Below are 43,831 nucleotides of genomic sequence, written 5' to 3' on the forward strand. Positions count from 1 at the left end.
GTATAATGGGTCAACGACTTAGTGTAACAAGCAAGCTTAAGCCGGTAGGTGTAGGCGAAGCGAAAGCGAGTCTGAATAGGGCGATTTAGTTTGTTGCATTAGACCCGAAACCGAGTGATCTAGCCATGAGCAGGTTGAAGGTTGGGTAACACCAACTGGAGGACCGAACCCGCATCTGTTGCAATAGATTGGGATGACTTGTGGCTAGGGGTGAAAGGCCAATCAAACTCGGAAATAGCTGGTTCTCCGCGAAATCTATTTAGGTAGAGCGTCTGACGAATACCCTGGGGGGTAGAGCACTGGATGGGCTATGGGGACTCACCGTCTTACTGATCCTAACCAAACTCCGAATACCCAGGAGTACTATCAGGCAGACACACGGCGGGTGCTAACGTCCGTCGTGAAAAGGGCAACAACCCTAACCTCCAGCTAAGGTCCCCAAGTCATGGCTAAGTGGGAAAGGATGTGAGGATCCCAAAACAACCAGGATGTTGGCTTAGAAGCAGCCATCATTTAAAGAAAGCGTAACAGCTCACTGGTCTAAATAAGGGTCTTTGCGCCGAAAATGTAACGGGGCTAAAGCCATGCACCGAAGCTGAGGATGTGCACTTGTGCACGTGGTAGCGGAGCGTTCCGTAAGCCTGTGAAGGGACAGCCGTGAGGCATCCTGGAGGTATCGGAAGTGCGAATGTTGACATGAGTAACGATAAAGAGGGTGAGAGACCCTCTCGCCGAAAGACCAAGGGTTCCTGCTTAAAGTTAATCTGAGCAGGGTTAGCCGGCCCCTAAGACGAGGCGGACACGCGTAGTCGATGGGAACCACGTTAATATTCGTGGGCCTGGTGGTAGTGACGGATTGCTCAACTTGTGAGGTCTTATTGGATTGATCTCGCAGGGACGCGGTTCCAGGAAACAGCTCCACCGTATAGACCGTACCCGAAACCGACACAGGTGGTCAGGTAGAGTATACCAAGGCGCTTGAGAGAACTATGTTGAAGGAACTCGGCAAATTGCACGCGTAACTTCGGAAGAAGCGTGACCCCATTTTGGGCAACCATGATGGGGTGGCACAGACCAGGGGGTAGCGACTGTTTATCAAAAACACAGGGCTCTGCGAAGTCGCAAGACGACGTATAGGGTCTGACGCCTGCCCGGTGCTGGAAGGTTAAAGGGAGAGGTGCAAGCTTTGAACTGAAGCCCCAGTAAACGGCGGCCGTAACTATAACGGTCCTAAGGTAGCGAAATTCCTTGTCGGGTAAGTTCCGACCTGCACGAATGGCGTAACGACTTCCCCGCTGTCTCCAACATAGACTCAGTGAAATTGAATTCCCCGTGAAGATGCGGGGTTCCTGCGGTCAGACGGAAAGACCCCGTGCACCTTTACTATAGCTTTACACTGGCATTCGTGTCGGCATGTGTAGGATAGGTGGTAGGCTTTGAAGCGGGGACGCCAGTCTTCGTGGAGCCATCCTTGAAATACCACCCTTATCGTCATGGATGTCTAACCGCGGTCCGTTATCCGGATCCGGGACAGTGTATGGTGGGTAGTTTGACTGGGGCGGTCGCCTCCGAAAGAGTAACGGAGGCGCGCGATGGTGGGCTCAGACCGGTCGGAAATCGGTCGTCGAGTGCAATGGCATAAGCCCGCCTGACTGCGAGACTGACAAGTCGAGCAGAGACGAAAGTCGGTCATAGTGATCCGGTGGTCCCGCGTGGAAGGGCCATCGCTCAACGGATAAAAGGTACGCCGGGGATAACAGGCTGATGACCCCCAAGAGTCCATATCGACGGGGTTGTTTGGCACCTCGATGTCGGCTCATCGCATCCTGGGGCTGGAGCAGGTCCCAAGGGTTTGGCTGTTCGCCAATTAAAGCGGTACGTGAGCTGGGTTCAGAACGTCGTGAGACAGTTCGGTCCCTATCTGCCGTGGGTGTAGGAATATTGACAGGATCTGTCCCTAGTACGAGAGGACCGGGATGGACATATCTCTGGTGGACCTGTTGTCCTGCCAAGGGCATAGCAGGGTAGCTACATATGGAAGGGATAACCGCTGAAGGCATCTAAGCGGGAAACCCACCTGAAAACGAGTGTTCCCTATCAGGGCCGTGGAAGACGACCACGTTGATAGGCCGGGTGTGGAAGTGCAGCAATGCATGAAGCTTACCGGTACTAATAGCTCGATTGGCTTGATCGTTCTCATTGACCATGCTCATCTCAAGGCAAGCGCGAAGCGCTTGTCCTGACAGAGCGAAGGCGAAAGCCTTTGCGACGGCCCCGGCGAACCCAGGGTAAGCGCCCAGCGCTTATCCCGCAGTGTTCGTCCGGTTGGTGCGCCAAGACGTGTTCAAGACTAAAAACGCAGTGAAAACTGCACCAGCTTCTCAATTCGTTGCGCTTCGCTGACCTGGTGGTTATGGCGGGGTGGCTGCACCCGTTCCCTTTCCGAACACGGCCGTGAAACGCCCCAGCGCCCATGGTACTTCGTCTCAAGACGCGGGAGAGTAGGTCGCTGCCAGGTCTGCAAAACGCAACAAAAAATCTTCTCATCACGAAAACGGCCCAAGCCGATCAAAAAGGGCCGCCCAAAAGCGGTCCTTTCTGCTTTAGGGCCCTATATACAGAATGAAATGCGAAATGCTGGGGCACGGCACGGGTTATCTGCCTGTGCGCCCCTTACATGAGACAAATCGCCTTCGGCAATTTGCTCAGGCAGTGGCATCACCGCTAAAGCGGTGACGCTATCGCGATAAATCCCGAAGGGATTTACGCAAACCGGATAAGCCGCGCAGCGGCTTACCTAGATGGCGCGGGGTGGAGCAGCCCGGTAGCTCGTCAGGCTCATAACCTGAAGGCCGCAGGTTCAAATCCTGCCCCCGCAACCAAATCTTCCCAATCCCGAAATACCGCAGGACCCGGCTATCGCCGGCGCGAAGGCTTCATCTTCGCTGGTGATGGTAGCTCGTCGTTCGCAAAGCCCACCATAACCTGAAGGCCGCAGGCTCAAATCCGGCAACAGTAACCAACCACAACGATCATAGCCAAAAAGGCCGCCTAACCGGCGGGCTTTTGCGTTCCAGGTCACGGTCAACGGCGCATCAGGCGTTTCGCCGGCCACTACCCTTCGAATGACATCGAGCTCCATCGGCAGGACGCGGTCGACTTGACGCGTCCCGCCGATGGCGGGCCGAATCCAGCTATCCAAGCGGCGCTTCCAGAAGCGAAATCTCATTCAGCTCCTGATCTTTGCCTTGCCTTCCTCAACAAGCCGTGCCGCGGCATCGGCGGGCGTCGTCCGTTCGAAAGCGAGTTCATCGGCGAGCGGCCGGAACAGGCGCTGGTCGAATTCCGTCGAGCCGAGGGGCGCGGGCGCCGGGTAGTCCCCGACCTGATCCTTGAGCAGGTTGACATAATCGACAGTGGCCCGCTCGCTCGGATTGAGGTTCGGCAGGATCGCCTCGCGGACCGTGGGAGACATCGGCACGCCGCGTTCGACGCCGAGGATCTTGCCGGCGTCGACGTCGTTGACAAAGAAGTCGATGAATTTCGCGGCCGCTTCGCCGTTCTTCGTCGTCGCGCCGACGCTCCAGATGAGGGCGGGACGATAATAGTGTCCGGAAGGCCCGCCCTTCTTTTCCCGCGGCAGCAACGTAATTGCCAGCTTGTTCTTCGAGATCAGCTGATATCCGACGAGCTGGTTCGAGTAGGCCATGCCCATGGCGGATTTGCCAAGCGCCAGGCAGTTGGTGTCGATGGTGTTCTGGTCGAGGGTCTGCACGTCGGCCGCCACTGTGCCGCCCTTCTTGCGCAGGTCTTCCCAGAAGCTGTACCACTCCTTGGCATCCGCGACATCGAAGCCGAGGGTGCCGTTGGCATAAAGGCTCTTGCCTCGCTGGCGAAGCCAGGCATCGAAGACATAGGTATAGCGGGCGCCGTAGGGGCCGCCCGAATAATTGTCCTTGCCGGCAGCCTTTGTAAGCTCGACGGCAAGCTTGGCATATTCGTCCCAGGTGAGGTCAGGCGTCGGCAACGCAAGCCCCGCCTTCTCGAAGGCCGTCTGGTCGAAAAACAGCGCAAAAGAGTTGAGGCCCAGGCCGATGCCATAGATCTTGTCATCAACGGTCGTCAGCTTCAGCATGTCCTTGCCGAAGGCATCGACCTTGAGCGTCACGGGTATGAACTCGTCAAGGGGCAGGCATGCGCCGCGTTTGGAATAGTCAGAGATGGTGCTCGGCTCGAGCTGGAACACATCGGCGATCGCGCGGCCGGCCATCTGTGTCGCAAGCTTCGTCCAGTAGCCATCGCCGCTGAGCGACTCGCCGACGATCGTCACGCCCGGCGTCTTTGACTGATAAAGCTTTGTAACATCGAGCGTGCGCTTGGCGCGATCGTTCGAACCCCACCACATTGCGCGCAACGCCACATCTTCGGCAAAGGCCGGGGCAGCGCCGCCGGCGCCGAAGGCGAGGCCAGCAGCTGCGCCGGCCGACCCCATCAGAAATGAACGTCGATTGATCTGCATGATGATCCTCCTTTGTCGCCTGCCCGTGCCGTCCTCCAACGATCCTCGGACATGTCATGCGACAGAGTACGCAAAAAAATATGGTTTGCAATAAAATATCTTTTACTTGCAAATTTGCACGATTTGCATAGACTTGCCGCATGAGCAGAATTCGACCCAGCCGGCCTCGCCAGGCCGATATTGCAGCCTCAGCCGGTGTCTCCATCTCGACGGTTTCGCGCGTGCTTGCCAACGAGCCGGGCATCAGCGACAGCGTGCGCGAGCACATTCTGCGTGTGGCCGCCGAGCACGGGTACCAGGTGAAATCCGCGGCAGACCCACTTCCGGGCGGCCTTGCTCTGATCGCCAGCGACGGCGTCACAGGCGGGCTCAGCGTTTTCTACGAGTCCATCGTGGAGGGTCTCAGGGCGGGTGCGGCCGAAAACGGAATGCCTTTCGAGATTCGTCTCGTCCGGGAAGACCGGGCAGGCCCCGAGGTGGTTCACGATTATCTGACCTCGGCACGCGCTGAGGGACTTTTCCTGGTCGGCATCGACCCGAACGAAGCCCTGCGCGACTGGATCGACACCGAGAAGGTTCCGGCCGTCCTCGTCAACGGCACGGATCCGATGCTTCGCCTCGATGGCGTTTCACCGTCGAATTTTTTCGGCGCCTACCAGGGTGCCGAGCGGTTACTCAGGGCCGGCCACCGGCGCATCCTGCATCTCACCGGCTCGCACCGCAATACGATCCGGGAGCGTGTACGTGGTTTCGAGGCAGCGGTCGCTTCAGTTCAGGGCGCTGAAGGGCGGCTTGTGCCGATGACCTTTCATGGCAGCGCCAGCCGTGAGGCGCATGAACTGATGGCGGCGATCCTCGCGGAGGACGCCGGCTTTACGGCTGCCTTCTGCATGAACGACTTCATTGCCGTCGGCGTGCTGGAAGCGGTTACGGAAGCCGGCCTTCGCGTGCCGGAAGACTTCGCGATCGTTGGTTTCGACGATCTGCCCTGCGCTTTGATGACAAAGCCTCCTCTCGCCACCATGCGCGTCGATCGCGCGGCCCTGGGGCGCGAGGCGGTGGGCCTGATGATGTCCCGTTTCCGCGACCGGGCGGCACCTGCCCGTCACATATGCCACGCGGTGATCCCGGTTGCCGGGGGCACCGTGCCTGAAGCCGCAACCTCGTGAGTGATTCAGATGACCTATGATCCGGCCAGCGCCAATCCGCTTGCAGGCAATCCGCTTGAAACACGCGACGACATGAGCCGAGCGCTCCTCGATCTCTTCAATCCGCTGCTTCCTTTTTTCTCCAAGGGCAATGCCCGCGTGCGGCTCGATGGCGCTGCTGCGCATTTCGATCGTGCCGCGGCCGATCTGGAAGGTTTCGCCCGCCCTTTGTGGGGCCTTGCTCCGCTTGGTGCGGGAAACAGCCGGTTCGAGCATTGGAGCCGCTTCGCCGAAGGCCTCGCCAATGGCGCCGATCCGGAACACCCAGAATATTGGGGTACGGTCAATGGCCGTGACCAGCGCATGGTGGAACTTGCCGCACTTGGTTTTGCGCTTGCGCTCGTTCCGGAAAAAATCTGGGAACCGCTCGATGCGCGTGCCCGAAACAATGTCGTCGCCTATCTCAAGCATGCACGTCAGTTCGATTATGCCGATAACAATTGGAAATTCTTTCGCATCCTTGTCGACATCGCGCTTGAACGCTTGGGCGCTTACTTCGACCGCAGCCTTACCAGGCAGTATCTGGAGGAACTGGAAGGCTTCTACATCGGGGATGGCTGGTATCGCGACGGCAATGTACGCCGCGTCGATCACTACATTCCCTTCGCGATGCACTTTTACGGCCTGATCTATTCAAAGCTCGTCGAGGACGATTATGCCAAGCGCTATCGCGAACGGGCCGTGCTCTTCGCAAAGGACTTCAAGAACTGGTTTACAGCCGATGGCGCGACAATTCCCTTCGGCCGGAGTTTGACATACCGCTTCGCCTGCGCGGGCTTCTGGTCGGCGCTCGCTTTCGCCGATCTGGAAGCCCTGCCTTGGGGCGAGGTCAAGCACCTCTGCCTCCAACACCTCCGCTGGTGGAGGGACAAGCCGATCGCGAACCGCGATGGCGTCCTGTCGATCGGTTTCGGCTATCCCAATCTTCTGATGTCGGAGAGCTATAATTCGGCCGGCTCACCCTATTGGGCTTTCAAGGCTTTCCTGCCGCTGGCGATCCCTGCCGATCACCCGTTCTGGACGGCGAAGGAGAAGGTGCCGGAACCAGGGCCCGTCACTTCGCCGCAGCGCCACCCGGGCATGGTCATCATGCGCGCCGGCAGCGATGTCGTGGCGCTTTCCTCCGGCCAGGAAAATCTCCAGATGCGTTTTGGCACGGAAAAATACGTAAAATTCGCATACTCGGCGCGCTACGGTTTCAGTGTCGAAGCCGACGAGCGCAGTTTCGCCGGTGGCGCCTTCGATTCCGCCCTGGCCTTCAGTGACGACGGATTGCACTACCGTGTTCGCGAGACCAATACGGCAGCCAAAATTGCAGGCGATATGCTTTATGCGAAATGGTCGCCGTTCAAGGATGTCACGGTCGAAACCTGGCTTGTGCCCGCCGCACCCTGGCATATCCGTGTGCACAGGATCAACACGCCAAGGCCGCTGCAGACGGCCGAAGGCGGCTTTGCGATCGCCAAGCGGGATTTCGACCTCGACACGCTCTCGGCGGAGGCAGGTGCCGCGCATGTCATCGGCGAGGCTGATTTTTCCGGCATCGCCGATCTCGGCTCGACCGTAAAGCGGATGGGGCTCGCGCAGAAAGCCTTGCCGAATACCAACCTGATCGTTGCCAAGACATTGGTTCCGCAGTTGCGCGGCGAAACCCCCGCCGGCGAAACCGTGCTGGTTACGGCCGTGCTCGCGTTCAACGATCCGCAAGCTGTTTCCGGCATCTGGGCGAAACGGCCGGCCGCGCCGGACATCGCAGCCCTTGAGGAGCACGTTAGAAAGCACGGCATCACCGTCAGCGCCATCGAAGCGCCGGGGCAGATGCCATGAGCCGCCCCGGTATCGCATTCGCCATGCATCCGGCCCGGACGGAGCACGTCCTCGCGGATGACTCGCTTCAGCGCCTGGAACGCCTTGGCCGCGTACTCGATCGCGATCCGCTGCAGAATTTTACAGACGAGCGTGCCCGGCGCGTGCTTTCCGAGACGGAAATTCTGATCACCGGTTGGGGCGCCCCGCAGGTGGGCAGCGACGTGCTTGCGGCGGCGAAGGGCCTGAAGATCGTCGCCCATGCGGCCGGCACCGTCAAAGGGATCATCGGCGAGGAGATTTTCAGGGCCGGGATCGCCGTCAGCCATGCGGCGGAGGCCAATGCCGTCCCGGTCGCGGAGTTCACCCTCGCCGCCATTCTCTTTGCCGGCAAACAGGTTTTCCGCTTTCGCGATCTCTATGTCGCGGACCGCAATCGCGACCGCACATATCCCATGCAGCGCCTGCCAATCGGTAACTACCGGCGCACGGTCGGCATCATCGGCGCATCGCGCATCGGCCGACGTGTCATTGAGTTGCTGAAGCCCTTCGACTACAGGCTCGTCCTTTCCGACCCCACGATCAGTGCGACTGAAGCCATGGAGCTTGGAACCGAAAGGGTCGATCTCGACACTCTCATGAAGGTTTCGGACATCGTTTCGCTTCACGCGCCGTCCCTGCCGTCCACCCGGCATATGATCGACGCGACGAAGCTTGCTCTGATGAAGGACGGCGCCACGCTCATCAATACGTCACGCGGCGCAATCATCGATGAGGCCGCGCTCCTGGCAACGCTCTCGACGGGCCGAATCGACGCCATCATCGACGTAACAGATCCCGAAATCCCCGGACCCTCGTCGGCGTTTTACGATCTGCCGAATGTCTTCCTGACGCCTCATATCGCCGGCGCCGTCGGGCTGGAGCGCGCGCGCCTCGGAGAAATGGCCGTCGATGAGATCGAACGTTTCCTGAAGGGCGAGCCGCTTCTTTACGGCATCACCCTAGCGGATCTCGGAAAGATCGCCTGAGGCTATTCGGCTTTCCGGGAGTTCGGCGAGCCGTCATTGGCGAGTTCAGGCATCAGGTCGGCAAGCTTGACGACCTTGCCCGTGCGCGAACTCTCCAATGCTGCAAGACCGCAAAGCACCGACATCGCACCCGCACGCGTTCCCGCCCGCTGTTGCAGGCGGTCCTCCATGCCGGGTTTGAAGATCATGTTGCGCAGTCGGTCGTCGCCGCCGAAATGGCCGCCGGAGGAATAGGGCACACGAATTCGCTCGACCGCATCCTTTCCTTTCGGGAAATTGCGGATGAGCAAGATCTCATCCTCCTTAGGGACTTCCCACGGCTGTGACTCGTACTGACGGATTTCAATCCGCCCCCTGGTGCCGTTGAACGCCAGATGGTGCCCCTCGATCGGCTGAAAGGTGTTGAGCGAATAGGAGACGTGGACGTTGTTGCGGTAGCGGATGCTGACGACCATCGTGTCCGGAATGTCAATATCCTCGCGGAAGACGCAGCCGTCGCGGAAGTAGCCGTCGATCCTCGAAGGATCCTCGTAGAGCGGGTCGAGGAAGGGATCGGCACCGAGATCGAAATAGTAGTCGCATTCATGCGTGTGCGGACAGAGCTTGCAGCGCGGACCGCGGAAGGGACCCTTGCGGCCGTAATTCTGCAGGTCGGCAAACGATGTCACCGCTTCCGGATCGCTGTCGAGGTACCAGTTCAGCAGATCAAAATGGTGGGTGGCCTTGTGAACGAACAGGCTGCCGGACTTTTCAGTATAGGCGTGCCAGCGCCGGAAATAATCCGCGCCATGCTTGGTGTTCAGGTACCAGTGGAAATCGACCGAGGTGACGCGGCCGATCTCTCCGGAATTGAGCAGCTCCTTGATTTTGGCTGCGGTCGGCGCATAGCGGTAGTTGAAGGATACGTCGACGCGCCTTCCGGTGCGTTTCTCGGCATCGATGATCCGGCGGATCTTGTCCACTGCGGTGGTCATCGGCTTTTCGGTGATGACGTCGATTCCCGCCTCGAGCGCCCGCACGACGATCGCGTCATGGGTATGGTCCGGCGTGCAGACGATGATAAGGTCAGGTTTCACCTCCTTCAGCATCGCGTCGATGTCGTCATAGATCGGCGCATTGCTGCCGATCATCGTGCGCGCCCGTTCTCCGCGTAGCGAGTTCTTCTCGACGATGGCGACGAGATCCACATGCTCGCGCCAGCCGGCGAGCAGTTCCTTCCCCCACATGGTGGTTCCGCGGTTGCCGGTTCCGATCAGTGCAAAGCGGCGTTTCTCCATCGAATGATCCTCCTTCATACGTGCTGAAACGAATATATCCAATTAAGCCTGGCAGCAGCTATGATACCGCTCGACGCAGGTGGCGATGACCTCGTCTGCCGGGCGCTTCCACCAGTTGTCCGCCGAAAAGATTTCGACCTCTTGAGCGCCGAGGAAGCCTGCCTCCTCGATCATGCGCCGGATGCCTTTCAAATCGATCACGCCGTCGCCCATCATGCCGCGATCGGTCAGCATGTCCTTTGTCGGAACGAGCCAGTCGCAGATGTGGTGGGCGAAGATACGTTTCATGCGTCCGGCACGGGCGATTTGCTCGGCGAGGTCCGGATCCCACCAGACGTGATAGACGTCGATCGCAACGCCAACGTCTTCGCCGAGCTGCTCGCAGATATCGAGCGCCTGGCCGAGTGTGTTCACGCAGGCCCGATCTGCGGCATACATCGGATGCAGCGGCTCGATTGCCAGCGGCACGCCCGCCGACTTTGCGTGCGGCAGGACCGCGGCAATGCCGTCGGACACCATCTGCCGTGCTGCGGCAATATCCTTGGAACTGCCCGGCAGCCCCCCGACGACGAGCACCAGGCAATCGGCGCCGAGTGCGGCGGCTTCGTCGATCGCACGCCTGTTATCGTTGAGGTTCTTTTCCCAGCCCGCCCGATCGGTGGCCGGAAAGAAGCCGCCGCGGCAAAGGCCGGTAAGCTTCAATCCGTTGGATCGAACAATGCGGACGGCCTCTTCGAGCCCTACTTTCGCGACCTGATCCCGCCAGGGCGCAATTTGCGTGATGCCATGCTTGAGGCAGATATCCACTGCCTCCGCAAAGCCGCACTGTTCTCGGATTGTCGCAAGATTGATCGAAAGTCCCTCGACCTGCATTAGCTTCTCCCGCACGCGATGATGTCAGTGAACGCCGTGGACTTCGAGCACCCGCTTCATCCGGCTGATCGCCATATCGGGATCGGCAAGAACGCGTGCCTGGTCGGCCAGGCGGAAGAGTTCCGCCAGATGGGTCAGCGAGCGAGCGCTCTCTTGCCCGCCGATCATCGTGAAATGGTCCTGTAGGCCGTTGAGATAAGCGAGGAACACGACGCCGGTCTTGTAGAAGCGTGTCGGCGCTTTGAAAATGTGGCGCGAAAGCGGAACCGTCGGATCGAGCAGGTCGAAGAATTCGCGGTTGCTGTCGCGGCCGAGCGCTTCCATGGCCGCGGAAGCGGCAGGAGCGATCGCGTCGAAGATGCCGAGCAGCGCATCAGAATGACCCTGCTCATCGCCGGCGATGAGTTCCGCGTAGTTGAAGTCGTCGCCGGTATACATGCGCACGCCCTTCGGCAACTGGCGGCGCATCGTCACTTCCTTTTCCTTGGAAAGGAGCGACACCTTGATGCCGTCTACCTTCGCGGCATTGGCCTCGATCACCTGCAGGCAGGTCGACATCGCCTTGATGTGGTCGGGACTGCCCCAATAGCCTTCGAGCGCCGGGTCGAACATTTCGCCGAGCCAATGGATGATGACCGGCTCCTTGACCTGCCGCAAGATGCGATCATAGACGCGGATATAGTCGTCGGGCCCCTTGGCGGCGGCGGCAAGCGCACGGCTTGCCATCAGGATGATGCGCCCACCCTCCGCCTCGACGGCTTCAATTTGCTCCTCGTATGCCTTGATGATCGCATCGATCGTGACATCCGGGCCGGGTGTCAGATGGTCCGTTCCAGCGCCGCAGGCGATCAGCGCATCCTTGCGGGTGCGAGCCTCGGCCAGCGCACGGCGGATGAGATCGCGGGCTTCCGGCCAGCCAAGGCCCATGCCGCGCTGTGCGGTATCCATTGCTTCGGCAACGCCGAGGCCGAGATCCCAGAGGCGGTGGCGAAAGGCAAGCGTACGCTCCCAGTCGATCGCCGGCGTCAGCCATGGATCATTGTCCGCCAGCGGGTCGGCGACAACGTGGGCCGCGGCAAAGACCACGCGCGGAAAGTCCTTGGCGTCGCGCTTCTTGAGTTCGATCGGCGTGCCGCTCAGCGTATAGGGCGCGATCTTGCCATCGAGGGGAAGATTGAGCGTTTGCATATCAGAACTCCAATGTCGGGACGTCGAGCCAGCGGCGCTCGGCCCAGGATTTCAAGCCCAGTTCCGCAAGTTGCACGCCTTTGGCACCTGCTTCCAAGCCGTAAGGCCACGGTGCGTCCTCGGCGACATGGCGCAGGAACATTTCCCATTGCACCTTGAAGCCGTTGTCGAACACCTGCGTATCCGGCACCTCGTCCCAGGTCTTGTAGAAGTCGATCGTTTGCGGCTGGTCAGGATTCCACACCGGCTTCGGCGTGTTGACCCGGTGCTGCGCCCAGCAACTCGTCAGGCCTGCGACGGCAGAACCATGGGTGCCGTCCACCTGGAAAGTCACGAGATCGTCGCGGCGTACGCGCACCGCCCAGGACGAATTGATTTGAGCGATCACGCCGCCGTCAAGCTCGAAGGTTGCATAGGCCGCATCGTCCGTATCGCAGTCATAAGTCTTGCCCTGTTCGTCGACACGGCGGGGGATATGTGTGGCGCCGAGGCAGGAGACGGCTTTGACCTCGCCGAAGAGATTGTCGAGCACATAGCGCCAGTGGCAGAGCATATCGAGGATGATACCGCCGCCATCGCCCTTGCGGTAATTCCAGGACGGGCGCTGCGCCGGAACCCCCCAGTCGCCTTCGAATACCCAATAACCGAACTCGCCGCGCACCGAGAGGATCTTGCCGAAGAAGCCGGAATCGCGCAGCAGCGCCAGTTTGCGAAGGCCGGGAAGAAACAGCTTGTCCTGTACGACGCCGTGCTTGAGGCCGGAGGCGCGCGCTTTCCTCGCAAGTTTGATTGCGACCTCCAGGTCGTCGGAGATCGGCTTTTCGCAATAGACATGCTTGCCGGCGTCGAGCGCCTTGGAAAGCAGCTCGGCGCGCATCAGCGTCGTGCCGGCGTCGAAGAATATCTGATCGTCCGCATTGGCGAGCGCCGCGTCCAGATCGGTCGACCAGCGCTTGATGTTGTGCTTCTTCGCCAGCTCTTCCATCTTGTCGCGGTTGCGGCCGACAATGATCGGATCGATCTCCAGCCGCTCGCCGGATTTCAGGAATAGGCCGCCCTGGTCGCGGATCGCAAGGATCGATCGCACCAGATGCTGATTGTAGCCCATACGGCCCGTAACGCCGTGCAAAATGATCCCGAGACGCGCCATCTTGTTCCTCCCTGTCAGTTTATCGAGCGGCGGGAGTGGGCGTCGCCCGGCCCCCCCAAGCCAGTAACTAAACAGTTACTTGATGACAGATCGAGAGCGGGGCTGTCAATAGCCAAATCTCTTTTTGGCTTTTCAGCGCTTGATGGAGGCGAGCGTCACGTGGACGATATGCTTTTCCCAGCTGTCGAGCTGGGCAGGATCGATCAGGTCGCGGCCAAAGATCGTCGAAAGCGTGTATTGGTTCGAAAGGTAGAAATAGCCAAGCGAGGCAATGGTCAGGTAGACGTGAAGGGGGTCGGCATTCTCGGCGAAGACGCCTTCCTTCTTGCCGCGGTCGAGAACGTCAGAAAGTTCACCGATCAGATGCGAATGTAATTCCTTGAGACGAACGGACTGGCGAAGCCAGCGAGCACGATGCAGGTTTTCGGTGCCGAGCAGGCTGAGGAATTCCGGATGCTCGAGAAAGTAGCGCCAAGTGAAGAGGGCGAGTTCGCCAATCCCCTCTTCTGGGCTGCGGTCACCGATATGCAGCGCGCGCTCTGCCGTGCGGATATTGACATAGGCCTCCTCCAGCACGTGCAGATAAAGCTGCTCCTTGTCGCCGAAATAGTGATAGAGCATGCGCTTGTTGGTCCCGGCTCGTTCAGCAATGGCATCGACGCGCGCCCCGCCCATGCCGTTTTCGGCAAATTCGCGCGTGGCCGCTTCCAGGATTGCACTGCGGGTCCGCTCGGGGTCGCGCTGCAGCACACGCTCGCTGGGAGCGCGCTTGACTTTTTTCTTTCCTCCACTCTCGCCGGTACTGTCCATCGGCTTATCTCCCCAGACATTCTGTTGTGCTCATAAAGCTTCGGTGCAAGATTGTAAAAGCGGAAACCTGGGAGGAGAACCTCACCAAATTATCATCGCTTGACAGGCCCGATGCTTGTCCATAGCTTGTAACCAGTTAGTTATTTGTTGCAAGTGAAACCAGCAAGGAGCGTGTGGAGGCGCTCCCCTCGGGAGGAGGAACAGATGACCTTAAGCGTAAGTAGACGTAACTTCATGGCGGGCGGAGCGACGCTTCTCTCGCTTGCGGCACTGGGACCCAGTGCCTTTGCGCAGGATGCTCGCCTGCGTTTGATCTGGTGGGGATCCCAGCCGCGCGCTGACCGCACCAACAAGGTGTCCGATCTCTATAAAGCAAAGCATGCCGGCACATCGATCACCGGCGAGTTCCTCGGCTGGAGCGACTACTGGCCACGTCTGGCGACGCAGGTCGCTGGCCGTAACGCTCCCGACGTGATCCAGATGGATTACCGTTATATCGTTGAATACGCCCGCCGCGGCGCGCTGGCACCGCTCGATTCCTATATGCCCTCGAAACTCAATCTGGACGATTTCGATCCGGCCCAGATCGAGGGCGGCAAGGTCGATGGCAAGTTCTATGGCGTGAGCCTTGGCGCCAACTCCGCGGCCACGGTATTGAACACGACGGCTTTTGAGGAGGCCGGCGTCGATTTGCCGACGAAATCGACGACGTGGGAAGAGTTCGGCAAGATCGGTGCGGAAATTACCAAGGCCGGAAAGCGCAAAGGTTTCTTCGGCTTCGCCGATGGCAGCGGCAACGAGCCGCTCCTCGAAAACTATCTGCGCCAGCGCGGAAAAGCTCTCTATACGGCGGATTCGAAGATCGCCTTCGGCCCGGAGGAAGTGAGCGAATGGTTCGATATGTGGTCCAAGTTCCGCGAAGCCGGCGCCTGCGTCACGCCGGATATCCAGGCGCTCTACAAGGACACCATCGATACCAGCCCGGTCACGATCGGAAAGGCTGCCGCAGACTACGCGCATAGCAACCAGTTTGTCGGCTATCAGGCAACGAACAAGGACAAGCTGACGCTGAGCAACTACATGCTCATTACGAAGGAATCGAAGGGCGGGCATTACCGCAAGCCGTCGATGTTCTTCTCGGTCTCGGCACAATCGAAGGTGATCGATCAGGCCGTCGACTACGTCAACTTCTTCGTGAAGGACCCGGATGCAGCATTGGTGCTCGACGTCGAGCGCGGCATTCCTGAATCCAAGGCGATGCGTGACATCGTCGCCACGAAGCTTGATGCGAGCGGTAAAATCCCGCTCGAATATGTTGGTGGTCTTGGCGATCTGGCCGGCCCGCTGCCGCCGCCGCCGCCCTCGGGTGCCGGCGAGGGGCAGGTCGTGCTGCGGACGATCTCTGAGCAGGTGGCCTTTGGTCAGCTGACACCAGCCGACGCCGGTAAGCAGCTTGTGGACGAAATCACGCGCCTTCTCGCACGGGGCTGATCCATATGAGCAACGCGATGCGCACGACGCCCGCAGGGGCAGTCACGGTTGAACGGTATTCAGGCGCGGTTGCCGACAGTCGCTTCAAGCGGCTGTGGAACGCAAACGCTCCGGGATATCTCTTCCTGCTGCCTTGGCTTCTCGGCTTCTTCGGGCTGACGCTCGGACCTGCCCTGATTTCGCTCTACCTGTCCTTCACCGACTTCGACATGTTGAGGTCGCCAGGCTGGGTGGGCACTGCGAACTACGTGCGCATCGCCACCGCTGATCCGAAATTCGCTGCCGCGATGACGGTTACGCTGACTTATGTCGTGCTTTCCGTCCCCTTCAAGCTGACTTTCGCGCTCATGGTCGCGCTGGCGCTGAACCGCGGTGTGCGCGGTTTGCCGATCTACCGCGCCATTTTCTATCTCCCGTCACTGCTTGGCGGCAGCGTCGCGATTGCCGTCCTTTGGCGTCAGCTTTTCGCAGGCGACGGGCTCGTCAACGCGGCCCTCGCGCAATTCGGCATTCAGGGGCCGAGCTGGATTTCGCACCCGAGCTATTCGATCTATACGCTGGTGGCGCTCAGCGTCTGGCAGTTCGGTTCGCCGATGATCATCTTCCTCGCCGGCCTGCGGCAGATCCCGCAGGATATGTATGAGGCTGCGAGCCTCGATGGCGCCTCGAAGTTCCGGCAATTCTACAAGATTACACTGCCGCTTCTGACGCCCGTCATTTTCTTCAACGCAGTCGTCCAGACGATCGATGCCTTCAAGGCTTTCACGCCTGCTTTCATCATCTCCGGCGGCACCGGCGGCCCGATCAATTCGACGCTGTTCTACACGCTCTACCTCTATCAGGAAGCCTTCGGAAACTTCCGCATGGGCTATGCCTCGGCACTTGCGTGGATCCTGGTGATCATCATAGCGATCTTCACCGCCTTCTCGTTCCTGACCTCGCGTTACTGGGTGCACTACGATGACTGAGATGACCGCTACGATAACCGCGGCCAAGCCGCCATCCGACGTCAACAAGCGTAGTCTGCAGGGATCGATCGTCGTTCATGCATTGCTGATCGCCGCCTCGCTCCTCATGCTCTATCCGTTGCTGTGGATGGTGTCCGCTTCGGTGCGACCGGAGAACGAAATCTTTTCGTCGACGTCGATCATCCCCTCGTCCATCGATTTCGCGTCCTATGTTCGCGGCTGGGTCGGCCTCGATATCAGCTTCGGCAGGTTCTTCTGGAACTCGCTGGTGATTTCGGTCCTGACGGTCATCGGCAATGTCGTTGCCTGCTCGCTGGCGGCTTATGCTTTCGCGCGTCTGCGCTTTGCCGGCCGGAATTTCTGGTTCGCGATCATGCTCGGTACGTTGATGATCCCGTATCACGTGACGCTGATCCCGCAATACGTGCTCTTCCTCAACCTCGGCTGGGTCAACACGATCCTGCCGCTGGTCGTGCCGAAGTTTCTGGCGAGCGATGCCTTCTTCATCTTCCTCATGGTGCAGTTCTTCCGCGGCATCCCGCGCGAACTCGATGAGGCCGCGATGATGGACGGCTGCAGTGCCTGGCGTATCTATTGGAAGATCATGCTGCCGCTTTCGCTGCCGGTTCTGGCGACGGCCGCAATCTTCTCTTTCATCTGGACCTGGGACGACTTCTTCGGCCCGCTGATCTACCTGAACGACATGAACACCTACACCATCCAGCTGGGCCTTCGAACCTTCGTCGATTCGACGAGTGCATCGGATTGGGGCGGGTTGTTCGCCATGTCGACGCTTTCGCTCGTGCCCGTGTTCTTCTTCTTCCTCTTCTTCCAGCGCATGCTGATCGAAGGTATCGCCACGACCGGCATGAAGCGCTGATGCTGATAAGGAAAGTTGCATGAGTATCAAGACTGTCGCCATCGTCGGCTGCGGTATCGGGCGCTCTCACATCGTCGAGGGCTACCTGCCGCACCCGGACAAGTTCAAGGTCGCGGCGATCTGTGACCTGAACGAAGAGCGCCTGAAGGCCGTCGGCGATGAGTTCGGCATCGACCGCCGCACGACCTCCTTCGCCGAGCTTCTCAGCGACGACAGCATCGACATCATCGATATCTGTACGCCGCCCGGCATCCATCTTGAACAGGTGGTCGCAGCCCTTGGTGCCGGCAAGCACGTCGTCTGCGAAAAGCCGCTGACCGGATCGCTTGCCGGTGTCGACGAAATCATGAAGGCGGAAAAGGCTGCCAAGGGCACCCTTATGCCGATCTTCCAGTATCGTTACGGCGACGGCGTAGAGAAGGCGAAGCGCATCATCGACGCAGGAATCGCCGGCAAGTTCTATATGGGTTCGGTCGAGACCTTCTGGCTGCGCAAGCCGGAGTATTATGCCGTTCCATGGCGCGGCAAATGGGCGACGGAGCTCGGCGGCGTGCTCGTCACGCATGCGCTCCACCTGCACGACATGCTCTTCCATCTCGCCGGTCCCGCCGCCCGGGTGTTCGGTCGCGTCGCGACCCGCGTCAATGATATCGAGGTGGAGGATTGCGCTTCCGTCAGCCTTCTGATGCAGAACGGCGCCTTCGTCTCGCTCTCGTGCACGCTGGGCTCGCAGCAGGAGATCAGCCGGCTGAGGCTGCATTTCGAGAACGTCACGTTCGAGAGCAACCACGAGCCCTATTCGCCCGGCAAGGACCCTTGGCAGATCATTGCCGCCAATGACGAAGTGCAAGCAAGGATCGATGCGGCGCTTGGCGACTGGCGCTCCGTCGCCCCCCGCTTCAACACCCAGATGGCGCGGTTTCATGATTATCTGAGCGGCAGGGGCCTGCTGCCGGTCACGAGCGGCGATGCGCGCCGTGCGCTGGAGTTGGTCACTGCGATCTATCAATCGTCCGATAGCGGGGCCGATGTCGCTCTGCCGATTGGTCCTGAAAGCCCGAAATACGCCGATTGGCGCGCGAGAACGCGATAAGGAACAGGGGAGGGTTTTTAGACGATGGCTACAAGTGTCGTTCTTCAGAAGGTCGAGAAGCGCTATGGAGCTGTGGACGTCATCCACGGCATCGATCTTGCAATTGACCCCGGCGAGTTCGCGGTTTTCGTCGGCCCCTCCGGCTGCGGCAAGTCCACGCTGCTGCGCATGATCGCTGGTCTCGAGGAGATCTCCGGCGGTGCGCTGCTGCTCGACAACGAGCGTATGAATGAAGTGGCGCCGGCCAAGCGTGGCATCGCCATGGTCTTCCAGTCCTATGCGCTTTATCCGCATATGTCGGTCTACAAGAACCTCGCCTTCGGTCTGGAGACCGCCGGCTACAAGAAGGCCGAAATAGAGCCGAAAGTTCGCCGGGCTGCCGAAATTCTGCAGATCCAGAAGCTTCTCGAACGGAAACCGAAGGCACTGTCCGGCGGCCAGCGCCAGCGCGTTGCGATCGGTCGCGCCATTGTACGTGAGCCGCGCATCTTCCTGTTCGACGAACCCTTGTCGAACCTCGACGCGGAACTGCGCGTCCAGATGCGCGTCGAGATCTCGCGGCTCCATCGCAATCTCGGCAACACCATGATCTACGTAACCCACGACCAGGTCGAAGCCATGACCATGGCGGACAAGATCGTGGTTCTGAACTCGGGACGGATCGAACAAGTCGGGGCGCCGCTTGATCTTTACAACAATCCGGCAAATCGCTTCGTCGCAGGCTTCATCGGCAGCCCGAAGATGAACTTCCTGAAGGCGAAGATCGAGCAGGTGAGCGATGGCGGCACGACGGTCAACGTCTGCGGCAGCTCCATCCGCCTGCCGCGCCGCTTGAAGGGGTCGGCCGGTCAGGAGGTTACCTTCGGCATCCGGCCGGAACATCTATCCGTCACCGATGGCGGCATTGCGCTGGCGACCGTCAATGTCGATCTGGTCGAAAACCTCGGCGGCGCGACGATGCTCTATACGACGACACCCGATCACCAGCAATTGACGGTGGCTCTGGATGGCCAGCAGAAGGTCGAACGCGGCGCCAACGTGAAGGCATCATTCGACCCCGCCCGTTGCCATGTCTTCGACGGCTCCGGCGCCACGATATGAGGCCTTCTTGACAGGCGATCCCGCTCTGGCCCATCATTTTGAGGGTGCGGCCGCGAGGGGGAAAGCGTGACGCCTGAGGATAGGATTCGTGCACTCGGCATATGGCAAGGGCCGATTGAAATCACGCCGATTGCCGGCGGCATAACCAACCGGAACTACCTGGTAACCGATCGGGCGGTGCGCCGCGTCGTGCGGCTTGGCGCCGACATTCCGATCCATCATATCAGCCGGCAGAACGAACTCGCCGCCAGCCAAGCTGCGCATGCGGCCGGCCTTTCGCCTGCAGTCATCCATCATGCGCCTGGCGTGCTCGTTCTCGATTTCATCGAGGCGCGAGCGCTGACTGCGGAAGATATCCAGGATGCGCGAATGCTCGCGCGTGTCGTGCCGCTGGTTCGTGCCTGCCATCATGACGTTGCGCGTCATTTCCGCGGGCCGGCGACGATCTTCTGGGTCTTCCATGTCATTCGCGATTACGTTGCCAACCTGAAAGCCGCCGGAAGCATCCATGCGCCGATGCTGCGGCGTTGCGCAGAAAAGGCAGAGGTACTGGAACACGCCGCCGGCCCGTTCGACATCGCCTTCGGTCACAACGACCTTCTCGCCGCGAACTTCCTCGACGACGGCAAGCGTCTCTGGCTGATCGATTGGGATTACGCAGGCTTCAACACCCCGCTTTTCGACCTTGGTGGCCTGGCGTCGAACAACGAGCTTTCGGAAGACGCGGAGCGGGACATGCTGGAGGCCTATTTCGATCGGCCGCTGACGCCGGACCTTGAGCGCCGCTACAGCGCCATGAAATGCGCATCGCTGCTCCGCGAGACACTATGGAGCATGGTTTCGGAAATCCACTCCACCATCGATTTCGATTACGCCGCCTATACCGCCGAAAACCTCGCCCGCTTCGAGCGCGCTTTCAAGGCATTTGAACAGGATCGATAGAATGACGAAGGAACTACCCAAGACGGCGAAAGCCGTGGTGATCGGCGGCGGCATCATTGGCTGCTCCACGGCCTATCACCTTGGCAAGCTCGGCTGGACGGACACGGTGCTGCTTGAGCGCAAGAAGCTCACCTCCGGCACGACATTCCATGCCGCGGGCCTCGTCGGTCAGCTGCGCTCGAGCGCCAACATAACCCAGCTGCTCGGCTACTCTGTCGATCTCTACAAGAAGCTGGAAGATGAGACCGGCCTCGGCACCGGCTGGAAGATGAACGGCGGCCTGCGTCTTGCCTGCAACGCAGAGCGCTGGACGGAGGTGAAACGGCAGGCGACGACCGCCCAATCCTTCGGTCTCGACATGCGGCTGCTCACCCCGCAGGAAGCCTTCGAGCTCTGGCCGCTGATGACGATCGATGATCTCATCGGCGCCGCCTATCTGCCGACCGACGGCCAGGCCAATCCTTCCGACATCACGCAGGCGCTCGCCAAGGGGGCACGCATGTCCGGTGTATCGATCTTCGAGGATACCGAAGTCCTCGATCTCGAAATCGACAAAGGCAGGATACGCGCAGTCATCACCGAGCACGGCCGCATCGAATGCGAGCGCGTCGTCGTCTGTGCCGGGCAGTGGACACGGGCGTTTGCTGCCCGGTTCGGCGTCAACGTACCGCTCGTTTCCGTCGAGCATCAGTACATCATCACCGAATCCTTCGGCGTCCCCTCAAACCTGCCGACGCTACGCGACCCCGACCGCCTGACCTACTACAAGGAAGAAGTCGGCGGCCTGGTCATGGGCGGTTACGAGCCGAACCCGATCCCGTGGGCGGTGAACGGCATTCCTGATGGGTTCCACTACACGCTGCTCGACAGCAATTTCGATCATTTCGAGCAGATCATGGAGCAGGCGCTAGAACGCGTTCCGGGTCTGCAGAACGCCGGCGTCAAGCAATTGCTGAACGGCCCTGAGAGCTTCACGCCGGACGGCAATTTCATCCTCGGGGAAGCGCCGGAGTTGAAGAACTTCTTCGTCGGCGCCGGGTTCAACGCGTTCGGCATAGCCTCGGCCGGGGGCGCCGGGATGGCGCTTGCCGAATGGGTGGCAAAGGGCGAGCCTCCCTACGATCTCTGGCCGGTCGATATTCGCCGCTTCGGCCGCCCGCACTTCGACACCGACTGGGTCCGCACCCGCACGCTCGAAGCCTATGGCAAGCATTACACGATGGCGTGGCCCTTCGAGGAGCATTCGAGCGGCCGCCCCAGCCGCAAGTCGCCACTTTACGATCGGCTGAAGGCGCAGGGCGCCTGCTTCGGCGAGAAGCTCGGCTGGGAGCGGCCGAACTGGTTCGCCGACCTCTTCGCCAATGAAGAGCCGAAGGATATCTATACCTACGGCCGTCAGAACTGGTTCGATGCCGTCGGCCGCGAGCACAAGGCGGTGCGCGAGGCGGCTGTGATTTTTGACCAAACTTCATTTGCGAAGTTCGTGCTGAAGGGCAGGGATGCGGAGGCCGCTCTGTCCTGGATCGCCTCCAACGACGTGGCAAGGCCGGCGGGAACTCTCACCTACACGCAGATGCTGAACGACAAAGGCGGCATCGAATGCGACCTGACGGTCGCCCGTATCGCCGAGAACGAATATTACATCGTCACAGGTACGGGCTTTGCGACCCACGACTTCGATTGGATTGCCCGCAATATTCCCGAGGGAATGCACGCCGAACTGGTCGATGTCACATCGGCCTATTCCGTACTTTCGCTGATGGGGCCGAATGCCCGCGCCGTTCTGGAAAAGGTGACCTCGGCCGATGTGTCGAATGCAGCCTTCCCCTTCGGTCGCGTCCGAACGATCGGCATTGCCGGCTGCCCGGTACGGGCACTGCGCATCACCTATGTCGGCGAACTCGGTTATGAGCTGCATGTTCCGGTCGAATATGCGACGACAGTCTACGATGCGCTGATGGCGGCGGGTGGCGGGCTTGGCCTCGTCAATGCCGGGTATCGTGCCATCGAAAGCTGCCGGCTGGAGAAGGGCTATCGTGCCTGGGGTTCGGATATCGGCCCTGACCATACGCCGGTCGAAGCGGGACTTACCTGGGCCGTCAAGACGAAGAAGAACGTTGCCTTTCGTGGCCGCGAGGCGATCGAGCGCCAGCTTACGGGCGGCGTGAAGAAGATGCTCGCCTGTCTCGTGCCGGACGATCCCGAGATCGTCCTTCTCGGGCGCGAAACTACCTATCGCAATGGCAAACGTGTCGGCTGGCTCTCCAGCGGCGGCTTCGGCTATACCGTCGGCAAGCCGATCGGCTACGGCTATATCCGCAATCCCGATGGCGTGACGGCGGATTTCGTGCTGGCAGGAAGCTACGAGCTGGACGTCGCCAGGGAGCGGGTGCCGTGCACGGTGTCGTTGAAACCGCTTTATGACCCGGAGATGAAGAGGGTGAAGGCGTAGTGCAGCCCTCGCTATTTGGGGGACAGGCAACCCCGCCTTCCCTCATTCCTGTGACAAGCACAGGAATGAGGGAAGGCGGCTGTCGCCGCATGCTGCCACTGAAAGCCCAGGCTTCAAATCAGCGGCAGCTTGTTGTCCTGGATCAGGATTTCCAGCTTGTTGGCGACGTCTTCCGTCCAGGCCACATTCTTCGTGAGTGCCGCAGGGAAAAGTCCGGGCAAGCCGAAAAGCGCCGCCGAAACAGCCGGGCCATTCCGCGGCACGTCGGCAAGGATAGCTGCAATCTCGGCCGATCGCGGATCGCGCAGCTCATAGCGTTGGCCGTTCCGATCGACACCCAGTGCGTAGCGCATCCACGCGGCAACTGCGATTGCGTAGGTCTCCGCCTTGCTGCCATGAGCAAGCGCTTCCGTTGCCGGCTCCAGCAGCCGCTGCGGCAGCTTCTGCGTGCCGTCCATGGCGATCTGATAGGTGCGGTGGGCGATCGCCTTGTTTGCAAAGCGTGCTATTAGCTCGTCTGCGTAATGGTCCAGATCAATGCCGGGAACAGGATCGAGCGTTGCCGCCGCCGAGTTCATCTGCCGCCGTGCAAGCGCGGCCAGACCGGCGTCGTCCATGACGTCACGAACGTATTCATAGCCACCTATGTATCCGAGGTAGGCGAGCAGAGAATGCGCCCCGTTCAGCATTCGGAGCTTCATCTTTTCATAGGCTGAAACCTCCTCGACCATCAGCGCACCGGCCTTCTCCCACGCAGGACGGCCATTCGCGAAATGGTCCTCGATCACCCATTGGGTGAAGGGCTCGGTCTCGATCGCTGCCAGATCCACCCGCCCGGTCAGGCGTTCGGCATCGGCATAGGTGGCGTCGGTACTCGCCGGCGTGATGCGATCGACCATGGTCGACGGAAAAGGCACGTTCTCCTCTATCCAGTCGTGCAAATCGGGATCGATGCGGCTCGCGAATTCGAGGACGAGGCGCTTCAGGACCGCACCGTTGCTTGGCAGATTGTCGCAGCTGAGCGGCGTAAAGGGCGCAATGCCTTTTTCCCGCCGCCGGGCCAGCCCCTCGACAAGGTAGCCAACAACGCCGCGCGGCGCATGCCGGTTTGCAAGATCGGCAGCGATGTCGGCATGGTTGAGATCGAGGCCGCCGCTGTGCGGATCAAAACCATAGGCCTTTTCCGTCACCGTCAGACTGACAATGCGGATCGCAGGGTCTTCGAGGCGTTGCAGCAGCCCTGCGGGATCACGCGTCGCAACATGCGCCTTGAGAATCGGACCCACGACCTGGGCCGTCGTTCCCGACGTATCGCGGATCAGCATCGTATAGAGGCCGTTCTGCTCGTTCAGGTGATCCGCAACATCGGCGGTGCGAAGGCTTGCAACCTCGATACCCCAATCGCCACCGCCCGCCGCGAGCGCCGCATCGGTGAAGGGTGCGAAATGCGCACGAAAGAAAGCGCCGGGTCCGAGATGCAGAATGCCGGCCTTCAGCTGGCTTCGATCATAGGCCGGAAGCCTGGCCGCCGGCGCGAGACCGGTCAGGTTTTGCAGTCGCTCCGTCACAGCTTGTACGCCTTCTTCGCATTGTCATAGGAAAGGTCCCGGGCGACGATTTCGGCATCCGCCTTTGAAATCCGGTGCTCGGCTGCAAGCTGCGCCAGGAAGCGGCAGACCTCACGGCGCCAGACATCGTGGCGGGCGGGGATCGAGAGCAGCGCGCGCGTATCGTCGTTGAAGCCTGCGAGATTGACGAAGCCCGCGGTCTCGACCACCTGGTCGAGATAGCGACGGATGCCGTTCGGGCTGTCGTGGAACCACCAGGGCGGCCCGATCATCAGGCATTCCCAGTGCCCAGCCATCGGCGCCAGTTCGCGGGCATAGGTCGTCTCGTCGAGGGTGAAGAGCAGGACCTTTAGACCGGGCGCGTGGCCATATTTCGAAAGCAGCGCGTTCAGCCCGCCGACCCAATCCGTGCGGGTGGGAATATCCGCGCCCATGTTCGGTCCGCGCGTCTGGAAAAGGGTGCTGTCGGTGTTGCGGCGCGAACCGGCATGGATCTGCATCACCATGCCGTCTTCGGCCGAAAGCCCGGCCATTTCCGTCATCATCAGGCCACGGAAGAGTTCGGCCTCGGCTGCTGTAAGCGGTCCCTTCAGAGCCTTGTCGAGCAGCGCCTGCTTGTCGGCAAGCGGAAGATCGGCTGTAAACGCCGTCGGCACGCCGTGGTCCGTCGCCGTTGCGCCGAACTGGCGGAAGAAGGCGCGGCGCTTGCGGTGTGCGTCGATCATGCCGTCCCAGCGTGTAACATCGCTGCCGGTGATTTCGCCGAACTTGATCAGGTTGTCGCGGAAGCCGGCGGCGTCAGGATCGGTGACGCTATCAGGCCGGTAGGTCGTGCGGACCTTGCCGATCCAGCCGTCCTTCTGCATCTTCTGGTGATGAACGAGTGGGTCGAGCGCACCTTCCGTGGTCGCGATCGTTTCGATACCGAAACGGCTGTGCAGGGCACGCGGGCGGAATTCGGGTTTGGCCAGCTGCTCGTTGATGTGGTCGTAGCGCCTGTCGGCATTATCTGGCGTCAGCGGTTCCGTGCAGCCGAGCACAGCGGACATTGCATGATCGACCCACAGGCTCGACGGCGTACCCCGGAAAAGGTGATACCGCGCAGCGAAAGCGCGCCAGATCGTGCGACCCTGAGCGACCGGCTTGCCATCAAGGCGCGGCACGCCGAGCTCGTCGAGCTTGGAGCCTGTGCTGTGCAGCATGCGGAAGAGATAGTGATCGGGAATGACAAGCAGCGAAGCCGCGTCCTCGAACGGCTTATCGTCGGCGAACCAGGCCGGTTCAGTGTGCCCATGCGGGCTGACGATCGGAAGATTGCGGACCGTCTCGTAGAGGTCGCGCGCGATGGTTCGTGTTGCCGGATCGGCCGGAAAGAGCCGGTCCGGATGAAGAAAGCCGTTCCCTACATCCATCAGATATCCTCCCTGATAGCGTAGGGCCTACCTCACCAACGAGGGGACGACAAGCCCTATTAGTAACTAAACGGTTCACTTTCGGAATCGTTTTTCGCGAGCCTCGAAAGAATTGACCTGAAGGCCTGTTTCGGCTTTGAAAGGCCACTTATTGCCGGGAGAGAAATCGATGGCCGAAGAGACAAGCCGCATCACCAAGCTCGAGGAGACGGTTGCGCATCAGGCAAAGACGATCGACGAGCTTTCCGATCAACTTGCGGAACAATGGAAGGTTGTCGAGCAGATGCGCGCGAAACTCGACCGCCTGACGGAGCGTTTTCTGTCGCTGGAGGAGCAATCGCTGGAAGCGCCGACGATAACAAAGCCGCCGCATTATTGAGGCGGAAATAAAAAGGGCGCCCGGGGCGCCCTTTGTTTGGTTCAGAGATTGCCGATGCAGAGATACTTCATTTCGAGGTAGTCGTCTGCGCCATGGCGCGAGCCCTCACGGCCAAGGCCGGATTGCTTGATGCCGCCGAACGGTGCCGTCTCGGTGGACATCAGCCCGGTATTGATGCCGACCATGCCGTATTCCAGCGCCTCGGCAACCTTCCAGACCTTCTTCAGATCGCCCGCGAAGAAATAGGCAGCAAGGCCGAATTCCGTGTCGTTCGCCTGGGCGATGACTTCCTCGACAGTATCGAAGCGGAAGAGCGGCGCAACGGGACCGAAGGTTTCCTCCCTGGCGACCTTCATGCCCTTGGCGACGCCGGTCAGAACGGTCGGCGTGAAGAAGGTGCCCGCACCTTCGATGCGCTTGCCGCCGGTCAGCACCTTGGCGCCCTTGGAAAGCGCGTCGCTGACGTGATCCTCGACCTTGGCAAGGCCCTGCTCGTCAATCAACGGGCCGATCGCGACGCCGGCCGTGAAACCGTCGCCGACCGACATCGCGTCCACCTTCGCGGCCAGCTTGGCCGCGAATGCGTCGTAGATGCCGGACTGCACGTAGAGCCGGTTGGCGCAGACGCAGGTCTGACCCGCATTGCGGTATTTCGAGGCGATCGCACCTTCGACGGCGGCATCGAGATCGGCATCGTCGAAGACGATGAACGGCGCGTTGCCGCCAAGCTCGAGGCTCACCTTCTTGATCTGGTCAGCGCACTGGCGCATCAGGATGCGGCCGACTTCCGTCGAACCGGTGAAGCTGATCTTGCGGACCTTATCGTTGCCGCAGAGCTCCTTGCCGATCGCCGGGCCGTCTTCGCCTACGATGACATTGAAGACGCCGGCCGGAACGCCGGCCTGCTCGGCAAGAACCGCGAGCGCAATCGCCGAAAGCGGCGTCTGCTCGGCGGGCTTGGAAACGACGGTGCAGCCGACGGCAAGTGCAGGAGCGATCTTGCGGGTGATCATCGCGGCCGGGAAGTTCCAGGGCGTGATCGTGCCGACGACGCCGACGGGCTGCTTGATGACAATCATGCGCTTGTCGTTCGACGGCGCAGGAATCGTTTCGCCGTAGATGCGCTTGGCTTCCTCGGCATACCATTCGATGTAGGCAGCGGCGTAGAGGATTTCGCCGCGGGCTTCCGGAAATGGCTTGCCCATCTCGGCCGTCAGGATCGCGGCCAGCTCGTCGGCATTGGCAACCATCAGATCGAACCACTTCCGCAGGATTGCGCTGCGTTCCTTTGCAGGACGTGCTGCCCAGGCGGGCTGGGCGGCGTAAGCGGCGTCGATCGCCACGCGCGTTTCGGCTGCGCCCATATCCGGTAGCGAAGCGAGGACTTCGCCGGTCGCCGGGTTCAGAACATCGAAGGTTTTCGTGGCTCCGCCTTTCGTCCACTCGCCATTGATGTAGCCGGTGTCGCGGAGGAATGGTGAGGAAAAGGGAACGTGCTTGGTCAGTGCAGTCGTGAATGCCATGTCATTTACTCCGAAGGGCGGTTACTTGCCCGCACTTGCTTCAAGGATTGAGGCTTCGAGGATATCGAGCGCTTCGCCGAAGATATCGTCCTGAATGGTAATCGGGGCAAGGAAGCGGATGACGTTTCCGTGCACGCCGCAGGTCAAAAGAATGAGACCTTTCTCCAGCGCGATCAGGCGAACCTTGTTGGCAAACTCGGCGCTTGGCAGCTTGGTGGTCTTGTCATTGAACTCGACGGCGTTCATGAAACCCGGACCGCGGATGTCGGCGATCTCGGCCGCCTTGTCGCGCAGCGATTCCAGCCGCTGCTTCAGGCGGCCGCCGAGCTGATTGGCGCGATTGCAGAGATCCTCGTCCTTGATCACGTCGAGGACGGCATGGGCAGCGGCGATGCCAAGCGGGTTGCCGCCATAGGTGCCGCCGAGGCCGCCCGGTCCCGGGGCATCCATGATTTCCGCCCGGCCGGTGACTGCAGCCAGCGGGAAACCGCCGGCGAGGCTCTTCGCCATGGTTATCAGGTCGGGTGCGACCTCATGATGATCCATCGCAAACATCTTGCCGGTGCGAGCAAAGCCCGTCTGCACCTCGTCAGCAATTAAGAGAATGCCGTGCCGGTCGCAAAGCTCGCGAAGCGCTTTCATGAAGGCCGTTGGAGCCGGATAGAAGCCGCCTTCGCCCTGGACCGGCTCGATGATGATTGCGGCAACGCGCTGCGGATCGACGTCCGCTGCAAACAGCTTGTTCAGCGCCGCGAGCGGTTGTTCGGCGGTGACGCCATGCAGTTCGACAGGGAAGGGCACATGGAAAACGTCGCCTGGCATTGCGCCGAAGCCGACCTTATAGGGCACGACCTTGCCTGTCAGCGCCATGCCCATAAATGTGCGGCCGTGGAAGCCGCCGCCAAAGGCGATGACGGCCGAGCGGCCGGTCGCAGCGCGCGCGATCTTCACGGCGTTTTCGACGGCCTCGGCTCCCGTCGTCACGAAGATCGTCTTCTTGGCGAAGTCCCCGGGCGTCAGCTGGTTCAGGCGTTCTGCGAGATGCACATAGCTTTCGTAGGGCACGACCTGATGGCAGGTGTGGGTGAAGCGATCCAGCTGCTCCTTGACCGCTGCGATCACGCGTGGATGGCGGTGACCCGTATTGAGCACCGCGATGCCGGCAGCGAAATCAATATAGCGCCGCCCCTCCTTGTCCCAGATCTCGGAATTTTCCGCGCGGTCAGCATAGATCTGCGTGGTCATGCCGACGCCGCGGGAAATCGCAGCGTTCTTCCGGTCTGTAAGGGTGATCGCGTTCATCGTTGCGCTCCTGCGCTCAAAGAGGTGAAATTACCTTGCATAAGTTCTGCAAGATATGTACAAAATTCCTACATTTTTCCTGCAAGAAATCAAGCGGCGTTTACTGCTTCAAACATCAAGGTTTTTGATGGATGCTCGCACCGAAAGATTCTGATAGCGAGCATGTTTGAAACCATAGGCAATCAGGGGTTTGATGCTTGATGAACGACAACGGCCCGGTACGCTATAAGGTGGCCGAAGTGGCAAGGCTGGCAGGCGTTTCCGCCTCCACTGTCCGCCTCTGGGAAAGCCAGGGACTGCTCGTTCCGGAACGCTCCGAAACGGGCCACCGGCAATATAGTGCAGACGACGTCGCCCGGCTGAAGCGGATATCGTGGTATCGCCTCGAGCGCGGCCTCAATCCGGCTGCGATCCGTGAGGCGCTGGAAAATGAGGAGCCGTCGGCCGAAGGCGTGGAGAACGGCGCCGTTTCCGATCTCGGCCGCAGGCTGCGCAGGCTTCGCCATGCCGCGGGAAAGACGCTCGAACAGGTCGCCGGCGATATCGGCGTCACGTCTTCCACGCTCTCGACCCTGGAGCGTACCTCTCAGGGCGTCAGCTTCAAGACCCTGCACGACCTCGCAGAATACTACGGCACAACGGTCTCGCGCCTTTCGGGTGAGGAGAGCGAACAGGGTGCTGAGATTGTCCGTTCCGGCGAATGGCGCACCTGGCCGCAGACCACGCCGGGCGTGACGGTGCAGCTGCTGGCCGAAGGCCGAAGGATGATGGATTGCCACCGGTTTGTGCTGGCACCGGGTGCCGCCAGCGAAGGCGCCTACAGGCACGAAGGAGAGGAGTTCATGCATGTCCTTTCCGGCCGCCTCGAACTCGTTCTCGATTCCGACCAGTTCTTCGATCTCGGTCCCGGCGACTCGCTCTATTTCGAGAGCCGCCGCTATCACTCCTGGCGCAATCGCCACGATGGCGAAACAGTGCTTCTGTGGATCAACACTCCGCCGACATTCTGACGCCGGCAGGGCCGAAAACCGGGTATCGCGCCGCCTGCCTTTGCGCTATAGCGCCACAAGAGACATTGAAACGATAGAGATACTCATGGCCGCCACCATCCGATACCACGAAGGCGATATTTCTGCGGAGGATGCCGCCCGCTACACCGGCGCAATCGCGATCGATACCGAGACGCTTGGCCTTGTGCCCCGCCGCGATCGGCTCTGCGTCGTGCAGCTCTCGTCGGGCGACGGCACGGCCGATGTCATCCGTATCGCCGCCGGCCAGAAGGAAGCACCAAACCTCGTCGCCTTGCTTGCCGATCCAACCCGCCAGAAGATCTTCCACTACGGCCGTTTCGATATCGCCGTGCTCTTCCACACCTTCGGCGTGACGACGGCGCCGGTCTTCTGCACCAAGATCGCCTCCCGTCTGTCACGCACCTATACGGACCGCCACGGTCTGAAGGACAATCTGAAGGAGATGCTCGACGTCGACGTCTCCAAGGCGCAGCAGTCCTCTGATTGGGCAGCGGCAACGCTTTCGCCGGCACAGCTCGAATATGCCGCCTCCGATGTGCTCTACCTGCACGCCCTGCGCGACAAGCTGACCGAGCGGCTGATCCGCGACGGCCGCATCGATCATGCAAACGCCTGCTTCGAATTCCTACCGACTCGCGCGAAGCTCGACCTGCTCGGCTGGGAAGAAGCGGATATCTTCGCCCACAGCTGACCTCTTCAGAACCAAAGACTTTCCTGCAGCGGCCGGACGGGACATCCCTCCGGCCGTTAGCATTTCATTAATGGCCCTTCGATAGGATTTTCATCAATCTTTATGCATTCGGCGGCGCCATGATGCGTCATGCGGACCCGGAGGTTTGCAGACGAATGCGAGGGGCCGGATGAGCGCGGCCCTCTTGTGATCTGCTTCCATCGTCACTTTGCGAAAGAAGGAGCATGCCATGCTGACTCCGGTTCGTGCAGCGTCAAATGTAAGCTTTTCCTCCAACGGTCAGACAGCCGCGCTCGCGACAAGCGGTTTGGAGCGATCAGTCGTCGTGCCGGTCCAGGCTGTCGAGGCCTCCAACCTGAATTCGGCAATTGCCGGCAAGCTCAATCTGCTGCTGATTGCCGCCAAGCAACAAATGTTCGAGGCCCTTCTCGAGGCGATTGAGGCTGCCTCGCGCGCCCTGCCGCTGCCGCGCGAGAGTGACGAAACGGATCTGGTCTTTGCCTCGCGTCTCGCGGATGCGATCCAGAAGTTGCCGCCTGCGAAAATCAACGAGATCGAACGCCAGCTGGCTGCGCAGGGCCAGAACCTGTCGCTGCGCCTCATTGCTGAGGCGTTGAAAAATCCGGCAGGACCGGAAGCTGCTCGCATCATCGCCTATCTGGAAACCCTCCCATACAAAGACCGCGATCTCGCCGCGCGTGCTGTCGTATACTCCTATCGCCAGAACGATGCTTCGCCGCTTCCCGGTGAGCAGCGCCCGAAAATACGTCTCCAAGGGGAAAGCCCGCCCGCCGCTTCATCGAGGGGGCAGTCGGTGACGGCCGCGACCTCGTATCCGGCCGGGCTCAGTCCGGTACGGCAGTCTGCCCAACTGGAGAAACAACCCGTCGAAAACATCGATGCCGTCCTCGATGAGCCCGATACTGCGGAGAGTACAGAGGTCAGACCACAGATCGAGGAAAAATCGCTGCCGGAAGAGCCGAAGGCAATTGTCGGAGAAAGGCTGGAGGCCGCCGGCGAAGAGCCTGTCACGGCGGAGAGCCCAATGGCGGACGAGTTGCCAATCGACGATCTCAAAGAGCAGCCCGTACCGGACGAGCCGGCCACGACCGTTCGAGAAGCGCAGGCAGGACCGCTTGGGTCGAAGGAATTTGCGAAACCCGATTCCGTCATTCCGAAAGCCTGGAGCGGCATACTCGCATCAATGACGGAGAAGGTCTCAGAACTGGTCGTTGCTATCATCGGAGAGCACAACGCCAGCGTTCTCTCGGAAGATCTCGCGACTGAGCACGCACCTACCGCCCTTGCGCTCGAAGAGGCCGCTGCGAAGGAGATGTCCGCTTTGCCGGCTGAAGCCGCTCAAGCGAGAGATGCGCAGCAGGTGGAAGCGGTTGTACGCCCCGCCGGCGCCGACGCTGCCACTCTGGCGCGCGAGCCGAAGGAGGTCGCGGCGCAGCCTGCGCTTGCGCCAGCCGAGCTCACCGAAGCGGCCCAGAAGGCCGGTCTCGTAAAACCCGCCGAGGGCTTCGCCTACGCGCAGCACCCTTACCACTTCGCCAAGCATTCAAGCGAACGCAAGGACGGCGAAATGCATCGCCGGGATCATGAAGGAAGCGGTTCTCAGAACCAGCACGCGCCGTCAGGCGAGCAGCACCAGGATGCCGAAGCAGACGAAGCTGGCCCTGAGGGCGTCTTACCGGACTTGCCTGAGCTGGAGGCTGCGCCGGCAGCGGGCACCGTCGCCGATCCAATTTACGCGCTCTACCAGCGCATGGCTGGCTGGGAATAATCGAAAAGCATTCGATCAAATAAAGAACCCGCCGGATCGCTCCGGCGGGTTCTTTGTCTCAAAGGCTAGAGCGATTACTCGCCGCGGTTCTTCAGAGCCGCGCCGAGGATGTCGCCGAGCGAAGCGCCGCTGTCGGACGAACCGAACTGAGCAACGGCTTCCTTCTCTTCTGCGATTTCCAGCGCCTTGATGGACAGCATGATCTTGCGGTCCTTCTTGGAGAAGTTGGTGACGCGGGCGTCAACAACCTGGCCGACCGAGAAGCGTTCCGGACGCTGCTCGTCGCGATCGCGCGAGAGGTCTGCACGGCGGATGAACGAGGTGATGTCTTCGTGCTCGACGAGCTTCACTTCGATGCCGCCATCGTTGACTGCGATGACTTCGCAGGAAACGACTGCATTCTTGCGCAGGTCGCCGGAAGCAGCTGCTTCGCCGACAGCGTCCTTGCCGAGCTGCTTGATGCCGAGCGAGATGCGCTCCTTTTCGACGTCAACATCGAGAACGACAGCCTTGACGACGTCACCCTTGTTGAACTCTTCGATGACCTGTTCGCCCGGACGGTTCCAGTCGAGGTCGGAGAGGTGCACCATGCCGTCAACGTCGCCGTCGAGACCGATGAACAGGCCGAATTCGGTCTTGTTCTTGACTTCGCCTTCGACTTCAGTGCCGGCCGGATGGTTGCGGGCGAATGCTGCCCACGGATTTTCCAGCGTCTGCTTCAGGCCGAGCGAAATGCGGCGCTTGGACGGATCGACTTCGAGAACGACGACTTCGACTTCCTGGCTCGTGGACAGGATCTTGCCGGGATGTACGTTCTTCTTGGTCCAGGACATTTCCGAGATGTGGATCAGGCCTTCGATGCCCGGCTCCAGCTCGACGAACGCACCGTAGTCGGTGATGTTCGTGACGGTACCGGAGATCTTCTTGCCTTCCGGATACTTGGCCTGGATGCCATCCCACGGATCCGACTCGAGCTGCTTCATGCCGAGCGAGATGCGGTGGGTTTCCTGGTTGATGCGGATGATCTGAACCTTGACCTGCTGGCCGATGTTCAGGATCTCAGACGGATGGTTCACACGGCGCCATGCCATGTCGGTGACGTGCAGCAGGCCGTCGATGCCGCCGAGATCAACGAACGCACCGTAGTCGGTGATGTTCTTGACGACGCCGTCAACAACCTGGCCTTCTTCGAGGTTCTGAACGATTTCAGAACGCTGCTCGGCACGGGATTCTTCCAGAACCGTACGGCGCGAAACCACGATGTTGCCGCGGCGCTTGTCCATCTTGAGGATTTCGAAGGGCTGCGGGTTGTGCATCAGCGGGGATACGTCGCGGATCGGACGGATGTCGACCTGAGAACGCGGCAGGAAGGCGATCGCACCGTCGAGATCGACCGTGAAGCCGCCCTTGACCTGGTTGAAGATCACGCCTTCGACGCGCTCGCCAGCTTCGAACTTGGCTTCGAGCTTGATCCAGCTTTCTTCGCGGCGAGCCTTCTCGCGCGACAGAACAGCTTCGCCAAGTGCGTTTTCGATGCGCTCGACGTAAACTTCGACTTCGTCGCCGACCTTCAGCGAACCGTCCTTGGCACGTGCGCCGAATTCCTTGAGCGCGATGCGGCCTTCGACCTTCAGGCCGACGTCAACAACGGCGACATCCTTTTCGATGCCGGTGACGATGCCCTTGGTGACATAGCCTTCAGCCAGATCGTTCTTGGCAAAGGACTCTTCGAGAAGGGCCGCGAAATCCTCGCGAGAGGGAGTAGCTACTGACATAAAATCTCCTGCGTGGCCTTCGATAGCTGCAAGGCCCACGTATGCGCCGGTTGGTTCGTGTTGAACGGGCCTGAACCCAGTCCGCCTCCCTGTCAGGAAGCAATCCGGCGCTTGGACGGAATTTCAGGCTTTTCAGAAGCGCCCCGCAAAGGCGGGAAAGCACTCGAATTCAGTTGTTTCGGCTCAAGGCCGCATCGATGATCGACTTTGCGGCTTGAAACGCGGCCTCTATACTCATTTCCGACGTATCAAGCAAGTGCGCGTCATCAGCTGGTTTCAAGGGGCTGTCGGCCCGTCCCATGTCGCGTTCGTCGCGTCGCTTCACATCCTCGAAAATCGCGTCGAAATCGGCAGTTCCTCCCTTGCCGATGATCTCGTCATAGCGGCGCTTTGCGCGCACCTCCGGAGAGGCCGTCACATAGAGCTTTACGGGTGCACCGGGGCAGACGACGGTGCCGATATCGCGCCCGTCGAGCACCGTGCCCGGCGCCCTTTCCGAAAACCGCCGCTGCGCCTCGACCAGCGCCCGGCGCACGGCCGGCATGACGGCAATCTTCGAGGCGGCTTCGCCGATCTCGTGGCTCGAAAGTATATCACGATTGAGCCCGCTGAGTTCAATCTTGTGGGCCATCTTTTCCGCGACCTGCTCGTCATCGAGCGCCAGCCCCGCATCGAGCAAGGCCTTTGCCGTAGCGCGATAGGTCAGCCCCGTATCCAGATGGTGGAACCGGTATTCATCGGCGATCCGGCGCGATAGCGTGCCCTTGCCTGCTGCTGCCGGCCCGTCGATGGCGATCGTAAATGTCTTGCTCAATGATTACCTTCCAGCCCGCCGTAGCGCTTTACCAGATCCACCATCTCCGCCTGGCCTTCCACCTCGTTCAAACCGGATGCCACCCCTTCGCGGTCTGCGACTGGCCGGTTCTGGCTGACCTTCCATTTGCCCTCGATCGCCGCGATCTCGATCTCGACGCCGATGATGCCTTTCAGCTGCGCCCGGACAAAATCCTCCGGCGCATCGTGGACGGCCCATGGTTCTTCGCGATTGCCTTCCTGCTGGCCGGTGATGGCGTTGATCTGCCGCAGCAGCCACTCGGCATTGTCGATAACTCGTGCTGGACCGCGCACCTGCACAATTGCGTAGTTCCACGTCGGCACGACTTTGCCGGTTTCCTGTTTGGTCCGGTACCAGGAAGGCGTCACGTAGGAATTTGCGCCCTGGAAAACGGCAAGCACCGGCGCACCGTCCTGAATATCACGCCACTGCCCATTCGCTTTGGCAAGGTGCAGCCGCAGCGTACCCTTCTCGGATGCATTCGCATCAAGGTGGAAAGGCACCGGATTGGCCATCAACCCCGAACCTCCTGCCGTGATCAGCAAACCGAGTGGATGGGCCTGGATCAGTTCATGCTGGACGCCAAGATCGTCTTCGCGAAAATGCGGCGGCTGGTACATGACTTTACTCCTGCTCGATCTTCGCGCCGAGACCTGCCATCAGGTCCATGAATTCCGGAAAACTGGTGGCGATCATCGTTGCGTCGTCAACGGTCACAGCATGCTCCGAAGCAAGCCCCATGACCAGGAAGCTCATGGCGATACGGTGATCGAGATGAGTCTTTACCCGGCCGCCGGATGCGTTGCCGAGCGCCTTGCCACCGGGCTTGCCGCGCACGACAAGGAAGTCCCGGCCTTCGTCGCAGTCAGCGCCATTCAGTTTCAGTCCGTCGGCGACGGCCGAAAGACGGTCGGATTCCTTGACGCGCAGCTCGTCCAGCCCCTTCATGACCGTCGCACCTTCTGCAAAGCAGGCGGCAACGGCGAGGACCGGATATTCGTCGATCATGGACGGAGCACGCTCTTCCGGCACGGTAACACCCTTGAGTTCGGAGGCGCGGACGCGCAGATCGGCGACGTCCTCGCCACCTGCAAGCCGCGCATTCAGCACTTCGATATTGGCGCCCATTTCCCGCAACGTCAGGATCAGCCCGGTGCGTGTCGGGTTCATCAGCACATTGAGAATGGTAATGTCGGAGCCTGGGACAATCAGTGCCGCCACGAGCGGGAAGGCTGTCGAGGACGGATCGCCCGGCACGTCGATGACCTGGCCCGTCAGTTTTCCGCGGCCTTCGAGCCGGATCGTTCGAACGCCTGCATGGTCGGTCTCGACGGAAAGCTCGGCGCCGAAGCGCTGCAGCATTTTCTCCGTGTGATCGCGCGTCATCACCGGTTCGATGACGGTCGTGATGCCTGGCGTATTGAGACCGGCGAGCAGCACGGCCGACTTCACCTGCGCGGATGCCATCGGCACGCGGTAAATTAATGGGCTTGGCGTTCCCGGCCCGTGCAGCGTCACCGGCAGCTTGTCGCCACCGGTGGATTTCACCTGCACGCCCATTTCACGCAGCGGATCGAGCACACGGCCCATCGGCCGCTCGGAAAGCGAAGCGTCGCCGATGAAGGTGCTTTCGAAATCATAGACGCCGACGAGGCCCATCGTCAGGCGGCAGCCGGTCCCGGCATTGCCGAAATCGAGCGGCGTCTCCGGAGCAAGCAGTGCCCCGTTGCCGGCACCGCGGATGATCCATTCATCGCCATCTTTGCGAACTGTGGCGCCCATCGCCTGCATCGCCCTGCCGGTATGGATGACGTCTTCACCTTCCAGAAGGCCGGTGATGCGCGTCTTGCCGGACGCAAGGCCTCCAAGCATGAAGGCGCGGTGCGAAATCGACTTGTCGCCCGGAATGCGGACCGTGCCCCTCAGGGCGGCGGATTTTCTCGCGGTGGCGGGTTTCGGCGCGGATCCATGCGACACGGAAAAATCCCTTGCAGAAGCGGCACAAATTCCCGCAAAATGCCTGGCCCTGCGTCAGTTCCCGGCTGGTTTTACGGCTTTGCCGGCTGGTTAACACAAAGTCGAAAGCCGGTCATCCTCCGGGCTTTGAAAAAGGCGGGCGCTGCTGCCATAAAGTTTGGCTTTGACATGGGGAGCATCAGCGATTATGGGGACCGGCTTATAAATTCCGATAGAAACGCCGGTTTGAACGGCATTTGCCGAATTTTGATTCGGCTATCTCACGAGGCTTATAGTGGCGAAAGCGGAACTTGGAACCAAGCGTACCGATCCGGAAACCGGCAAGAAGTTCTACGACTTGAACCGGGACCCGATCGTTTCTCCTTATACCGGCAAGTCCTACCCGTTGTCCTTCTTCCAGGAAACCTCGGCGGCTGCGGCTGCAGAGGCGACCGAAGAAGACGACGTGCAGGAAGTCGATACCGAGAACACAGAAGTCGAACTCGTATCGCTCGAGGATGCCGATGAAGGTGCAGCCGGCGACGATATCCCGGATATGGGCGACGACGACGTCGAAATCGAAGGCGATGACGACGACACCTTCCTCGAAGCCGAGGAAGACGAAGACGACGACATGAGCGACATCATCGGCGTCACCGGCGACGAAGACGAAGTCTGATCGAACGAACGTCGGCCCGGATGATAAAAAATCTCCGGGCCGGTTTTTTAGGCTTGCTATCTGCGAAAACCGCAAGTAAGAAGCCGCCACTCCGCCGGGCAACGCCGGGGAGTATCCCAGGACCGGCAAATACCGGACCACCCTGATGGGGCTATAGCTCAGCTGGGAGAGCGCTTGCATGGCATGCAAGAGGTCAGCGGTTCGATCCCGCTTAGCTCCACCAAGTTCTCCCCATTTATATGATTTCCGGTAGGTTTCGTAGAGCAACGACATGCTCTTTCTGGACCTACATTTTGGAGTTGGCGGCAGAGGTGTCGGGTGAACTCTTGAAATGCCATTTCCTCTTGATTCGCCTTATGATTGCTCCCCTAGTTACATGTTAACCCAGCTCTAAAAGTGAGTCTGAAATCTGTCTATGCGTACGCGACAGATATGAGGCGGATAAGGCAAAATCGAATGCAATTCGAGTACACTGAGCCTCAAACCGAAGCCGAGATATTATTTGGCGGCTTCTTCCATATCAACTTGATCGGTAGGATCGAGGAAGGTGACGATACGAAATTCGAGAAGTTTGTTGAGCGTTCCGCGCCGCCGCCTCGAACGAATGTCTACATTAACTCGACCGGCGGGCACGTAGAGGCCGCGATCAGGATCGGCAGGCTGATCCGTGATGCTTGGTTTTCTACGCTGGTTGGGTCTTACGTACTTGATAGCCAAAGCGCCGACGAGCTGATTATCCCTCGCAGGTTCATTCCTGGCAAATGTCTGAGTGCTGCCACTTTGATTTTTCTCGGTGGGCGACTTCGTCATTTCGACACCGGGTCGGAGTTCGGTGTCCATCAATTCTTCTTTAAAAACCCCACGCTTCACACTATCGACAAGTCGCAGAGACTATCCGCGGCAATCGCCCGATACATTGAGGACATGGGCATCCCGGCGGCCTTTCTGGAGCAGTCTGCTCTGACGCCAGGACACGACCTCTCGCTGCTCGCCGAAGAGCAGCTACGTGATTTGAGGGTGATTACGGGTGGAGAGACCGAAGCTAAGTGGGGCGTAGAAGTACATCAGGGCGTAATGTGGGTCAGAGGAGAACGAGACTCCCTATACGGGCATGGAAAGGTGATTCTCTGCTACTCCAATTCCGATAGGTTTGCATTCGTCGCGATGGTAGAAGCGATGGGTCGAGAGCACGAGCTTCTGAATTTCGGGCTGATCGAAATTGTCGTCAACGGTGAAGGAATTCGAATTGACATCTCAGGCATCTACATAATGTTCATGGCTAAGCTCTCAGACGACGAGGCACGGATGCTTGCCTATGCAGAGAGTTTCGGAATTCACGTTCGAGCTAGCTCTGAGGCTGGAATTTTCCTTGGAATTGCTGCCATTTCCACGGATGGTGGTCAAGAAAAGCTTAATGGACTTTTTAGTCTGGCTGCCAGGTAGCTAACCGGCTTTGACGCGATCTAACCGGACTCGATTAAATCGGGTCCCTCTACCGTCGGAGGGGATCGTTGATCCCCGACTACAGCCTTGCCATCCACCCGGCTTCGGCATAGCTCTGCCCCGAACCACGAATCCGGATATTTGATGCCCCACAAGGTTTCCCTTTCGCGCCTGAAGCTGACCGACTTCCGCAATTATGCGACGGCGTCGCTGGCGCTCGACGGGCGGCATGTGGTGCTGACGGGGGATAATGGTGCCGGCAAGACCAATCTGATGGAGGCGGTCTCTTTCCTCTCGCCCGGACGGGGCCTGCGCCGCGCCACCTATTCCGATGTCACCCGCGTCGGCGCTCCGGCGGGGTTTTCGATCTTCGCCGAACTCGAGGGCATGGAGGGCCACGTCGAAATCGGGACCGGCGCCGATACCAGCGACGAGAACACCGGCCGCAGGCTGCGCATCAACGGCACGCCGGCAAAGACGGCCGACGAGCTGACGGACCATCTGCGTGTTCTCTGGCTGACGCCTGCCATGGATGGGCTTTTCACCGGTGGTTCTTCCGATCGCCGCCGCTTTCTCGACCGCCTGGTGCTATCGCTCGATCCGGCCCATGGCCGCCGCGCCAGCGATTTCGAGCGGGCGATGCGCAGCCGCAACAAGCTGCTGGACGAGGGCCGGTTCGATCCCTCCTGGCTGTCAGGCATCGAAGAGCAGATGGCAAGTCTCGGCATCGCCATGGCGCTGGCACGCCAGGAAATGCTCGGCCTGCTTGCCCGTCTCATTGAGGAAACGCGCGAAACCTCGCCTTTCCCCTCCGCCTCGCTCGAGCTCTCCGGGTTCATGGACGGCCAGCTCACGCGTCCTTCCGTCGATCTCGAAGACGAATATGCCGCAATGCTTGCCGAAAGCCGCTATCGCGACGCGGCTGCCGGTCGCACGCTCGATGGTCCGCACCGGGCCGATCTGCTCGTCCGCCACCGCGAGAAGCAGATGGAGGCGGAGCGCTGCTCGACCGGCGAGCAGAAGGCGCTGCTTGTCGGCCTGATCCTCGCCCATGCCAGGCTCGTTGCCAATCTCACAGGTCACGCACCGATCCTGCTTCTCGACGAAATCGCCGCGCATCTCGACGAGGGCCGGCGTGCCGCCCTCTTCGATCTCATCGATGCGCTTGGCGGCCAGGCCTTCATGACCGGAACCGATCGGTCGATGTTTGCCGTCCTCGGCGCGCGCGCGCAGTTTTTTACCGTGGCCGATGGCCGCGTCTTCGAATGACGGATGCGGCTTTCCCCACGCCTTCCGGCCATGCTAGCATCACCCGCATGGAACCTTTGAGCCCCGAAGAAATCGCAAGATATCAGCGTCATATCCTCCTGCCGGAGATCGGCGGGGCGGGCCAGCAAAAGCTGAAGGCAGCCCGTGTTCTGGTGATTGGAGCGGGCGGTCTCGGGGCGCCGGTCTTGCAGTATCTGGCAGCCGCGGGGGTCGGCACGCTCGGCATCGCCGACGACGATCGCGTATCGCTTTCCAATCTGCAGCGGCAGGTTATTCATGATTCCGGCACCATCGGCGAACTGAAGACGGAGAGCGCGGCCTTGGCCATCGCCCGGCTGAACCCGCATGTGAATGTCATCCGCTTCGCGGAGCGCTTTTCGACGGAGTGGGCCTTCCGCCATCTTTCCGGCTTTGATCTGTTGATCGACGGATCGGACAATTTCGAGACGCGCTACACGGCGGCCGATGCTGCCGAAAAAGCGGAAATCCCATTGGTGAGCGGCGCCGTCGGCCGTTTCGACGGTTCGCTGACGGTGCTGAAGCCCTACGAACGAAGCGAGGACGGGACGCTCAATCCCACCTACCGCGACCTCTTTCCGGAAATGCCGCCGGAGGGCCTCATTCCCGCCTGCGCCGAAACCGGCATCATCGGCGCTCTCACGGGGGTCATCGGCACGCTGATGGCGATGGAGGCGATCAAGCTTGTGACCGGCACCGGCGAGCCGCTGGTCGGCCGCCTGCTGCTCTACGATGCGCTTGCCGCCCGTTTCGATACTGTCCGCTACAAGCGACGCCGCCCAAGATAGAACCAGCCGCATGAAGATCATCCGGATCGATGCGAGTTTCGGCCGCTGGGGCGAGCTGCTGCAGCTGATCCTCTCGTCTTTCGCCTATATGAACGACCGCATCGATCCGCCGTCTTCCGCGCTCGGTCTGACGCCGCAATCGCTGGCCGAAAAGGCTGCCAACGAAATCGGCTATCTGGCGCTGGAAGGGGAAGATCTGCTTGGCTGCATGTTCCTGAAACAGGAGCCGGAATGCCTCTACATCGGCAAACTCGCCGTTGCCCCGGAGGCTCAGGGCGGGGGTGTCGGAAGGCAGCTGCTTCAAATCGCCGAAAGTGTTGCGAAAGAGCGTGGACTGCCTGCCATGCGGCTCGATACGCGCATCGAATTGACCGAAAACCACGCAGTGTTCGCTGGCTGGGGTTTTGCCAGGACGGCCGAGAAATCCCATCCAGGCTTCGACCGCGTTACCTATATCGAAATGCGCAAGGCTCTAACGGCCGGGTAGCACGCGATTCGGCGGCCGATGGCCGTCGATGAAGGTCCGGATATTGATGATCACCTTGTCGCCCATGTCGATCCGGCCTTCGATCGTCGCCGAACTCATGTGCGGGAGCAGCACCACCTTGCCCTCGTTCGCAAGCTTGACGAGCTTCGGATTGACCGCAGGTTCGTTCTCGAAAACGTCGAGTCCCGCGCCGGCGATCAGTCCCTCCCTCAGGCACTTGATCAGGGCGGCTTCATCCACGACGTCGCCGCGCGCCGTGTTGACGATGTAGGCGGTCGGCTGCAGCAGCGCGAGGCGGCGCGCGGAAATCAGATGGAACGTCGCCGGCGTCGAGGGGCAATTGATGGAAACGATATCGACGCGCGCCAGCATCTGGTCGAGGCTTTCCCAATAGGTCGCCTCCAGCTCCTCCTCGGTTGCCGGATTCACGCGCTTGCGGTTGTGATAGTGGATCGACAGGCCGAAAGCTTTGGCGCGGCGCGCCACTGCCGTGCCTATCCTGCCCATGCCGACAATGCCGATTCGCTTGCCGTGGATACGCCGACCGAGCATCCAGGTGGGTGACCACCCGGCCCATTCGCCCGGTTTGTCGGTAAGAACCCGCGCACCTTCACCGAGACGCCGCGGCACCGCGAGGATGAGCGCCATGGTCATGTCGGCTGTATCTTCGGTCAGCACGTTCGGCGTATTGGTAACCGTGATGCCCCTTCGGGCCGCGGCCTCGACATCGATATGGTCCGTACCGTTCGAAAAGCTTGCGATAAGCTTCATCTGTGGTCCGGCTTGCTCGATGAGGGCCGCATCGATGCGATCCGTCACGGTTGGCACCAGAACGTCGGCGGTCCTGACAGCCTCGATGAGCTGCGGAACCGAACGCGGCGAATCGTCGATGTTGAGCTCGGCGTCGAAGAGTTCCCGCATCCGGGTCTCCACCGCATCGGGCAGTTTCCGGGTGATATAGACCTTCGGTTTTTTCTTCGATGTCATCGCGGCCGGCCACGTTTGTTCAGAGGTCTTTAACCAAGACGGGGATATTTTTGGTCTCGGGCAATTTCTATCAGACCCGTACGCGAAGACAAATAAAAGTCGCGTATGGCGCTAGACGAATGTCGAAGTCCGGCGGTGAGCAGGCTGGACCTGCTCGCGAATTCGATTGAACGGAACTCTCCAATGCGTGGAAACTCTCTGAAGGTCTGCCTCGTTTTTGCGGTTGGTCTGATGCTTGCGGCAGGTACCGTCGAATCTGCCTGGGCCCAAGCGGCAAAGGGCCCGAGCGGTCTGCCGCTTCCGCGTTTCGTCACGCTGAAGTCGAAGCGCGTCAATCTCCGGATCGGCCCCGGCACGGATTACGCCGCCTCCTGGATGTATCTGAAGGCCGGGCTGCCGGTCGAAATCATCCAGGAATACGATAACTGGCGGCGCATCCGCGACGCGGACGGCACGGAAGGCTGGGTGAACCAGTCCCTGCTATCCGGGAAGCGTGCAGCAATCGCCGCTCCGTGGATGAAGGGCAAGGGTAAATCCGTTTACGTCAATGTGCGGCGGGAGCCGCAGGCCTCGGCGACAATCGTCGCCAAGCTGGAGCCGGGCGTGACGATCAATATCGGCGAATGCAACGGCGACTGGTGCCATGCCGATACCGACGGCGTCGAAGGCTGGGTAGCGCAGTCGGAAATCTGGGGCGCCTATCCAGGCGAAGCCTTCAAATAAGCTGCGCTTCACGGGCCGCTTCGGCAAGCGACTTCATGGGACGCGGCCCGATCTGCTGGATGACGATCCCGGCAGCAAGGCAGCCGAGCTTGCCGCAATCTTCCAGCGTCCGCGCCTGCGTGTAGCCGTAAAGGAAACCGGAGGCGAAGAGATCGCCAGCGCCCGTGGTATCGACCACTTCCTCGATCCGGATCGCATCGACGTACCAGCGCTCGTTGCCCTTCAGGATAACGGCGCCGTCTTCGCTCATCGTGACGGCTGCGATCTTGCAATCCTTGGCGATCTTGTTGAGCCCTTCCTCGAAATCCTCGGTCTCGTAGAGCGCGAGCAGTTCCTGGCGGTTGGCGAAAACGATGTCGACCGTGCCGGAGCGCATGAGGTCGAGGAATT

General features: G+C 60.4%; 37 protein-coding genes, 2 tRNA genes and 2 rRNA genes. 24 read left to right on the forward strand and 17 right to left on the reverse strand.

What is annotated here, in order from left to right; all coding sequences use genetic code 11:
* The 3 genes from ACPYOI_RS15475 to ACPYOI_RS15485 all read left to right on the forward strand — a co-directional run.
* Nucleotides 1-2,194 (forward strand): 23S ribosomal RNA (locus tag ACPYOI_RS15475); the annotation flags it as partial.
* A 209-nt stretch (nucleotides 2,195-2,403) separates the two neighbouring features.
* Nucleotides 2,404-2,518, forward strand: a 5S ribosomal RNA gene (rrf, locus tag ACPYOI_RS15480).
* 287 nt (nucleotides 2,519-2,805) lie between these two features.
* Nucleotides 2,806-2,882 (forward strand) — tRNA-Met (locus ACPYOI_RS15485).
* Here ACPYOI_RS15485 and ACPYOI_RS15490 read toward each other — a convergent pair.
* Entirely contained in the window at nucleotides 2,861-3,229 is a 369-nt protein-coding gene (locus tag ACPYOI_RS15490; protein WP_481415612.1) for a hypothetical protein, read from the reverse strand. The genes ACPYOI_RS15485 and ACPYOI_RS15490 overlap by 22 nt on opposite strands.
* Nucleotides 3,230-4,519, reverse strand: coding sequence for an ABC transporter substrate-binding protein (locus ACPYOI_RS15495; RefSeq protein ID WP_481415613.1), 1,290 nt, complete (start codon nucleotides 4,517-4,519; stop codon nucleotides 3,230-3,232).
* A gap of 140 nt (nucleotides 4,520-4,659) precedes the next feature.
* Here ACPYOI_RS15495 and ACPYOI_RS15500 point away from each other — a divergent pair, with 140 nt between their 5' ends.
* From ACPYOI_RS15500 to ACPYOI_RS15510, 3 genes are read left to right on the forward strand one after another with little or no spacing between them, the layout of a single operon-like run.
* Nucleotides 4,660-5,688: a LacI family DNA-binding transcriptional regulator gene (locus tag ACPYOI_RS15500; protein ID WP_481415614.1), complete on the forward strand. Its 1,029-nt coding sequence runs from the start codon at nucleotides 4,660-4,662 to the stop codon at nucleotides 5,686-5,688.
* A gap of 9 nt (nucleotides 5,689-5,697) precedes the next feature.
* On the forward strand, nucleotides 5,698-7,554 hold the full coding sequence (locus ACPYOI_RS15505) for a DUF2264 domain-containing protein (RefSeq protein ID WP_481415615.1): 1,857 nt from the start codon (nucleotides 5,698-5,700) through the stop codon (nucleotides 7,552-7,554).
* Nucleotides 7,551-8,561 carry a hydroxyacid dehydrogenase gene (locus ACPYOI_RS15510; protein WP_481415616.1) on the forward strand — a complete coding sequence of 337 codons (1,011 nt, stop codon included), beginning with the start codon at nucleotides 7,551-7,553 and terminating at the stop codon, nucleotides 8,559-8,561. The genes ACPYOI_RS15505 and ACPYOI_RS15510 overlap by 4 nt, the downstream gene beginning before the upstream one ends.
* A gap of 2 nt (nucleotides 8,562-8,563) precedes the next feature.
* On the opposite strand, the gene ACPYOI_RS15515 is transcribed toward ACPYOI_RS15510, so the two are convergent.
* The 5 genes from ACPYOI_RS15515 to ACPYOI_RS15535 all read right to left on the reverse strand — a co-directional run bounded on the left by ACPYOI_RS15515 (nucleotide 8,564) and on the right by ACPYOI_RS15535 (nucleotide 13,859).
* Nucleotides 8,564-9,838 (reverse strand): Gfo/Idh/MocA family protein, encoded by a 1,275-nt coding sequence (locus ACPYOI_RS15515; RefSeq protein ID WP_481415617.1) that lies wholly within the window; start codon nucleotides 9,836-9,838, stop codon nucleotides 8,564-8,566.
* A 42-nt stretch (nucleotides 9,839-9,880) separates the two neighbouring features.
* Nucleotides 9,881-10,711 carry a sugar phosphate isomerase/epimerase family protein gene (locus ACPYOI_RS15520; RefSeq protein ID WP_481415618.1) on the reverse strand — a complete coding sequence of 277 codons (831 nt, stop codon included), beginning with the start codon at nucleotides 10,709-10,711 and terminating at the stop codon, nucleotides 9,881-9,883.
* 24 nt (nucleotides 10,712-10,735) lie between these two features.
* A complete protein-coding gene (locus tag ACPYOI_RS15525) occupies nucleotides 10,736-11,899 on the reverse strand; it encodes a dihydrodipicolinate synthase family protein (protein WP_481415619.1) in 1,164 nt (387 codons plus the stop codon).
* A 1-nt stretch (nucleotide 11,900) separates the two neighbouring features.
* The gene (locus ACPYOI_RS15530; protein WP_481415620.1) at nucleotides 11,901-13,049 is read right to left on the reverse strand and encodes a Gfo/Idh/MocA family protein; all 1,149 of its coding nucleotides are present in this window, start codon (nucleotides 13,047-13,049) and stop codon (nucleotides 11,901-11,903) included.
* 132 nt (nucleotides 13,050-13,181) lie between these two features.
* The gene (locus ACPYOI_RS15535) at nucleotides 13,182-13,859 is read right to left on the reverse strand and encodes a TetR/AcrR family transcriptional regulator (protein WP_481415621.1); all 678 of its coding nucleotides are present in this window, start codon (nucleotides 13,857-13,859) and stop codon (nucleotides 13,182-13,184) included.
* 204 nt (nucleotides 13,860-14,063) lie between these two features.
* Between ACPYOI_RS15535 and ACPYOI_RS15540 the strand changes: the two genes are divergently transcribed.
* From ACPYOI_RS15540 to ACPYOI_RS15570, 7 genes are all read left to right on the forward strand, one after another.
* The gene (locus ACPYOI_RS15540) at nucleotides 14,064-15,350 is read left to right on the forward strand and encodes an ABC transporter substrate-binding protein (protein ID WP_481415622.1); all 1,287 of its coding nucleotides are present in this window, start codon (nucleotides 14,064-14,066) and stop codon (nucleotides 15,348-15,350) included.
* Nucleotides 15,351-15,355: 5 nt separating this feature from the next.
* On the forward strand, nucleotides 15,356-16,318 hold the full coding sequence (locus tag ACPYOI_RS15545; RefSeq protein ID WP_168827817.1) for a carbohydrate ABC transporter permease: 963 nt from the start codon (nucleotides 15,356-15,358) through the stop codon (nucleotides 16,316-16,318).
* The gene (locus tag ACPYOI_RS15550; RefSeq protein ID WP_168827818.1) at nucleotides 16,311-17,198 is read left to right on the forward strand and encodes a carbohydrate ABC transporter permease; all 888 of its coding nucleotides are present in this window, start codon (nucleotides 16,311-16,313) and stop codon (nucleotides 17,196-17,198) included. Before ACPYOI_RS15545 ends, ACPYOI_RS15550 begins: the two co-directional genes overlap by 8 nt.
* Nucleotides 17,199-17,217: 19 nt before the next feature.
* Entirely contained in the window at nucleotides 17,218-18,291 is a 1,074-nt protein-coding gene (locus ACPYOI_RS15555; protein ID WP_481415623.1) for a Gfo/Idh/MocA family protein, read from the forward strand.
* Between the two features lie 24 nt (nucleotides 18,292-18,315).
* Complete coding sequence (locus tag ACPYOI_RS15560) at nucleotides 18,316-19,392, forward strand: ABC transporter ATP-binding protein (protein ID WP_481415624.1); 1,077 nt, start codon at nucleotides 18,316-18,318, stop codon at nucleotides 19,390-19,392.
* A 66-nt stretch (nucleotides 19,393-19,458) separates the two neighbouring features.
* Nucleotides 19,459-20,334: a phosphotransferase gene (locus ACPYOI_RS15565; protein WP_481415625.1), complete on the forward strand. Its 876-nt coding sequence runs from the start codon at nucleotides 19,459-19,461 to the stop codon at nucleotides 20,332-20,334.
* A 1-nt stretch (nucleotide 20,335) separates the two neighbouring features.
* Nucleotides 20,336-22,786: a GcvT family protein gene (locus ACPYOI_RS15570; protein ID WP_481415626.1), complete on the forward strand. Its 2,451-nt coding sequence runs from the start codon at nucleotides 20,336-20,338 to the stop codon at nucleotides 22,784-22,786.
* Between the two features lie 113 nt (nucleotides 22,787-22,899).
* Here the strand turns inward: ACPYOI_RS15570 and ACPYOI_RS15575 are convergent, their stop codons facing one another.
* Together ACPYOI_RS15575 and uxaC are read right to left on the reverse strand one after the other, a co-directional pair.
* Complete coding sequence (locus ACPYOI_RS15575; protein WP_481415627.1) at nucleotides 22,900-24,354, reverse strand: mannitol dehydrogenase family protein; 1,455 nt, start codon at nucleotides 24,352-24,354, stop codon at nucleotides 22,900-22,902.
* Nucleotides 24,351-25,766 carry a glucuronate isomerase gene (gene uxaC, locus ACPYOI_RS15580; protein WP_481415628.1) on the reverse strand — a complete coding sequence of 472 codons (1,416 nt, stop codon included), beginning with the start codon at nucleotides 25,764-25,766 and terminating at the stop codon, nucleotides 24,351-24,353. Before uxaC ends, ACPYOI_RS15575 begins: the two co-directional genes overlap by 4 nt.
* Nucleotides 25,767-25,935: 169 nt before the next feature.
* Between uxaC and ACPYOI_RS15585 the strand changes: the two genes are divergently transcribed.
* Nucleotides 25,936-26,145, forward strand: a complete 210-nt coding sequence (locus ACPYOI_RS15585) for a SlyX family protein (RefSeq protein ID WP_481415629.1) — start codon at nucleotides 25,936-25,938, stop codon at nucleotides 26,143-26,145.
* A gap of 41 nt (nucleotides 26,146-26,186) precedes the next feature.
* Here the strand turns inward: ACPYOI_RS15585 and ACPYOI_RS15590 are convergent, their stop codons facing one another.
* Together ACPYOI_RS15590 and ACPYOI_RS15595 are read right to left on the reverse strand one after the other, a co-directional pair.
* A complete protein-coding gene (locus tag ACPYOI_RS15590; RefSeq protein ID WP_481415630.1) occupies nucleotides 26,187-27,668 on the reverse strand; it encodes an NAD-dependent succinate-semialdehyde dehydrogenase in 1,482 nt (493 codons plus the stop codon).
* Nucleotides 27,669-27,689: 21 nt separating this feature from the next.
* Complete coding sequence (locus ACPYOI_RS15595; RefSeq protein WP_481415631.1) at nucleotides 27,690-28,970, reverse strand: 4-aminobutyrate--2-oxoglutarate transaminase; 1,281 nt, start codon at nucleotides 28,968-28,970, stop codon at nucleotides 27,690-27,692.
* A 200-nt stretch (nucleotides 28,971-29,170) separates the two neighbouring features.
* On the opposite strand from ACPYOI_RS15595, the gene ACPYOI_RS15600 reads away from it, so the two are divergent.
* From ACPYOI_RS15600 to ACPYOI_RS15610, 3 genes are all read left to right on the forward strand, one after another.
* Nucleotides 29,171-29,980, forward strand: coding sequence for a MerR family transcriptional regulator (locus ACPYOI_RS15600; RefSeq protein WP_481415632.1), 810 nt, complete (start codon nucleotides 29,171-29,173; stop codon nucleotides 29,978-29,980).
* Between the two features lie 85 nt (nucleotides 29,981-30,065).
* The gene (locus ACPYOI_RS15605) at nucleotides 30,066-30,692 is read left to right on the forward strand and encodes a ribonuclease D (protein WP_481415633.1); all 627 of its coding nucleotides are present in this window, start codon (nucleotides 30,066-30,068) and stop codon (nucleotides 30,690-30,692) included.
* 229 nt (nucleotides 30,693-30,921) lie between these two features.
* A complete protein-coding gene (locus ACPYOI_RS15610) occupies nucleotides 30,922-32,481 on the forward strand; it encodes a hypothetical protein (RefSeq protein ID WP_481423010.1) in 1,560 nt (519 codons plus the stop codon).
* 74 nt (nucleotides 32,482-32,555) lie between these two features.
* Here ACPYOI_RS15610 and rpsA read toward each other — a convergent pair whose 3' ends face one another.
* The 4 genes from rpsA to aroA all read right to left on the reverse strand — a co-directional run bounded on the left by rpsA (nucleotide 32,556) and on the right by aroA (nucleotide 37,068).
* On the reverse strand, nucleotides 32,556-34,256 hold the full coding sequence (gene rpsA / locus ACPYOI_RS15615; RefSeq protein ID WP_168827831.1) for a 30S ribosomal protein S1: 1,701 nt from the start codon (nucleotides 34,254-34,256) through the stop codon (nucleotides 32,556-32,558).
* Nucleotides 34,257-34,425: 169 nt separating this feature from the next.
* The gene (gene cmk / locus ACPYOI_RS15620) at nucleotides 34,426-35,070 is read right to left on the reverse strand and encodes a (d)CMP kinase (protein WP_481415635.1); all 645 of its coding nucleotides are present in this window, start codon (nucleotides 35,068-35,070) and stop codon (nucleotides 34,426-34,428) included.
* The gene (locus ACPYOI_RS15625; RefSeq protein WP_481415636.1) at nucleotides 35,067-35,711 is read right to left on the reverse strand and encodes an FMN-binding negative transcriptional regulator; all 645 of its coding nucleotides are present in this window, start codon (nucleotides 35,709-35,711) and stop codon (nucleotides 35,067-35,069) included. The genes cmk and ACPYOI_RS15625 overlap by 4 nt, the downstream gene beginning before the upstream one ends.
* 4 nt (nucleotides 35,712-35,715) lie before the next feature.
* A complete protein-coding gene (aroA, locus tag ACPYOI_RS15630) occupies nucleotides 35,716-37,068 on the reverse strand; it encodes a 3-phosphoshikimate 1-carboxyvinyltransferase (RefSeq protein WP_481415637.1) in 1,353 nt (450 codons plus the stop codon).
* 274 nt (nucleotides 37,069-37,342) lie between these two features.
* Between aroA and ACPYOI_RS15635 the strand changes: the two genes are divergently transcribed.
* The 6 genes from ACPYOI_RS15635 to ACPYOI_RS15660 all read left to right on the forward strand — a co-directional run bounded on the left by ACPYOI_RS15635 (nucleotide 37,343) and on the right by ACPYOI_RS15660 (nucleotide 41,731).
* Nucleotides 37,343-37,726: a TIGR02300 family protein gene (locus tag ACPYOI_RS15635; protein ID WP_168827835.1), complete on the forward strand. Its 384-nt coding sequence runs from the start codon at nucleotides 37,343-37,345 to the stop codon at nucleotides 37,724-37,726.
* Between the two features lie 147 nt (nucleotides 37,727-37,873).
* Nucleotides 37,874-37,949 (forward strand) — tRNA-Ala (locus ACPYOI_RS15640).
* A gap of 233 nt (nucleotides 37,950-38,182) precedes the next feature.
* On the forward strand, nucleotides 38,183-39,169 hold the full coding sequence (locus tag ACPYOI_RS15645) for a COG3904 family protein (RefSeq protein WP_481423011.1): 987 nt from the start codon (nucleotides 38,183-38,185) through the stop codon (nucleotides 39,167-39,169).
* Nucleotides 39,170-39,313: 144 nt separating this feature from the next.
* Complete coding sequence (recF, locus tag ACPYOI_RS15650) at nucleotides 39,314-40,438, forward strand: DNA replication/repair protein RecF (RefSeq protein ID WP_481423012.1); 1,125 nt, start codon at nucleotides 39,314-39,316, stop codon at nucleotides 40,436-40,438.
* Nucleotides 40,435-41,244, forward strand: coding sequence for a molybdopterin-synthase adenylyltransferase MoeB (locus ACPYOI_RS15655; RefSeq protein WP_481415640.1), 810 nt, complete (start codon nucleotides 40,435-40,437; stop codon nucleotides 41,242-41,244). Before recF ends, ACPYOI_RS15655 begins: the two co-directional genes overlap by 4 nt.
* A gap of 10 nt (nucleotides 41,245-41,254) precedes the next feature.
* Nucleotides 41,255-41,731, forward strand: coding sequence for a GNAT family N-acetyltransferase (locus ACPYOI_RS15660; RefSeq protein ID WP_481415641.1), 477 nt, complete (start codon nucleotides 41,255-41,257; stop codon nucleotides 41,729-41,731).
* On the opposite strand, the gene ACPYOI_RS15665 is transcribed toward ACPYOI_RS15660, so the two are convergent.
* A complete protein-coding gene (locus ACPYOI_RS15665; protein ID WP_481415642.1) occupies nucleotides 41,717-42,718 on the reverse strand; it encodes a 2-hydroxyacid dehydrogenase in 1,002 nt (333 codons plus the stop codon). The genes ACPYOI_RS15660 and ACPYOI_RS15665 overlap by 15 nt on opposite strands.
* A gap of 183 nt (nucleotides 42,719-42,901) precedes the next feature.
* Here ACPYOI_RS15665 and ACPYOI_RS15670 point away from each other — a divergent pair, with 183 nt between their 5' ends.
* The gene (locus ACPYOI_RS15670; RefSeq protein WP_481415643.1) at nucleotides 42,902-43,441 is read left to right on the forward strand and encodes an SH3 domain-containing protein; all 540 of its coding nucleotides are present in this window, start codon (nucleotides 42,902-42,904) and stop codon (nucleotides 43,439-43,441) included.
* On the opposite strand, the gene ACPYOI_RS15675 is transcribed toward ACPYOI_RS15670, so the two are convergent.
* Nucleotides 43,434-43,831, reverse strand: a 398-nt coding sequence (locus tag ACPYOI_RS15675; protein WP_481423013.1) for a PfkB family carbohydrate kinase, incomplete at its 5' end; no start/stop codon positions are given. The two genes, ACPYOI_RS15670 and ACPYOI_RS15675, sit on opposite strands and share 8 nt — an antisense overlap.

It is taken from the genome of Rhizobium sp. SVR5-2C (genome assembly GCF_056755115.1).

Coding starts and splice junctions, on each gene's coding strand:
- ACPYOI_RS15490 (WP_481415612.1), bottom strand. CDS start 3,229: ATGAGATTTCGCTTCTGGAAGCGCCGCTTGGATAGCTGGATTCGGCCC.
- ACPYOI_RS15495 (WP_481415613.1), bottom strand. CDS start 4,519: ATGCAGATCAATCGACGTTCATTTCTGATGGGGTCGGCCGGCGCAGCT.
- ACPYOI_RS15500 (WP_481415614.1), top strand. CDS start 4,660: ATGAGCAGAATTCGACCCAGCCGGCCTCGCCAGGCCGATATTGCAGCC.
- ACPYOI_RS15505 (WP_481415615.1), top strand. CDS start 5,698: ATGACCTATGATCCGGCCAGCGCCAATCCGCTTGCAGGCAATCCGCTT.
- ACPYOI_RS15510 (WP_481415616.1), top strand. CDS start 7,551: ATGAGCCGCCCCGGTATCGCATTCGCCATGCATCCGGCCCGGACGGAG.
- ACPYOI_RS15515 (WP_481415617.1), bottom strand. CDS start 9,838: ATGGAGAAACGCCGCTTTGCACTGATCGGAACCGGCAACCGCGGAACC.
- ACPYOI_RS15520 (WP_481415618.1), bottom strand. CDS start 10,711: ATGCAGGTCGAGGGACTTTCGATCAATCTTGCGACAATCCGAGAACAG.
- ACPYOI_RS15525 (WP_481415619.1), bottom strand. CDS start 11,899: ATGCAAACGCTCAATCTTCCCCTCGATGGCAAGATCGCGCCCTATACG.
- ACPYOI_RS15530 (WP_481415620.1), bottom strand. CDS start 13,049: ATGGCGCGTCTCGGGATCATTTTGCACGGCGTTACGGGCCGTATGGGC.
- ACPYOI_RS15535 (WP_481415621.1), bottom strand. CDS start 13,859: ATGGACAGTACCGGCGAGAGTGGAGGAAAGAAAAAAGTCAAGCGCGCT.
- ACPYOI_RS15540 (WP_481415622.1), top strand. CDS start 14,064: ATGACCTTAAGCGTAAGTAGACGTAACTTCATGGCGGGCGGAGCGACG.
- ACPYOI_RS15545 (WP_168827817.1), top strand. CDS start 15,356: ATGAGCAACGCGATGCGCACGACGCCCGCAGGGGCAGTCACGGTTGAA.
- ACPYOI_RS15550 (WP_168827818.1), top strand. CDS start 16,311: ATGACTGAGATGACCGCTACGATAACCGCGGCCAAGCCGCCATCCGAC.
- ACPYOI_RS15555 (WP_481415623.1), top strand. CDS start 17,218: ATGAGTATCAAGACTGTCGCCATCGTCGGCTGCGGTATCGGGCGCTCT.
- ACPYOI_RS15560 (WP_481415624.1), top strand. CDS start 18,316: ATGGCTACAAGTGTCGTTCTTCAGAAGGTCGAGAAGCGCTATGGAGCT.
- ACPYOI_RS15570 (WP_481415626.1), top strand. CDS start 20,336: ATGACGAAGGAACTACCCAAGACGGCGAAAGCCGTGGTGATCGGCGGC.
- uxaC (WP_481415628.1), bottom strand. CDS start 25,766: ATGGATGTAGGGAACGGCTTTCTTCATCCGGACCGGCTCTTTCCGGCC.
- ACPYOI_RS15585 (WP_481415629.1), top strand. CDS start 25,936: ATGGCCGAAGAGACAAGCCGCATCACCAAGCTCGAGGAGACGGTTGCG.
- ACPYOI_RS15590 (WP_481415630.1), bottom strand. CDS start 27,668: ATGGCATTCACGACTGCACTGACCAAGCACGTTCCCTTTTCCTCACCA.
- ACPYOI_RS15595 (WP_481415631.1), bottom strand. CDS start 28,970: ATGAACGCGATCACCCTTACAGACCGGAAGAACGCTGCGATTTCCCGC.
- ACPYOI_RS15600 (WP_481415632.1), top strand. CDS start 29,171: ATGAACGACAACGGCCCGGTACGCTATAAGGTGGCCGAAGTGGCAAGG.
- ACPYOI_RS15605 (WP_481415633.1), top strand. CDS start 30,066: ATGGCCGCCACCATCCGATACCACGAAGGCGATATTTCTGCGGAGGAT.
- ACPYOI_RS15610 (WP_481423010.1), top strand. CDS start 30,922: ATGCTGACTCCGGTTCGTGCAGCGTCAAATGTAAGCTTTTCCTCCAAC.
- rpsA (WP_168827831.1), bottom strand. CDS start 34,256: ATGTCAGTAGCTACTCCCTCTCGCGAGGATTTCGCGGCCCTTCTCGAA.
- ACPYOI_RS15625 (WP_481415636.1), bottom strand. CDS start 35,711: ATGTACCAGCCGCCGCATTTTCGCGAAGACGATCTTGGCGTCCAGCAT.
- ACPYOI_RS15645 (WP_481423011.1), top strand. CDS start 38,183: ATGCAATTCGAGTACACTGAGCCTCAAACCGAAGCCGAGATATTATTT.
- recF (WP_481423012.1), top strand. CDS start 39,314: ATGCCCCACAAGGTTTCCCTTTCGCGCCTGAAGCTGACCGACTTCCGC.
- ACPYOI_RS15655 (WP_481415640.1), top strand. CDS start 40,435: ATGACGGATGCGGCTTTCCCCACGCCTTCCGGCCATGCTAGCATCACC.
- ACPYOI_RS15660 (WP_481415641.1), top strand. CDS start 41,255: ATGAAGATCATCCGGATCGATGCGAGTTTCGGCCGCTGGGGCGAGCTG.
- ACPYOI_RS15665 (WP_481415642.1), bottom strand. CDS start 42,718: ATGACATCGAAGAAAAAACCGAAGGTCTATATCACCCGGAAACTGCCC.
- ACPYOI_RS15670 (WP_481415643.1), top strand. CDS start 42,902: ATGCGTGGAAACTCTCTGAAGGTCTGCCTCGTTTTTGCGGTTGGTCTG.